This window comes from Embleya sp. NPDC050493, assembly GCF_044458105.1.
Lineage (GTDB): Bacteria > Actinomycetota > Actinomycetes > Streptomycetales > Streptomycetaceae > Embleya.
In genome coordinates this window covers 1-53,044 of record NZ_JBITHP010000048.1, presented here as the reverse complement: position 1 = coordinate 53,044, position 53,044 = coordinate 1, and the positions used below count along the sequence as shown (strand labels likewise).

Below are 53,044 nucleotides of genomic sequence, written 5' to 3'. Positions count from 1 at the left end.
GCGCGTGGCCCCCCGGGGGGCGGGGCCCCGGTGCCCCGGCCGGGGCCCCCGGGGGCCGGGGGGGGCGCGCAACCGGGCCCGGGGGCCCCCCCCCCCGGGGGGGGGGGGGGCCCCCCGCGGGCCCCCCCCCCTTCCGGTTTTCCACCGGGGCGCTACGGACCTACTTGCCCGAGGCCGCGGCCTTGAGCTTCGAGCCCGCCGAAACCTTGACGCCGAAGCCGGCCGGGATGTCGATCGGGTCACCGGTCTGCGGGTTCCGCGCGGTGCGGGCGGCACGGTGGGTGCGCTCGAAGGTGAGGAAGCCCGGGATCGAGACCTTCTCGTCACCCTTGGCGACGATCTCGCCGACGACGTCGGCGAGCGCGCTCAGTACGGCATCCGCGTCCTTGCGGGTCACGTCGGCGCGCTCCGCGAGGGCGGCCACCAGCTCACTGCGGTTCATGTGTCACTCCCGTGTCTTGCTGACCTCCGCCGACGACCACGAACGTGGTCGCAAACGTGGTTCAGTCCAACTCGCTGTTCTTGCCCCGGGGACGAATCCTGCACTCATCCATGCCCGGAAGCTAATCAAGGACACGCGAAATCACTGGGAAAGCCCCGTGATTTCGCGGTTCCGGCAGATTACGGGGCCGTTCGGGGGCCCCTGCAACCGGGATCCGTACGGACAGTACGACGATCATCCCGCAGGGTTCTGACGCTCCGCCAACACCGCGTCCCGCACCGCCGCGGCCACCACGGCGGACACCTCCGGGTGGAAAACACTCGGAATGATGTAATTCGGGTTCACTTCGTCGTCGGAGACCACCGACGCCAGTGCCCGCGCGGCGGCGAGCAGCATGTCGTTGGTGATGTGCCTGCTCTGCGCGTCCACCAGGCCTCGGAAGACACCGGGGAAGACGAGCACGTTGTTGATCTGGTTCGGGAAGTCGCTGCGGCCGGTGGCGACCACCGCGGCGTGCTCCAGGGCCGCCGCCGGGTCCACCTCGGGATCCGGGTTGGCCAGCGCGAACACGATCGAGTCCGGGGCCATCGCGGCGATGTCGGAGCCGGCGAGTACGTTCGGCGCCGACACGCCGATGAACACGTCCGCACCGACCACGGCCTCCTTGAGGGTGCCGGTGAGGGCCTGCTCGTTGGTGTGCTCGGCGACCCACCGCAGGTCCTCGCCGAGGTCCGTACGGCCCGTGTGCACCACGCCGTGCACGTCCGCGACCACCACGTGGCCCGCGCCCGCGGACAGGAGCAGTTTGAGGATCGCCGTGCCCGCCGCACCCGCGCCGGACATGACAATGCGCACATCCTCGATCTTCTTGCCGACCACCCGCAGCGCGTTGGTGAGCGCCGCCAGCACCACGATCGCGGTGCCGTGCTGGTCGTCGTGGAAGACCGGGATGTCCAACGTCTCGCGCAGCCGGCGCTCGATCTCGAAGCAGCGCGGCGCGGAGATGTCCTCCAGATTGATCCCGGCGAAGCCCGGCGCCATCACCTGCACGGCCCGGACGATCTCGTCCGGGTCCTGGGTGTCCAGGCAGATCGGCCAGGCGTCGATCCCGGCGAACCGCTTGAACAGGGCCGCCTTGCCCTCCATCACCGGCAGCGCGGCCTTGGGGCCGATGTTGCCCAGGCCCAGCACCGCGGAGCCGTCGGTGACCACCGCGACGGTGTTGCGCTTGATGGTCAGCCGGCGCGCGTCGTCCGGGTTCTCCGCGATGGCCAGACACACCCGCGCCACGCCCGGGGTGTAGATCATCGAGAGGTCGTCACGATTGCGGATCGGATGCTTGGACTGCATCTCGATCTTGCCGCCGAGGTGCATCAGGAAGGTCCGGTCCGAGACCTTGCCGAGGGTGACCCCCTCGATCTCCCGGATCGCCGCGACGAGCCGGTCGGCGTGGTCGGTCGAGGTCGCGGCGATCGTGACGTCGATCCGCAGGCGCTCGTGGCCGGACGCCGTGACGTCGAGCGCGGTGATCGACCCCCCGGCGGATTCGACCGTGTTGGTGAGTCGACTGACCGACGGGCCCCCTGCGGGGACCTCCAGTCGAGCCGTGATCGAGTACGAGGCGCTGGGCGCTGCGGGCATGAACTCTTTCTCCTCCGATCGCTGCGACGCCCGTTTCCCACGGCGTCGCATCGCCCTCGATGGTCTCACTTCGTGGACACGGCCGGTTCCGGGGGCCGCGGCGCGGCCCGCCTTACCCGTCGAAAGCGGCCTCGCAAACTGTGATCCTCGTCCTTCGCCGATCATTCCGGCGCCGGCGAGTGGTCGGTTACGCTGTTCAACGACACCGGCTCGATCCAAGCCCCCGGGCCCAACCATTAGTCCCTACGAGGGACCACTTGCCGAGAGGCGAGCATTGGCGGGTCGGTGTCCTCGACATCACGAACCGGCGTCCCCCAGGGGCCGCCGGTTCGTCGTTTTCCGGGCACCGGTCGCACCCGTGCCGCCGCCCGAACGGGCACGCGAGAAGGCCCGGTGTGCGAGCACACCGGGCCTTCTCGTCAACAGGGGTGGAGGTGGCGGGAATTGAACCCGCGTCCTACGGTGCGGAACCAGAGCTTCTCCGAGCGCAGTCCACAACGATTTTCTCGGCCCCGGTGTTCACGTGGACAAGACACCGACGGGCCCAGTTACTGTTTTTTGTCCCGCACGACCCCGTAACCGGGTCTTGCGGTGGAGTCCCCTAGATTATGCCAGGGTCCGGGGCGGGGACGCACCCGGTCTGACACCTTCGGATACTCGCTTAGGCAGCGAGGGCGAAGGAATCGCGCTTGGTATCGGCGATTATTTGTTTGCGACAGGTGGTTAACGAGATCATTGTCGCTTCCTCGGCTCGCTTCCTCTGCTTCGACAGCCGCAGTCGAAACCGATCACCCCCTATTGAATTTTCAAGCAACCACCGAGGCTCCGAGGAACCCGGGTGTCCTGCTCGACGGCCCGACCCGCCACACTTGCTCGGCCCGAACCAGGCACATCGTACGGTCCAACGTCGGACCGGTCCACTTCATTCCCGATGGGTCACCACCGATTCCCGGTGGGTCACTGCCGGCGGCCGCGCACGTACTTCGACATCACGCGGTCCGTCTCGCGCTTGTCCTGCTGTTCGCGCAGGGTCTGTCGTTTGTCGTAGTTCTTCTTGCCCTTGGCCAGCGCCAGTTCGAGTTTGGCCCGACCGTCCTTGAAGTACAGGCTGAGCGGCACCAGGGTGTGACCCGTTTCCTGGGTCGCCTGGACCAGCTTGTCGATCTCGTGCCGGTGCAGCAGCAGCTTGCGCTTGCGCCGCGCCGCGTGATTCGTCCACGTGCCCTGCGAGTACTCCGAGATGTGCACGTTGTGCAGCCACACCTCGCCGCCGTCGATGCTCGCGTAGCCGTCCACCAGGGACGCCTTGCCGGCCCGCAACGACTTGACCTCGGTGCCGGTCAGGACGAGGCCGACTTCGAGAGTGTCCTCGATGAGGTAGTCGTGCCGCGCCTTCTTGTTCTGCGCGATGAGCTTGCGCCCGGTCTCTTTCGCCATGATCCCTGCATTCTCGCGCATGGCCGCAAGCTCATTACCCGTCCGGGTGGGTGGTCTTTCCGCCCCGGTTCCGTCCGCGCCGCCGTCCCGGTCTCACGAGCGCCGGCTTCCCGGTCTCACAAAAACAGCGCCGGATCGACGAAGTCGCCGTCCACGAGCACCTCGAAATGCAGATGTGCGCCGGTGGACCAGCCGGTGTTGCCCGACCGGCCGACCTGCTCGCCGCGGGAGAGCCGCTGTCCCTCGCGCACGGTGATCCGGGACAGGTGGTTGTAGGTCGTGGTCAGCGCGACCCCGCCGACGCGCCCGTGCGAGAGCACCACGCGGTAGCCGTACGCCGCGTTGTAGCCGGTCTGCACGACCGTGCCCGCGCGGGCGGCGCCCACCGAGGTGCCCTCGGGGACCGCGAAGTCGGTGCCGGTGTGCAGCTTCGTGTACTCCAGGACCGGGTGGTAGCGCATCCCGTAGCCCGAGCTGACCGGCCCGCGCACCGGGTACGACAGCGCGCCGCCCTGCTTCGAGGACGCCGCCGGGCGGCCGGCCGCCCGGGCCGGCGCATTGCGCCGGTTCACCAGCTCGGTCAGCCGCTTCTGCTCGATCCGGGTCGCCTCGTAGCGCTGCTGGTCGGCCGCCTTCTCCTCACGCGCCGTCGCCAGCGCGGCCTCGCGCTGCGCCGCCAGCGCGGTCACCTTCGCCGCCGCGTCGGCCGCGGTCTTCTCCAGCGCGACCAGCTCGGCCAGATGCCGCCCGGCCTCCGCGTGCCGGACCCTGGCCTCCTCGCGGCGCCGCTCCAGCTCGGCCCGCCGCACGTCGATCGCGTCGCGGGTGCGCTCCAGCCGGGCGATCGTCTCGTGGTCGGCCTGGAGCATCTGCCGGTAGCCCTGGAGGCTGCTCAGCAGCTCGGCAGGGGTCTGCGCGCGCAGGATCATCGACAACTGGGCCATCCCGCCGTTGCGGTACGCCCGACCCACCAGCCGAGTGACGTCGTCGCGCACCGCCTGGGTCGACGCGGCCACGTCGTGCAGCTCGGCCTCCGCGGTGCGCACCGCGGCCTCGGCCAGGTCCACGCCGTGCCCGAGCTCGGCGGTCCGGGCCTGTGCCTGGGCCACCTGCACGCGCGCCGCGTCCAGGGCGGCCTGCGCGCCCGGCTGGGCCGCCACGGCCTCGGCGTACGCGGTCTCCGCGCGGGCGAGTCGGGCCAGGGACGCGTCCAGATCCGCCCGCATGTCCTTGGCCGCGACGTCGGCGCGCTGCTTGCGGGCGGGCGCGTCGCCGTCGGCGTGCGCGGGCACGAAGCCCACCGCGGCGGCCGTGATCACCACGAGCGCCGACAATCCGAGTCGCCTGGTCCGAATTCTGCGCATGATCACAAGAAACGCGTAATCGGCGCGAATTGCCACGACCCACACCGGTATGGAAGTAATACGAACCCATCCGGCCGCATACAAACGTTCGAAGGCCCTGTCCGTCGCACGGAACAGGGCCTTCGAGGCGGATCCGGGCCGGATCCCGGGGTCAGACCTTGAGGTACTTGAGCAGCGTGAAGAACGACGCGACCGCGGACATCAGCACGCCGAAGACGACCAGGAGCGGCAGGGTCGCCAGAACCGGACCCCACCCGATCAACTCGAAGGCGTTGAACTGCTGGCCGAGGCCCTTCTTGACGCCGAAGAAGAACCCGGTGCTCAACAGACCGGAGGCCAGCGCACCGCCCAGCAGCCCGGCGATGGCGGATTCCATGATGAACGGCAATTGGATGTAGAGATTCGACGCGCCGACGAGCCGCATGATGCCGGTTTCCCGCCTACGGCTGAACGCGGACACCCGGGCCGTGTTGACGATCAGCAAAATCGCCACCAGGAGCATGAAGCCCATCACGCCGATGGCCGCCCACTGCGCGTTGTTCAGCAGCTTGAAGAACGGCTCCAGGATCTTGCGCTGGTCCTGTACCGACTGCACACCCGGTCTGCCCGCGAACGCGCTCGCCACCACCGTGTACTTGGTCGGGTCCTTGAGCTTGACCCGGAAGGACTCCGGCAGCTGGTCGGCGGTCACGCTGCCGGAGAGCGGGGATTCCTTGTTCTGTTCCTTGAAGTGCTGGAAGGCTTCCTGCTTGGTCTCGTAGTAGGTCTTCTCCACGAGCGGCATCCGGCTGAGCTCGGCCTTGATCGCCTCGCGCTGCTCGTTGGACACCTCGCCGCCCGCACATCCGGCGTCCTTGTCGCTCTTGCCGCACAGGAAGATCGAGACCTCGACCCGGTCGTACCAGAAGTCCTTCATTTCGTTCACCTGAACGCGCAGCAGCAGACCCGCTCCGGCCAGCGTGAGGGACAGCGCGACACTGACGATCACCGCGATCGTCATGGTCAGGTTCCGGCGGAGACCGACTCCGATCTCCGAGAGGACGAACTGGGCGCGCATGATGTCCTAGTCGCTAGGGGCGCGGCCGGACTGCCGCGCCGTGGTGGTCCGGTGGATCAGTGCTGGTAGCCGTACACGCCGCGAGACTGGTCGCGGACCAGCCGGCCCTGCTCCAGCTCGATGACGCGCTTGCGCATCTGGTCCACGATCGCCTGGTCGTGCGTGGCCATCAGAATCGTGGTGCCCGTCCGGTTGATCCGGTCGAGCAGCTTCATGATGCCGACGCTGTTCTGCGGGTCGAGGTTGCCGGTGGGCTCGTCGGCGATGAGGATCATCGGCCGGTTCACGAAGGCACGGGCGATCGCCACGCGCTGCTGTTCACCACCGGACAGCTCGCCGGGCATGCGGTCTTCCTTGCCGCCCAGCCCCACCAGGTCCAGAACCTCCGGTACCACCTTGCGGATCGTGCCTCGGGGCTTGCCGATCACCTCGAGGGCGAACGCGACGTTCTGGTAGACCGTCTTGTTGGGGAGCAGTCGGAAGTCCTGGAAGACGGTGCCCACCTGGCGGCGCAGAGCCGGCACCTTCCAGTTGGACAACCGGCCGAGGTCCTTGCCGGCCACGAAGATGTTGCCTAGCGACGGTCGCTCCTCTTTGAGGACGAGCCGCAGGAAGGTGGACTTACCCGAGCCCGAGGACCCGACGAGGAAGACGAACTCACCCTTCTCCACTTCGAGGGAGACGTCGTGCAACGCGGGGCGCGGCTGCTTCGGGTAGGTCTTGCTGACGTTGTCGAATCGGATCACGGTTGCATCACGGTGCGCCAGTGTAGGGGGCAGGGCATACGGCTGGGGGCACAGAGGTGGCCAAGGGACCACACTGCCCGGAGCCGGGCGCCCAGGCTCGAACAGAGTGGTCGTCGGGCATGGCCATGCCGTGAGTGTAAGCGGCACAGTGGAAGGCGACGGGAACTTCCCACCGCGTCGTGAGCGTTATGCGTATCGATGCGTGATAGCGGAGCAATCGAGGCGGAGGAGTCGAGATGACCTTGGACCGCCTGGTGTGCGCGAACTGCGCCGGCCTGGTCGCGGAGGGTCGCTGCCCGACGTGCCGGGCCAGCCGCGAACGGCTCCAGCGCTCCGGTGGACTCAACCCCGCGATGCTCGCGGCGATCGCACTGCTGGTCCTGGTATGTGCGCTGCTGTTGGCCCGCGTGGGCGGCTGAGCCTGCCGCGGCCGAGCCGCCGGGCCTGATCGGGCACGGCGCGGGTCGATCGACCCGCACGCAGCCCCCTGTGAACGACACGAAGTGCCGTAGACGACACGAAGGCCCTGGGTGCCCCCAGGGCCTTCGCGCTGTACAGCGGCGCTCCGCAGCTTCCGGAACCCGGATCAGGCCTTGTCGGCAGCTGTCCGACACGGACCGACCCGAGCGGGCGCCCCGTTCTCGATGCCGGGCCAAGGCCCGGCCTCGTACCGCGGTGCCGCCCACCGTCCGTGGTCCCGAGCCGACCGTTACACAGACGCACTCGCGATGACGCGGTGCGCCCGGCTCGGAACGGCGGGACGGCGGATTCAGTGCCCCGGAACCGCCGCGCCGGGGCACAAGTCTTCGACTCAGGCCGCGGAGGCCTGCTGACGGCGCTTGAGCCGCGCCGGCAGGACGGTGAAGGTGAAGCCACCGGCCGCCATCGCGGCACCGCCGACGATCAGGAACGCCATGTTGGCGCCGGAACCGGTCGAGGCCAGTTCCTTGTTGGCGGGCTGCTGCGCCGCCGGAGCGGTGTCGCCGCCACCGAAGTCGCGCACGGGGGCGTTCTGCTGGTCGCCGTTGCCGCTGGTGGTGCGGGTGTTCCCGTCGCCGCCGCAGTTCAGGTCGAGCCCGCCCGAGGCGTGCGTGGCGTCACACGTGTTGCCACCGCCGGTGCTGCCGTTCGAGCTGCCGTTCGAGCTGCCGTTGGAGCTGCCGTTCGAGCCGCCCTTCGAGGTGTTCCCCGAACCGTTCGAGGAGCCCTTGGTGCTGCCCGAGGACGTGCCCGTGGAGGTACCCGTCGAGGTGCCCGCGGACGTGCCCGAGGAGGTACCGGTCGAGGTGCCGGTCGACGTACCCGCCGAGGTTCCGGTGGAGGTGCCCGTCGACGTACCCGTCGAGGTGCCCTGCGACGTACCCGCGGAGGTGCCCGTCGACGTACCCGTGGAGGTGCCCGTCGAGGTCCCGGTCGAGGTGCCCGTGGACGTACCGGTGGACGTTCCGGTGGAGGTGCCCGCCGAGGTGCCCGTGGACGTCCCCGTCGAGGTTCCGGTGGAGGTGCCCGTGGACGTACCGGTCGAGGTACCGGTGGACGTCCCCGCCGAGGTTCCGGTGGAGGTGCCCGTCGACGTACCCGTGGAGGTGCCCGTCGAGGTCCCGGTCGAGGTGCCCGTCGACGTACCCGTCGAGGTACCGGTGGACGTCCCCGCCGAGGTTCCGGTGGAGGTGCCCGTCGACGTACCGGTGGAGGTGCCCGTCGACGTACCCGTCGAGGTGCCCTCGGACGTCCCCGGCGGGCACGTGTGCGTCTGCTCGCACCCGTCGTCCGGACCGCCGTCCGTCGCGCTCGCGACGCCCGCGACCGCGAAGGACGCGCCCGCCGCGAACAGCGCGGCGGCGGCTATCCGAGCCGTCCGGACGCGCATTTTGGTTGTCATCAATTAACCCCCAGTTGGATGAGATCCCCGTGTCCGCGCCGGCGCGGGTGGGGTCCCAAACGCCGTTGGGCATCACCCCGGCGCGCGTCCGTGCCATCTGTCGATGCGCCTCGGACTCCGATCGGATGCGTCGCGGTAATGCCGCCGTTCAGACTGGTAACCGGGCGGATGCCGCGTCAAGGGCATTCGGAGAGGGTTGCGGGGGTAATTCCGATTCGCCGAGAAAATCGGCACGAAAGCGCAACGCGACATACCACGAGGGCCTCCGCGAATACGCGGAGGCCCTCGTGGGTCACGAATCGGGTTATTACGCCCCGTCATTGCCGCGCGGGCGCCGCCCGCCGATGCGCTACGCGGCGGCGGTCTGCTGCTGCTTGCGCCAGCGGATACCGGCCTCGATGAAACCGTCGATTTCGCCGTCGAGCACCGACTGCGGGTTGCCCACCTCGAATTCGGTGCGCAGGTCCTTGACCATCTGGTACGGGTGCAGGACGTACGAACGCATCTGGTTGCCCCAGGACGAGCCCTCGCCCTTGAGCGCGTTCATCCGGGCCTGCTCCTCCTGGCGCTGCCGCTCCAGCAGCTTGGCGGACAGGACCGCCATCGCGGACGCGCGGTTCTGGATCTGCGAGCGCTCGTTCTGGCAGGAGACCACGATGCCGGTCGGGATGTGCGTGATGCGCACCGCCGAGTCGGTGGTGTTGACGCCCTGGCCGCCGGGACCGGACGAACGGTAGACGTCCACCCGCAGCTCGGACTCGTCGATGTCGACGCGGTCGCTCTGCTCCACCACCGGCAACACCTCGACGCCCGCGAACGAGGTCTGCCGACGGCCCTGGTTGTCGAACGGCGAGATCCGCACCAGGCGGTGCGTGCCCTGCTCGACGGACAGGGTGCCGTACGCGTACGGCACCTTGACCGCGAAGGTGGCCGACTTGATGCCGGCCTCCTCGGCGTAGGACGTGTCGTAGACCTCGGTCGGGTAGCCGTGCCGCTCGGCCCAGCGGGTGTACATCCGCAGGAGCATCTCGGCGAAGTCGGCGGCGTCCACGCCACCGGCCTCGGAGCGGATGGTCACCAGCGCCTCGCGCGAGTCGTACTCGCCGGAGAGCAGCGTGCGCACCTCGAGTTCGCCGACCGCCTTGTGTACCGAGGTGAGTTCGTTCTCGGCCTCGGTGCGGGTGTCCGCGTCGTCCTCGGCCTCGGCCAGCTCGAACAGCACGTTGATGTCGTCGAGGCGCCGGCGCAGCTCTTCGACCCGGCGCAGCTCGCCCTGGAGGAACGAGAGACGGCTCGTCACCTTCTGGGCGGCTTCCGGGTCGTCCCACAGGTCCGGCGCAGCCGCCTTTTCGTTGAGCGCGGCCACATCGGCCCGCATCTTGTCGAGGTCGAGGACGGCCTCGATCGACGTCATGGTCGACTCGACGGACTTGAGCTCTTCGGAAGGATCAACGGCAGCCACGCGACCATCCTAAGTGGACGGCGGGCCGGACTCGGACTCAGCCCGCGTCGGGACTCGACGATGCGGCCTGGAGCCGACCGTTGTCGGCCCGGATGTACACGTCCACCCGATCGGGTCCCGCGGCCACCGCGGCGGGGGCGTCGGCGGTGGCGGTGTTCGGGTCGACCGGCCGCCAGCCGCCGTCGCCGGGCACCGCGCCGAGCAGTCGGCCGTTGCCGTCGCGGGCCAGCACGACCAGGCCCCGGCCCGGGCTGTAGGCGGCGGCCGGGCGCGCGGAGGCGGCCAGGCCGACCCGCTCGGGCTCGCGCCAACCGCCGTCGACGAAGGGGATGTGCAGCACCGCGTGGTCGCCGGCGCGCACCACGAACGCGTCCAGCATGCCGGGGGCGCCGGCGGTGAGCGCGGGCGCGGCCTCGATCCGGCCGGCGCTGGGCACGGTGGTGAAGCCGCTCCAGCCGGCCCCGGTGAGCGATCCGGCGGCCAGGCCGTCGGTGCCGGTGCGGGCGACGATGTCGATGCGATCGCCGGTGGCGACCGCGGCGGGCGCGCCGCCGAGCTTGGTCTTGGCGTCCGTCCTGGTCCATTCGCCGAATCGGCCGTCGGCCAGCGTCGTGCGGTAGAGCAGCTTGTCGGTCGACCCGACCGCGAACACGTCCACCCGGCCGGGCGCGGCACTGACCACGGCGGGATCGTCGGTGGTGCGGAACGCGGGCAGTCGGCGCCACTCGCCCCAGCGGGGCCCGTCGCTGCCGAGGTACCACAGGGCGCCCTCGCCGTCGCGTTGCACGACGTAGCTGTGCTCGGCGTCGGCACGGGTCACCGCCGGGCCGCCCTGGAGCAGCACCGGCGCGGCGGGCAGCGGCGCGAACGCGGCCCACGTGTAGCCGCCCGTCGCGTGCCCCGTGCCCGGCCCCGCGGAGCCGGCGGGCGCGGGCGGGATCGGCCGCGGGGCTCCGGAGGTCTGTCCGGCGGGTCGGGTCGGGGTGCCCTCGTCCCGGGTGAACCAGACCGCGCCCGCACCGACCGCCGCGATGGCGAGCACACCGCAGATCACCGGGATCAGCCGCCGGCGCGCACCGCCCTGGCGTCGGGCCGGTTTACTGCGCCGGTGCGACTGCACCGGCGCAGCTCCGTCGAACACCGGACGGGTCAGGTTGGTGTGCGTGTCCCGGCTGCCGTCGGCCGCCTCCGAGGTGCCCGAGACCAGGGGGACCACGCCGGCCGGCCGTGGCACGGGGGTGTCCTGGCGGCCGACGTTCCCGTTGGGGTCGGGCACGTCGAACGCGGGCAGGCCGATCAGCGCGGGCAGTGCGGAGCGCAGCCGTTCGCCGAACTCGCGGGCGGTCAGCCGGGCCGCGGGTGCCTTGGACAGGCAGGACGCGAGCACGGCGGCGAGCGGGTCGGGCAGCCCGGGAATGCCCGGCACCGGTTCGGTCACGTGCCGGCGCAGCACCGCGCCGGGGTGTCCGCCGCCGAACGGGGTCCATCCGGTGAGCAGTTCGTACAGCACGGTGGCCAGCGCGTACACGTCCACGGCGGCGGTCGGCTGCAGGCCCTCGATGATCTCGGGGGCCAGGTAGTCGGGCGTGCCGATGATCCGGGTGGCCCGGGTCCGGCGCGGCGCGTCGACCAGACGGGCGATGCCGAAGTCGGTGAGTCGGGCCCGGGAGACCCCGCCCGAGTTGTCGATCAGGATGTTCTCGGGTTTGACGTCGCGGTGGATCACGCCCTCGGCGTGCGCGGCGGACAGGCCGTCCGCGACGTCGGCCACGATCGCGGCGGCCAGCCGGGGCGTGAGCACGCGTTCGCGCTCCAGCCGCGCGCGCAGATCGGGACCGATCACCAGGTCCATCACCAGCGCGAGGTCGGTGCCGTCGACGACCAGGTCGTGCACGCCCACGATGTTGGGGTGGTCCAGGCTGGTCAGCGCGGTGCGCTCCTGGACGAAGCGGGCGACCAACACCTGGTCGGACGCCAGGTCTTCGCGCAGCAGCTTGATCGCGACGGGTCCCTCGGGGCCCTCGCCCTGCCAGACGGTCCCGCTGGCGCCGCGCCCGAGCACCTTCAGGGCGACGTATCGGCTACCGATCTTGCGTGCCAAAGCAGCTCCGTGGACCCAGCGAGCGTGGTGCTCACAGCGGACTTCCCCGACCGCACCCTACGCGGCCGGCTCCCGGAAACGGGGACCGTCGGGTAGGACGGCGTGTACGAGGTCGTCCTCGACACGGGCGATGGGGGATGACTATGCGTCAATTCTTCTTGTCGCCGCCGCTGTCGCCGCCGGTGACGAAGTCCTTGACGGTGTCGTACCAGCCTCGAACGGTATCGAACCCGTCGATAGCGGAGTTCACCCAGTCGCGCAGCGGGCTGAACCAGTAGACGGCGAACAGGATCGCGGCCATGATCACCAGCCGCAGCAGGCAGCCGATGGTGCAGCCCACGCCGGGGATGCTGGTGAGCCGGAAGCCGCGCCGCCGGCGTGGCTCGCGTTCGCGGGGCTCGCGCTCCCTGGGTTCGCGCGGTTCGCGGACGACGCGTTCGCGGCGCTGCGGCTCGCGCTCGGGTGCCTCCTCGCGGCGGTAGCGCGGTGGCGGTGGCGGAGGAGGTCCGGGGTCGGCGGGCGGCGGTGTGCCGGCCGGCCGGGCATGCTGCTGCACCGGCTCGGCGTAGGCCGGCTGCGGCGGGTAGTGCTGCGGCGGTTGCGGGTAGCCCGGCGGCTGGGTGCTCATCACCCGGGTCGCATTGGGTGGGCTCGGCGACACCGGCGGCGGTGTGGTCGGCGGTGTCGGATACCCGACCTGCGTCTGCGGAAGGGCGCGGGTGGGGTCGGCGGCGGCCTGCGCGCCGAACGCGCTCGCGGCCAGCACCTGCGCGAGCGAACCGTCGTCGGGCCGGGCGCCGGCGACGATGTCGGCGGCCAGCCGCAGTGCCCGGCCCAGGCCGGCCGCGTCCGGGCGGCTCTCGGGCCGCTTGGCCAGGCAGCGCTCGGTGATCAGCCAGTAGGCGTCGGGCATGCCGGCCGGGCGGGTGGGCACCTCGGTCAGGTGGTGGTGCAGCAGCGCGATCGGGTTGGTGTCCCGGAACGGCGGGTGCCCGGCCACCAGTTCGTAGAGCACCACGCCCGCGGCGTAGACGTCCACGGCCGGGGTCAGCGGGCGGCCCTCGGCGGTCTCGGGCGCCACGTAGCTGGGTGTGCCGACGAGTTCGTGGGTGCGGGTGAGCGCGGGCGAGTCGGCCAGGCGGGCGATGCCGAAGTCGGTCAGCATCGGGTAGAGCGAGTCGCCGTTGCGGGCGAGCATGATGTTGGCGGGCTTCAGATCCCGGTGGATCACCCCGTCCGCGTGCGTCACGCTGAGCGCGTCGCAGATCTGAGCCATCGTCAAGGCGGCCGGGGCCGGCGGCAGCGGGCCGTTCTCGCGGAGGTAGGTGCGCAGGTCGGGCCCGTCGATCAGGTCCATCACCAGGGCGAGCGTCTCGCCCTCGACGACCAGGTCGCGCACGTGCACGAGGTTGGGGTGGCGCAGATTCAGCAGCAGCGAGCGTTCGCGCAGGAAGCGCGTGACCACGTCCGGGTCGGTGCTCAACTCCTCGCGCAACACCTTGACCGCGACGATCTCGCCGGAATCGCGCACGCTCGCGCGCCAGACGGTGCCACTGGCTCCGCGCCCCAGGGTTTCCTGAAGCAGATATTTGCTGCCGACCGGCCGGTCCACGACGCTCCCCACTGTCCTGTCCGCCACCTGGGCGGTGGTGCCGGGTTGCCTTCCACCCTAGGTGCTACACGGCCGAGGACGCATCGACCCCAGGTACGGTTCGGGTCCTGCCCTCCGATGTTGTCGGACCGATACTCGGCGATACGGGCGGCCGGGCCTGTCCGGGGTGTGCGCATCACGTTCGGGCGATTCGCCGGCGACTCGGTCGCTTACGGTCGAAATTCGGACAAGATCCGTCGTCTGTCCGGCCGTAGGCGACATGACGGTCGCGGGTGCGAGGATGCCTCTTGTTTTCTGCTCGGAGGAGGGAGGCGCGCATGCAGATCCGGCTCACCGTGCACGGCCCGCAGCGGACCGGACCGGGCGCCGACGTGCTCGTCACCGCGCCGTCCGGGACGACGTTCGCGGGAATCGCGGGCGCGCTGCGGACCGCCTCCGGGACCGACGGCCAACGCTTTTGGGTGGGCGACATCCGGCTGCGCGACGACACCCCCGTGGGTCGGCCGCCGCTGGTGGACGGCGCGCTGATCACCGTCGACGCGCTCGGCTCGCCCTCCCCCTCGGCCGGCTCCGCACAGTTGCGCGTGGTCGGCGGCCCGGACGCGGGCGGCGTGCACCTGCTGCACCAGGGCGGGGTACGGATCGGCCGCGCGCCCGAGGCCGAGGTGCGCCTGGGCGACCCCGACCTGTCCCGGCTGCACGCCGAATTGTGGATAGAGCCCGGCCGGATCCGGATCGCCGACCTCGGCTCGACCAACGGCACCACCGTCGACGGGATGCCGATCGGCCGCGAACCGGTCGACCTGCCGCCGGGCTCGCTGCTGCGGGTCGGCGAATCCACCCTGCAGACCTTCCTGCCCCTGCCGTACGGCTCCCCCGAGGATTCCTCCGGCGCCTGCGCCCGGGCCGACGGCACCGGGCACATCGAGGTGCGCCGCACCGCCCGCGCCCAACTGCCGGTGCCCGCCCGGGCCCGCTTCGAACTGCCCGAGGAGAGCGCGGGCCGGCGCCGCCCGTTCGCGCTGCGCCGCCGGGCCGCCGGGACCGAGCGCGAGACGATCGAGGCGGCGGCCCGCTCGGCGCTGCTGGACGAGGTCCGCTGGCGCCGCGACCAGTCGCCCGACCCGGCGACGCTGTTGCTGGACGCGCTGTCCACCGGCGAGCCGGGTCCGGCGGGTCGGTTGTGGGAACGTGGGGCCGGCCACCCGGAGGCGCTCGGCGTGCGCCTGGGGGTGGGCGACCTGCCCTCGCGGGTGACCCTGGTGGAGCCCTCGACCGTCGCGGGCACCGACGGCGAGGAGCGCAGGCTGACCGCGTTCTCCGTCCCGGTCACCGTCTCGCTCAAGGACACCGTGCTCGGCCTGGCCGGACACCGGCCCCGACTGCTGGGCCTGGCCCGCTCGGTGGTGGCCCAGATCGCCGGACTGCACGGACCGCAGGACGTGGAGCTGGTGGTGCTGTGCGCGGACCCCGGCACCGCCGCCGACTGGTCCTGGGCCCGCTGGCTGCCGCATCTGCGGCCGGGCGAGGGCCAGGACTGCCGACTCCTGGTCGGCCTGGGACCGGATCAGGTGCAGGCGCGCGCGGGCGAGTTGCTCGATCGCATCGACACCGCCGAGCGGGTCCCGGTCCGGCGCACGGTGGTGGTCCTGGACGGCGCGGGCCGGCTGGCCGCCCGCCCGGAGATCGTCCGACTCCTGGTCGAGGGGCCGGCGGCCGGCGTACACGCGCTGTGTCTGGACGAGCGGGCCGAGGAGTTGCCCGTGCAGTGCTCGGCGGTCGCGCACGTCACCGGCGAGGTGGGCACCCGGATCGATGTGATCGGGCCGGGCACCCGACGGGTGGAGGACGTGGTCGCGGACGCGGTGTCGTCCGCGTGGGCGGACCGCTTCGCCCGTGCCCTGGCACCGTTGCGCGAGGCCACCCGCCGGGTCACCTCGCCGCTGCCGGAGTCGGTCCGGCTGCTCGACCTGCTCAACCTGGACCTGCTCACCCCCGCCAAGCTGCTCGCCGGCTGGCGCGAGGCGGGCCGCTCGCCGCGCGCGGTGCTCGGCTCGGACGCCCGCGGCGCGGTCACCGTGGACCTGTCCACCGAGGGGCCGCACGTGGTGATCGGCGGGGCCGCGGGCTCCGGCCGCTCCGAGTTGCTGGCGTCCGTGTTGTGCTCGCTCGCGGTGGCCAATCGGCCGGACGAACTCGCCATCGCGCTGGTCCGGGGGCCCCAGGGGCTCTCCGAACTGCCCCACGTGGTGGGCTATCTCGCCGACGCGGAGATCCCGGCCACCGGCGATGCGATCGCGGCCGTGCGGGACGAACTGGACCGCCGCGAGGGACTGCTGCGGGGCGCCTCGTTCGAGACGTACCGACCGGGCCCGGGTCGGCCGCTGCCCCGGCTCGTGGTGGCGGTGGACGACATAGACCTGCTGGCCGAGGCGTACCCCGGCTTCGTCAAGGGCCTCGCCGACGTGGCCCATCGCGGCGGCGCGCACGGCGTGCACCTGCTGGTGACCACCGGCCGGCCGGCCCGGACGCCGGAGATCGAGGCCGCCGCGGGCGCCGAACTGCGGATCGCCCTGCGGGTGGACGACCCGCAGGCCTCGCGGGTGCTGATCGACGTCGAGGACGCGGCGGGTGTGGACGAGGACTATCCCGGCCGCGGCTTCGTGCGCGGGCGGGACGGCGCCGTCGTCCCGTTCCAGGGCGGACGGGTGACCGGCCGGATGCCGCGCACGGCCACCCTGCGCCCCACCGTGGTGCGCCAGGAGTGGCAGGAGATGGGCAACCGCCTGGCCCGCCGCCCCACGCCCGTGGGCGGCGGCAAGGGCCCCACCGACCTGGCTCTGCTCACCGGCGCGGTCCGCCGGGCGGCCGAACAACTCGGCACCCCGCTCCAGGCCCCGCTGTGGCCCGCTGCCCCGCTGGAACACCTGGCCCGCAAGGCCCGATGAACCCACCCACCCCGAAGCCGCCGGGGACCCCACTCGGACCGCCGGCCGCCATCAGGCGCGCCGCCGAGGAATCCGCAGCCCGGTACACCCGGGGCGACGGGTGGGCGGGCGGGCGAATCCCTCCCGACGCAACCGACTACACAGGCAACCCCGGCGCCGGAAACCCACCCAGGAACTCCCGCACTTCGGACCGCACCGCGGCGATCTCGTCCTCCGACCCCACCGCCGCCCTCGTCACGATCCGATCCATCCATCGCGCGATCAACGGCATGTGCTCCTCGGAGAGCCCTCGCGACGTGAGCGCGGGCGTCCCGATCCGAATCCCGGAGGGGTCGAACGGCGAGCGGGTGTCGAACGGCACCGTGTTGTAGTTCACCACGATCCCCGCCCGATCCAGCGCCTTCGCCGCGACCTTCCCGGCCACCCCTCGCCGGGTCAGATCCACCAGCAGCAGATGGTTGTCCGTCCCGCCCGACACCAACTCGAAGCCGCGCGCCGCGAGTTCTTCGCCCAACCGCTTCGCGTTCGCGACCACCTGCCGTGCATAGGCCCGGAATTCGTCCGTACCGGCCTCGCGCAGCGCCACCGCGATGGCCGCCGTGGTGTTGTTGTGCGGCCCGCCCTGAAGGCCCGGGAAGACCGCCTTGTCGATCGCCTTGGCATGTTCGGCGCGGCACATCAGCATCGCCCCGCGCGGCCCCCGCAGCGTCTTGTGCGTAGTCGTGGAGACCACGTCCACGTGCTCGACCGGCGAGGGGTGCACCCCACCCACGATCAGCCCGGCGATGTGCGCCACATCCGCGACCAGGATCGCGTCCACCTCGCGGGCGATCGCCGCGAACCCGGCGAAGTCCACCGTGCGCGGCACCGCCGTACCGCCGCAGAAGATGATCCGCGGCCGCTCGCGCAGCGCGAGATCGCGCACCTCGTCCAGATCGGTGCGCCCGGTGTCGGCACGCACGCCATAGCGAACCCCGCGGAACCAGGTCCCGGTCGCGGACACGCCCCACCCGTGGGTGAGGTGGCCGCCCATCGGCAGCGCCATGCCCAGCACCGTGTCGCCGGGCCGGGCGAAGGCGAGGTAGACCGCGAGATTGGCCGGCGAGCCCGAATACGGCTGCACGTTGGCGTGATCCACGCCGAACAACGCCTGCGCCCGTTCGCGGGCGATGATCTCGATCGGGTCGATGTTCTGCTGGCCCTCGTAGTACCGACGGCCCGGATAGCCCTCGGAGTACTTGTTGGTGAGCACCGTCCCGGTCGCCGCCAATACCGCGGCGGAGACGTAGTTCTCGCTCGGGATCAGCCGCAGCGTGTCCTGCTGGAGTCGTTCCTCGGCGTGCACCAGCGAGGCGATCTCCGGGTCGGTGCGCCCCAGTTCGTGGTGGCGGTCGGTCATGTGCCCGTGTATGTCCATGAGTTCTCCGGCTCGGTTCACAGGGAATGTGATCCGGGTGCCCAGGCGGACGACACCTCGTCGGTGGAACCGCCGCTTCCTCGTGGTCGATCCCACGCTTACGCCAGTCGCGGCCCGCTCAGCATACGGAGCGCGACCGGCACCCGCCGGCTCATCACGCAGTGATGATCAAAAGTCACGAATAGAGCTCGTTGCACGGGGCAAGGCTTGTGGCGAGCGCCACACCAGGCGTACCACAGGACATCACAAGGCGGCATCTGTCCATCCTCGGGGGATTTCGTGGCGGAAGTGGTTCTGGATGGAGTCGGAAAGCTGTATACGGACGGCACTCGAGCGGTCACCTCGCTCGATCTGGCCGTCGAGGATGGTGAGTTCCTGGTTCTGGTAGGCCCGTCGGGATGCGGCAAGACCACCGCGTTACGGATGGTCGCCGGCCTGGAGGAGATCAGCGAGGGCACGATCAGCATCGGCGACCGGGTCGTCAATCGCATTCCCTCGCGCGATCGGGACGTGGCGATGGTGTTCCAGAGCTACGCGCTGTATCCGCATCTGAATGTGCGGGACAACATCGGATTCGGGCTTCGATTGCGGAAGTTGCCCAAGAACGAGATTCGCGAACGGGTCGACAGGGCGGCCCGGACCCTGGGCCTGGAGGAGCACCTCGGCCGAAAACCGCGGCAACTCTCCGGCGGCCAGCGCCAACGGGTGGCGATGGGCCGGGCGATCGTGCGTGAGCCGCAGGCGTTCCTGATGGACGAACCGCTGTCCAATCTCGACGCGAAGCTACGCGTGCAGATGCGCGCCCAGATCGCCCGACTGACCCGCGAACTCGGGGTCACCACGCTGTATGTGACGCACGATCAGACCGAGGCGATGACCCTCGGCGATCGGGTCGCGGTGATGAAGAAGGGGGTCCTTCAACAGGTCGCCCCGCCGCAGGAGTTGTACGACCACCCGGTCAATCTGTTCGTGGCCGGTTTCATCGGCTCGCCTGCGATGAACCTGATGACCGGCACCCTGAAGCGCGACGACGCGGGCGGCACCACGGTGCACATCGGCAGCCAACGGTTGACCGTGCACCCCGACGTGCTCGCCGCGCGCCCGGCACTGGCCGGCTACCACGCCCGCCCGCTGATCGTCGGCATCCGCCCGGAGGACCTGTACGACACCGCCCTGGAGGGCGCCGAGCCCGCCGAGGGCACGGTCCTGCGCGCCGAGGCCGACCTGGTCGAGGCGATGGGCTCGGAGGTGCTCGTACACGTGCGCGTGGACGCGCCCCCGGCGGTCACCGAGGACGTCCAGGAACTGGCGCGCGACGTGGGCGCGGAGGACACGGTGCCGGACGCCGACGCGGCGCATTCCGCGCTCGTGGCCCGCTTCGGGCCGCGTACCCGGGCCCGCGAGGGCAGCGACGTGGTGATGCGGGTGGCAACCGACCGGCTGCACTTCTTCGACCCGGAGACGGGTCTGTCCATAACGGAGGATGCGTGAAGCGGTTCGTGGGCGCCTTGGCGGTCGCCTCGATGCTCGCCATGGGTCTCGCGGCCTGTAGCGACGACGGTGACGACAAGGGCAAGAAGAACGACCCGACGCCCGGCGGGAGCGGCGCGCCGGCCGTGCCCCGGCTCGACGGCACCACGGTGAGCGTCGCCGCGGTGTGGACCGGCGACGAGCAGGCGGCGTTCAAGAAGGTGCTCGCCGATTTCGAGAAGCGCACCGGGGCCAAGACCGAGTTCATTCCCACCGGCGACAGCGCCTCCACGTTCCTGGGCCAGCGGGTCGAGGGCAACGCGGCGCCGGACGTCGCCTTCCTGGCCCAGCCGGGCGTACTCCAGCAGTTCGCCCAGAAGGGCTGGATCAAGCCACTCGCGGCCGACGTGCAGCAGGCCGTGCAGGCCAACTTCTCGTCCCAGTGGCAAAAGCTCGGCTCGTACCAGGACAAGCTCTACGGCGTCTACTACAAGGGCGCCAACAAGTCGCTGGTCTGGTACAACACCAAGGTCTACGAGAACGCGGGCGCGACCGAGGCCAAGAGCTGGGACGACCTGCTCAAGAACGCGGGCCTGATCTCCGACTCGGGCACCGCGCCGTTCGCCATCGGCGGCGCCGACGGGTGGGTGCTCACCGACTGGTTCGAGAACATCTACCTCAGCCAGGCCGGCCCGGAGAAGTACGACCAGTTGGCCAAGCACCAGATCCCGTGGACCGATCCCTCGGTCAAGACCGCCCTGGAGACCCTGGCCCAGGTCTTCGGCAAGAGCGACTGGTTCCCCGGCGGCAGCGGCGGCGTGCTCCAGACCGAGTTCCCCGCGTCCGTACCGCAGGTGTTCGGCGACCCGCCGAAGGCCGGGATGATCGCGGGCGGCGACTTCATCGGCACCAACATCCTCAAGGACACCAAGGCCAAGATCGGCACCGAGGCGAAGTTCTTCGGGTTCCCCGCGGTCGGCACCGGCAAGGCGCCGGTGGTCACCGGCGGCGACGTGGCCGTGGCGATGAAGGACTCCCCCGGCGCCCAGGCGCTGCTGAAGTACCTGGCCTCGCCGGAGGCGGCCAAGGTGTGGGCGGAGCAGGGTGGTTATCTCTCGCCGAACAAGAACCTGGGCTTGGCGTCCTATCGCGACAGCGCCACGCGCAAGATCGCCGAGAACCTGATCACCGCGGGCGACGACTTCCGCTTCGACCTCTCCGACCAGGCACCCGCCGCCTTCGGCGGCACCAAGGGCGAGGGCGAGTGGCGCGATCTCCAGGACTTCCTGCGCAACCCCTCGGACGTGGCCGGGGCGCAGAGCAAGCTCGAAGCGGACGCCGCCAAGGCATACGCGGGCGGGTGATCCGCTGCCATGAGTGACAAGGCACCCGTACCGGTCGCGGTGCCCGAGAAGACGAAGCCGATGCCCGCGCGCGAGTCGCGCGGGCTCGGTTCGGGCGCCCTGTTGGGCTGGCTGTTCCTGCTGCCGGCCATCGTCATGCTCGCCGTCCTGGTCGCCTATCCGATCGTGTGGTCGCTGCTGCGCAGCCTGTTCGGCGCGGACGGCTGGTCGGACTTCGTGGGGATCGACAACTACAAGGAACTGTTCACCGACGACGACACCTTCACCGCACTCAAGAACAACCTGATCTGGGTCCTGGTGGTGCCGGCCGCGGTCACCTCGCTCGGTCTGATCTTCGCGGTGCTGACCGAGCGGGTCAGGTTCGCCACGGCGTTCAAACTGATCGTCTTCATGCCGATGGCCGTGTCCATGTTGGCCGCGGGCATCACCTTCCGGCTCGTCTACGACCGCGAGCCCGACCAGGGCGTGGCCAACGCGGTGGTCACGAGCGTGCACGACATCTTCAGCGAGGGCGCGCCGTATCCGGGGGCCCGTCCGCGCAACGACACCGTGCTCACGCCGCAGGCAGGCGGCTTCGTCACCAGGGCCGGCACCGAGCCCGGCGGCACGGCGCTGCTGCCGCTGGTCTCGCTGCCCCCGGAGAAGATTCCCGGCGACGCGCGGGAAGCCAAGCCCGGCGTGCCGCCCGCCGGCGGACTCGGCGGCGTGGTGTGGGTCGACTTCACCAAGGGCAACGCGGGCAAGCCCGGCGTGGTCGATCCCGGCGAGAAGGGGCTGCCCGGGGTCAAGGTCGAGGCGGTCCGCGGCGGGAAGACCGTCGCGAGCGCGACCACCGGCAAGGACGGCTCGTTCACGATGCCCGCCTCCGCCGCCCGCGGGGGGCCGGTGCAGATGCGGCTGACCGAGGCCAACTTCGCCAAGTCCTTCGGCGGCTACGACTGGCTCGGGCCGAACCTGATCACCGCCGCGATCATCGGCGCCTACATCTGGATGTGGGCGGGCTTCGCGATGGTGCTGATCGCGGCGGGCCTGGCCGCGATCCCGCGGGACGCGCTGGAGGCCGCGCGGGTGGACGGTGCGACCGAGTGGCAGGTCTTCCGCCGGGTCACCATCCCGCTGCTGGCCCCGGTGCTGGTGGTGGTGATGGTCACCCTGGTGATCAACGTGCTCAAGATCTTCGACCTGGTGTTCATCATATCGCTGGGCTCGTCGCAGAAGGAGGCCAACGTCCTGGCCCTGCAGATGTACATCGCCTCCTTCGGCGGCGGCAACAACCAGGGGCTGGGCAGTGCCATCGGCATCCTGCTCTTCCTGCTGGTGCTGCCGGCGATGTTGTTCAACATCCGCCGCTTCCGAAGGGAGAACCGGTGAGCGCGTCCGCAGCCCCCGACCTGACGAAGCCCGGACAACCGCCGGCGGGCCGGGAGGGAGGCATCAAGCGCGGTCTCGCCTCGCGGATCGTGGGCCACACCGGCGGCGGCCTGGCGGCGATCGCGCTCGTGCTGATCGCGCTGTTCTGGCTGATGCCCACGTTCGGCCTGCTGGTCTCCTCGCTGCGCGACCCGCAGGAGATGAGCAAGTCCGGCTGGTGGAAGGTGCTGGGCAAGCCGAGCGACCTAACCTTCTCGAACTACGACAAACTGCTCGACAACAAGGACATGACCCGGGCGTTCTTCAACACGATCTGGATCACCGTGCCCAGCACACTGTTGGTGATCCTGATCGGCTCGCTCGCGGCCTATGCCTTCGCGTGGCTGGAATTCCCCGGTCGGGACTGGCTGTTCCTGATCGTGGTCGGCCTGCTGGTGGTGCCGGTACAGGTCGCGCTGATCCCGATCTCGAAGCTGTACGGCAACACCGGCCTGTTCGGCACCATCCTGGGCGTGGTGTTGTTCCACGTCGCCTTCGGCCTACCGTTCGCGGTGTTCCTGTTGCGCAACTACTTCGCAGGCATCCCCCGCGACCTGCTGGAGGCCGCCCGGATGGACGGCGGCACCGACCTGACCATCTTCTTCCGGGTCATCCTGCCGCTGGGTCTGCCGGCGATCGCGTCGCTGGGCATCTTCCAGTTCCTGTGGGTGTGGAACGACATGCTGATCGCGTTGATCTACGCGGACACCGAATCGGCGCCGCTGACCGTCGCGTTGCAGTCCCAATCCCGGGCGTTCGGCGCCAACATCGACGTGCTGGCGCCCGGCGCCTTCCTGTCGCTGATCGTCCCGGTGATCGTCTTCTTCAGCTTCCAGCGCTACTTCGTCCAGGGAGTGATGGCGGGCGCCGTGAAGTAGTCGAGCCGATCGAGCACACGATCGACGCCGAAGTGGCGTCGTGGGCAACGGCCGCGTGGCCGTCCGGCAACATCCGGACGACGCCCCGCGGCCTTTGTGTTTCGTGCCGCGTTTCGTACCGCGTTTCGTACCGCCATCGTTACGGATCCGACTTCGGGAACGGGATTCCGTGTGACATCGTCCGAAGGCGTAGGGTGCTCCCCGCCGCTTCGGAACCGGCTCGGGGGTGTACCGAACGGGGGGCAAACGTCATTTCGGGGGAACAATGAGGGGAAATCGTCGAATCGGTTTTCTGCGAACCCTGCTGATCGCACTGGTCGTCGAAACGGTGCTGATGAGCGCGACCGCGATCACGCTCGCGATCATGTCGTTCGCGGTTCGCGACGACCGCAAGAGCCTGGAAGGGCTCGGCGATCTGCTGCTGATCGCATCGGTGTTGTGCGCGGGCATCGCGGTGGTCTGCGGCATGGGCGTCGCCGGTGTGCGCGACGCGATGCGGCGCGGCACCGGGGCACTGGCGCGCGCGGCCGCGGTGGGCCTGATCCACGTGTTCGTCGCGCTGGTGGCGGCACTGATGGCCTGCCCGACCTGGTCGATCCTGGTGGCCGGTCTGCCGGCGCTGATCTACCTGCCGTGCTGGTGGGCCGTGCGCGAACGCAGCCACCACGAACTGCTGATGCTCGAACCGTAGTCGTCGCCGTACAGGCCGCCGGCCCGGAACCCACTCGGGTTCCGGGCCGGCGGCACGTGTGCCGTGCCCGACAACGTCGCCGGGCACGACACGGTACGGCGATCAGCTCTTGCTGCCGGTCCGCAGCAGCGTACGGATGGTCCGCATCGCGACCGAGAGCGTCGCGAGGTCGTAGTTCTCCGCCTCCTGCAACTCGTCCAGCGTGGACCGCGCCCGGGTGAGCACCGGCGCGTTCTTGTGCTCCCACGCCTTGAACCGCAGCTCGGGGGTGTCCTCCGGCTCGCCGGAGCCGAGCACCTCGGCGGTGAGCCCGGCCTGCGCGGCGTACAGATCCTCCCGCAGCGAGGCCCGGGCCATCGACTTCCACCGGTCGCTGCGCGGCAGTTCGATGATCCGGTCGAGCAGGTGCGCGATCGGCAGCCGGTCGGCGATGTCGAAGTACACCTGCGCGACGTCGAGCACCGCACGCTCGGTCTCGCCCGCCACCTCGACGATGTCCAGTGCCGCATAGGCCGAGGACATCCCGGCCACCGCGGTGGCCAGTTCGGTCGGCACGCCGGCCTCGGTGAACTGCTCGTACAGCCCGTCCATCCAGGCCAGGTCCGAACCGCGGAGCAGCTTGGGCAGGCGTGCGATCACCTCGGCCACACCGTCGCGGAAGAACTCCACCTGCGCGGCGATGTCGATCTCGCGCCGGCTGCCCAGGAACCAGCGGGTGGCTCGCTCGATCAGCCGCCGGCTGTGCAACCGCAACGTGGTCTGCGTCTCGGCCGGGACCTGGTTGTCCAGCGCCGCGATCGCGCCCATGATCCGGTCGATGCCGAAGATCTCCCGCGCGGTGATGTGCGCCCGCGCGACCTCCTCCGCCGACGCTCCGGTCTCCTCGCGCATGCGGAACATGAACGAGAGGCCGGCCAGGTTGACCACATCGTTCACCACCACGGTGGTGATGATGTCCCGGCGCAGCGGGTGCCGGTCCATCTGCTCGACGAACCTCGCCCGCAGCGCGCTGGGGAAGTACCGGTACAACTCCCGGGCCAGGAACGGGTCGTCCGGCAGGTCCGAGGCGACCAGGTCCTGCGCCATCACGATCTTGGTGTACGCCAGCAGCACGGCCAGCTCGGGCTGGGTCAGCGCCTGCCCGTTCTGCTGCCGCTCGCGCAGTTGCCGATCGGTCGGCAGGAACTCGATCTCCCGGTTGAGGTGTCCGTCCCGCACCAGCCGGCGCATGTACCGCATGTGCACGTGCAGCAGGCTGCCGGCCTGGGAGACCGCGTTGGCCAGCGCGCAGTTCTGGCCGTAGTTGGCGGCCAGCACCAGGTGCCCGACCTCGTCCGTCATGGCGGCGAGCAGCTCGTTGCGCTGCTTGAGCGTCATGTCGCCGGCGGCGGTGACCTGGTTGAGCAGGATCTTGATGTTCACCTCGTGGTCCGAGGTGTCCACGCCCGCCGAGTTGTCGATCGCGTCGGTGTTGATGCGCCCGCCCGCGAGCGCGAACTCGACCCGGCCCAGCTGGGTGCAGCCCAGGTTGCCGCCCTCGCCGACGACCTTGACCCGCAGGTCGGCGCCGTTGACCCGGATCGCGTCGTTGGCCTTGTCGCCGACGTCGGCGTGCGATTCGCCGCTCGACTTGATGTAGGTGCCGATCCCGCCGTTCCAGAACAGGTCCGCGGGGCTCTGCAGGATCGCCTTCATCAGCTCGGCCGGAGTGAGCCGGATCAGCCCGTCCGGCAGTCCCAGCGCCTGGCGCACCTGGGCGTTGATCGGCACCGACTTGGCGGTGCGCGGGTACACGCCGCCGCCCGCCGAGATCAGCTCCTTGTCGTAGTCCGCCCAGGAGCTGCGCGGCAGGTCGAACAACCGGCGCCGCTCGGCGAAGGAGGTCGCCGCGTCCGGGTTCGGGTCCAGGAAGATGTGCCGGTGGTCGAAGGCGGCGAGCAGCCGGATGTGCTCGGACAGCAGCATGCCGTTGCCGAACACGTCACCGGACATGTCCCCGATGCCGACCACGGTGAAGTCCTCGGTCTGGGTGTCGTGACCCAGTTCGCGGAAGTGCCGCTTGACCGACTCCCACGCACCGCGTGCGGTGATGCCCATGCCCTTGTGGTCGTAGCCCGCCGAGCCGCCGGAGGCGAACGCGTCGCCGAGCCAGAAGCCGTACGCCTGCGCCACCTCGTTGGCGATGTCGGAGAACGTCGCGGTGCCCTTGTCCGCGGCCACCACCAGGTAGGTGTCGTCCGCGTCGTGGCGCACCACGTCCGCCGGCGGCACGACCGCGCCGTCGACGAGGTTGTCGGTGATGTCGAGCAGCGCGCCGATGAAGGTGCGGTAACAGGCGATGCCCTCGGCCAGCCAGGCCTCGCGGTCCGTGGGGTCGGGCAGCTGCTTGCAGAAGAAGCCGCCCTTGGCCCCGACCGGCACGATCACGGTGTTCTTCACCATCTGTGCCTTGACCAGGCCCAGGATCTCGGTGCGGAAGTCCTCGCGCCGGTCCGACCAGCGCAGCCCGCCGCGCGCGACCGCGCCGAAGCGCAGGTGCACGCCCTCGACCCGGGGCGAGTAGACGAAGATCTCGAACCTGGGCCGCGGCGCGGGCAGGTCGGGGATCTCCTGCGGGTCGAACTTGAGCGAGAGGTAGTCGTGCGCCTCGCCGTCCTCGCGGTGCTGGAAGAAGTTGGTCCGCAGGGTCGCCTTGACCATCGCCAGGAACGAGCGCAGGATGCGGTCCTCGTCCAGGCTGGCCACCTGGTCGAGCGCGCCCTCGATGGCCTCGACGATGCCGTCCACCAGCTCGGTGCCGGCCTGCTGGTGGCCCGGCGAGAAGCGGGCCTCGAACAGGTTCACCAGCAGCCGTGTGGTGTGCGGGTTGGAGACCAGGACGCCCTCGATGTACTCCTGCCCGAAGGTGGTCCCGGCCTGCCGCTGGTACTTGGCGTACGCGCGCAGCACCATCGCCTGGCGCCAGGTCAGCCCGGCCCGGAAGACCAGTGCGTTGAACCCGTCGTTCTCCGCGCGCCCGGTCCAGGTCGCCGAGAACGCGTCCTGGAACAGCTCCTTGACGTCCTCGGGCTGCCCGTACATCGCCGACGCGTCGTAGCGCAGGCCGAAGTCGTACACCCACGCCACGGTCCCGTCGGCGCGGCGCAGCTCGTAGGGCCGCTCGTCGACGACCTCCAGGCCCATGCGCTGCAGGATCGGCAACACCTCGGAGAGCGACACGTGCCCACCGGAGCGGTAGATCTTGAACCGCCGCTCGCCCGGCAGTGCTCCTATCGGCTCGTACAGGTGCAGCTTGAAGTCCGCCTCGGGGGTCAGTTCCTCGATCCGCTTGAGGTCGGCCACCGCGGTCCGGGGCGGGAAGTCGGACTTGTAGCCCTCGCTGAACGCGTGTGCGTAGCGGCGGGACAGTTCGGCCGCGCTCTCCTCGCCGCATTCGGCGACGAGGGCCTCGCCGAAGTCGTCGATCCACGAGCGGGTGGCCTCGGACAGCAGTCGTTCGATGTAGTCCACGTCCGGGTCGCCGAGTTCGGCGCCGGTGGGCACGCGCACGGTGAAGTGCAGGCGCGCGAGCACGGACTCGGTGTTGCGCGCGGTGTAGTCGACCACCGAACCGGCCAGCTCGGCGAGCAGGATGTCCTGCATCTTGAGCCGGACCTCGGTGGTGTACCGGTCGCGCGGCAGGTAGACCAGGGCCGAGTAGAACCGGCCGTACTCGTCCTTGCGCAGGAACAGCCGCAACCGGCGGCGCTCCTGGAGGTAGAGCACGCTGATCACGATGTCGTGCAGCTCGTCCACGGCGATCTGGAACAGGTCGTCGCGCGGGTAGGTCTCCAGGATCTGCAGCAGGTCCCGGCCGTCGTGGCTGACCGGGGGGAAGCCGGCCTTGTCCAGCACCGCGTGCACCTTGCGGCGCACCACCGGGATGCGCTGGACGCTGTCGGTGTACGCGGCGGAGCTGAACAGCCCCAGGAAACGACGCTCGCCGATCACGTTGCCGGCCGCGTCGAACTTCTTCACGCCGATGTAGTCGAGGTAGGCCGAGCGGTGCACGGTCGCCCGCGAGTTGGCCTTGGTCAGGATCAGCAGCTGTTTTTCCCGGGCCTTCGCGCGCGCCCGGGTGGAGAGCCGGCTGAAGGACGCGGACAGGTCCTGGTCGGCGCGCAGGATACCGAGACCGGTACCGGGCACCGCCCGCAGCACGTCCTCGTCGTCCTCGCACACCAGGTCGTACTCGCGGTACCCGAGGAAGGTGAAGTGGTCCTCGGAGAGCCAGCGCAGCAGCTCCCACGCCTCGCCGATCTCCTCCTCCGGCAGCGTCGCGGGCGGGTCGTTGGCGAGCTCGTCGGCCAACCGCAGCGAGGTGTCGCGCATCTTGGCCCAGTCCTCGACCACCTCGCGCACGTCGCTGATGATGCGCTGCAGACCCAGCTCGACCGAGCGCAGGTCCTCGCGGTCGCTCTCCCGGTCGATTTCGATGTGCATCCAGGACTCGAGGACCGCGTCCTCGGGCACACCGTGCGCGTCCGTGGTGTCCACGATCTCCAGCAGCTCGCCGGCGATCGTGCGCCGCACGATGAGCTGCGGATGGATCACCACGTGGATGCTGCGTTCCTGGCGGGAGAGTTCGTTGGTGACCGAGTCCACCAGGAAGGGCATGTCGTCGGTGACCACCTCGACCACGGTGTGCCCCGAGGCCCAGCCGTTCTCCTCCACCGTGGGCGTGTACGCCCGGACCCGCGCGGTGCCCTGGGGGCGCTCCGCCGCGAGTCGACAGTGCGAGATCGCCGCCCCGTACACGTCGACCGGATCGCGATCGATCAGGTCGTCGGGTGCGGTGTGCCGGTAGTAGCGGGACAGGAGGACATCGAGGTCCACCCGGTTCGGGCCCTCGGGCCCGCCGCCTCCGTGCTGTGACGATGCCGCTCGTGCCGCTTCCGCCGCTCGGGCGAGAAGCTCCGCCTTCGCCTCGTCCAGCTTGCTCTGCATGATGCTGCCGCTCCTGTCGCGCGCCGTTGCGTGACCATTGCCGTCCCCGGGCGTGCCCGGCTGTGTACTGCCGGTACCCGCTTTGTCGCGAGTACCTGTTTCAGGCGACGTCGTCCGACCCGCGGTGGTTCCGGGACTCCGTCGTCCCGGCCCGAGGTCGCGCCGGCGTCGCCGCATCGTCAGGCTACTCGCGTGCCCCCCGACCGCCGAGAGGGGACCTTGGATCAGGCTGTAAGCAATTTCCGGGTCGCTCCCGACACCTCGTACCCATTGCCCCCGAGGCGGCGCCCGGGGCACCGTGGAGGCGGGGCCCCGGCCCTGGCGCGGGACGCGAGGCACGGCGGGACGAACTCGGTGGGGAGACGATCGTCATGGCCAAGAAGGTGCTGCTGATCACCGGCGACGCGGCGGAGTCGCTGGAGGTGCTCTATCCGTACCAGCGCCTGCGCGAGGAGGGGTACGAGGTGCACGTGGCCGGACCCTCGCGCAAGAAGCTCGGCTTCGTCGTGCACGACTTCGTCGAGGGCTTCGACACCTTCACCGAGCGGCCCGGCTACACCTGGCCGGCCGACTTCGCGTTCGTGGAGGTGCGGCCGGAGAACTACGTCGCCCTGGTGCTGCCGGGTGGTCGGGCTCCGGAATACCTGCGCAACAACCCGGTCGTACAGCGCCTGGTGCGGCATTTCTTCGAGGCGGACAAGCCGATCGCGCAGATCTGTCACGGCCCGCTGATCGCCGCCGCCGCAGGCATGTTGGCCGGGCGCCGGACCGCCGCCTACCCGGCGATCGCACCGGACGTCAGGGCCGCGGGCGGCACCTGGGTGGACGGCGAGGCGGTCGTCGACGGCACCCTGGTCTCCGCCCGCGGCTGGGTCGACCACCCGGCCTGGATGCGCGAGTTCGTCCAGGTTCTGCGGGCCAAGGCGCCGGCCTGAGGTCGGCCCGGGCGCGGAGCGCTCAGCCCATGTGCGGGTAGCGGTAGTCGGTCGGCGGGTCGAAGGTCTCCTTGATCGTGCGGGTGCTGGTCCACCGCATCAGGTTCTGCATCGCGCCCGCCTTGTCGTTGGTCCCGGACGCCCGGGCACCGCCGAACGGCTGTTGACCCACCACCGCGCCGGTGGGCTTGTCGTTGAGGTAGAAGTTGCCGGCCGCGAACCGCAGGAGGCCCGAGGCCTCGGCCAACGCGCGCCGATCGCGGGCGATCACCGAACCGGTGAGCGCGTACGGGGCGGCCGACTCCATCTGCCGCAACATCGCGTCCCAGTCGCGATCCTCGTACACGTGCACGCCCAGGAGCGGCCCGAAGTACTCGGTGGTGAACACCTCGTCCCACGGGTCCTCGGCAAGCACCACGGTGGGCCGGACGAACCAGCCGACCGAGTCGTCGTAGGTCCCGCCCGCCAGGACCAGCAGGCCGTCGTCGGCGTGTGCCCGGTCGATGGCCGTCTTGAGCCTGGCGAACGCGCGCTCGTCGATCACCGCACCCATGAAGTGCCGCAGATCGGTCACGTCGCCCATCGACAGGCCGTCCACCTCGGCCAGGAACGCGTCCCGGAAGCCGCTCTCCCAGATCGAGCGCGGGATGTAGGCGCGCGAGGCGGCCGAGCACTTCTGCCCCTGGTACTCGAACGCGCCGCGCACCAGCGCCGTCCGCAGCACGTCGTGGTCGGCGCTGGGGTGCGCGACCACGAAGTCCTTGCCGCCGGTCTCGCCGACGATCCGCGGATAGCCGCGGTAGGTGTCCAGGTTCGTGCCCACGGTGCGCCACAGGTGCTTGAACGTCGCGGCCGACCCGGTGAAGTGCAGCCCGGCGAAGTCCGGGTCGGCCAGCGCGACGTCGGAGACCGCGATGCCGTCGCCGTGCAGCAGGTTGATCACTCCCGGCGGCAGCCCGGCGGCCTCCAGGAGCCGCATCAGGTGATGCGCGGCCAAGGCCTGGGTGGGCGAGGGCTTCCACAACACCACGTTGCCCATCAACGCGGGCGCGGTGGGCAGGTTGCCCGCGATGGCGGTGAAGTTGAACGGCGTGACCGCGTACACGAAGCCTTCCAGCGGCCGGTGATCCAGCCGATTCCACACCCCGGGCGAGTTGATCGGCTGCTCGGCCATGATCCGCCGGGCGAAGTGCACGTTGAACCGCCAGAAGTCGATCAGTTCGCACGGCGCGTCGATCTCCGCCTGCTGCACCGTCTTGCCCTGACCCAGCATGGTCGCGGCGGCGATCGTCTCGCGCCACGGCCCGGCCAGCAGGTCGGCGGCCTTGAGCAGGATCGCCGCGCGGTCGTCGAAGTCCAGCGCACGCCAACCGGGCGCGGCCTCCCGCGCCGCGACCAGCGCCGCCCGCGCGTCGTCGTGGGTCGCGTTGGCCAGCGTGCCGAGTTCGCCCGCCCGCCGATGCGGCTGCACGATCTGCACGCGCTTGCCCGCACCCATACGATGCTCGCCGCCGATCGTGTGCGGCAGGTCCACCGGCTCGGCGGACATCTCGGCCAGCGCCGCGGTCAGGCGCTCCCGTTCGGGAGAGCCCGGCGCGTAGCCGTGGACGGGTTCGTTGCTCGGCCGGGGCACGCGGGTCACAGCATCCATGGATGCGCAGTGCCCACGAACCGGACAATCGATGCGCCCCACCCCGCCCGCGCGAGTCAGGCGCGCCGGCTCCACCCCGCCCGCGCGAGTCAACCCGAGTACGTGCGCGCCAGCTCCACCGCGTCCGCGAGCGAGTCCACCACCGGCACGCCGACCTGCTCCAAGCTGGCCCGCGCGTGCGAACCGCCCGCGTACAGCACCGCCCGCGCGCCCACGTGCAGCGCGGCCGCCGCATCGTCCGCGGCGTCGCCGATCAGCACCACCTCGGCCGGATCCCGGCGCAGTGCGTCCAGGTGCCGCACCAGGTGCTCGGCCTTGCCCCCGCCGGGCGGACCCACCCGCCCGTCGACCCGGACGAAGCGTTCCTCGATCCCGAACCGGCGCACGAACGGCATCAGCGCCTCGTGCGCGGTCAACGACAACAACGACTGCGTACCGCCCTCGCGCTGCCAGGTGTGCAGCAGCTCGTCCGCACCGCGGGCGAGCTCGCACAGCGCGCTGTGCGCGGCGTAGACCTCCTGGAAGGCGTCGTCGAGCAGGACCCACTCGGCCGGATCGGGGACCCGGCCGGTGACCTTCTCGTAGAACTTCGGTACGGGCACGCAATAGAGCTCGCGATAGCGCTCCAGCGTCATCGGCGGCAGCCCGAGCAGTGCGAACGAGGCGTTGGTGGCCGCGATGATCGCATCCATGTCGTGGAACAGCGTGCTGTTCCAGTCCCAGACCAGGTGCGGAGGTCGACTCTTCATGGACCTTCATTGTGCCGTGGGTGCGCTCACAGCAGATCGGCAAGCTCCTGTGTCGCGAACCACAACAGCTCGTGCTCCTCGGTCGCCTCGATCAACTCGTCGGTGAGCCCGCCGGCCAGCGCCGCGGCGATCGCGCCCTCGGCGTCGGCGGTGTCCATGTGCACCGCCGCGATCCGCTTGCGCGGCACCGTCGCGTCCACCAGGACGGCGCCCGGCCCGTCCTGCTCCCGCACGCTCACCAGCGCGTCCGGAACATCCGCCGCCAGCACGACCCGACGCGACGCCCCCGGCTCGGCCGCGAGCAGCCGCAACGAGGCCTCGGCGGCCCGGGTCAGCGCGCCGTACTCCAGCTCCTCCTCGTCCCCGCTGCCGTACCAGGCGCGAAACGCGTCGGTGACCGCGTACGCGGCCGACGGCGCCGAGACGATCCCGCCGTCGGCGTGCACCGAGGCCAGACCCGCGGGGGTGGTGGGGATGAACACACGCATCGGACGACTCCAATCGAGTGAAATCCCGACATCCCTTCGTGTTCGTCGGGAGCCGGGGCGACGGTCGACCTACCGCCACATTGCGTGAGTCGACGCGTCAGGGTAATCCCCGGGCGGGCCGAACGAATGGTTGACCGTGCGTCGCGGGCCGGCTAGGAAGTGCCTGCACACGTCCCGGTCGGGGGAACGAGCGGAACGAGTGCGGCACACCCATACCCGGCACGTCGGCGTCGGGTACCTCATGTTCGGCACTTCTCGGGGAGGACCCATGGTCCACACGAACACCGCCCGCACCACTTCGCCACCGCACCTGTACGTGGTGCGCGCGCCCGCCGGCGAGAGCCCCTTCGACCCGGCGCCGGCCGGCCGGCCCGGGCGCGACCCGTTCCCGCCGGCCGCGCCCGCGCACCGGTCCGCACGGGTGTACGGCTCCCTCGCGCTCGCGCCCGACCCCGGCTTCGTCGCCCGACCGGTGTCGCGGCCCGCGCTGCGGCTGATCCACACGCCGGCCGAGCCGGACCCGACCGAGGCCCGCCTGCGCGCCCGGCGGCTGGCCCACGCGCTGGCCGAGATCGGCTCCGGCCTGCGCGCGGTGGGCCAGCTGCGCCCGTACGCCTCCACCGCCGTCTATGCCACCACGCAACACCTGGTCCGCCGACTCGCCGCCCGCCGGGTCGGCCGGCTGAGCGTGGAATCGTGCGGTGGTCGCACCCCGGCCGACGGCGTCGCCGAGGGCTACGCCCGCCTGCGGGCCGCCTCCTGGGTCCTCACCCTGGCCTTCCGCCTCGAACGCGACGCGCCGACCCGTCACCCCACCGACACCTGGCTGTGCACGGCCCTGGAACACGACAACCTGACCTGACCCCGAACGCCCGAGGGTCCGGACCGCAACCGCGATCCGGACCCTCGGGTCGGCCATCCCATCGGGCAAACCGCCGACCACCGGCCTGCGGCTCACCCACCGGCCGGTCCGGCGTTCGACGACAGGCGGGCCGCAGGCCTGCCGGTCGTCGACCCACCTCGCCGGTCGAACCGGGAGTGCCTACTTCTTCTTGCGCTTTGCGCGCTGCGCGCGCCTGCGCTCCGCGCGGGTCGCACCCTCGTCGACCTCGACGTCGTCCTCGTCGAAGTTCTCCTCGGAGGTGATCACACCGCCCTCGCCGTCGATCGTCGGCGCGCTGTACTGCAGGTGCGCCGGCCGCTGCGGGGCGTCCAGGCCCTTCGCGTGGATCTCCGGCAGCGGCGCGGCCTTGTCGATCGAGATGCTCGGCGCCTCGGGCACCTGCTCGATCTCGACCTCGACGTTGAAGAGGTAGCCGACCGACTCCTCCTTGATGCCCTCCATCATGGCGTTGAACATGTCGAAGCCCTCGCGCTGGTACTCCACCAGCGGGTCGCGCTGCGCCATCGCCCGCAGGCCGATGCCCTCCTGGAGGTAGTCCATCTCGTAGAGGTGCTCACGCCAGCGGCGGTCGAGCACCGAGAGGATGACCCGGCGCTCCAGCTCGCGCATGACCTCCTCGCCGAGCTTCTCCTCACGCAGCGCGTAGGCGGCCTGGGCGTCCGCCCGAAGCAGTTCGACGAGCTGCTCGGTGTCCAGGTCGGAGCGGTCGCCGAACTCCTCCTCGACCTCCTCGATCGTGATGCTGACCGGGTAGAGGCGCTTGAGGTTGGCCCACAACTTCTCCAGGTCCCACTCCTCGGCGAAACCCTCGGTCGCGCCGTGCACGTACGCCTCGACGGTGTCGTCGATGAAGTGGCCGATCTGCTCCTGCAGGTTCTCGCCCGCGAGCACGCGGCGGCGCTCGCCGTAGATCACCTCGCGCTGGCGGTTCAGCACCTCGTCGTACTTGAGCACGTTCTTGCGGATCTCGAAGTTCTGCTGCTCGACCTGGGTCTGCGCGGACTTGATCGCGTTGGAGACCATCTTCGATTCGATCGGCTGGTCCTCCGGCACGTTGGCCAGGGTCAGCACGCGCTCGACGATGTTGGCCTTGAACAGGCGCATCAGGTCGTCGCCGAGGGAGAGGTAGAAGCGCGACTCGCCGGGGTCGCCCTGACGGCCGGAACGACCGCGCAGCTGGTTGTCGATCCGGCGGGACTCGTGCCGCTCGGTGCCCAGCACGTACAGGCCACCGAGGTCGGAGACCTCCTCGTGCTCGGCCTTGACCGCCTTCTTGGCCTTCTCCAGCGCGTCCGGCCAGGCGGCCTCGTACTCCTCCGGCGTCTCGGTCGGGGTGAGCCCGCGCTGGGCGAGCTCGGCCGCGGCGAGGTGGTCGGGGTTGCCGCCGAGCATGATGTCGGTGCCTCGGCCGGCCATGTTGGTGGCCACCGTGACCGCGCCCTTGCGGCCCGCCTGCGCGACGATCTGCGCCTCGCGCTCGTGGTGCTTGGCGTTGAGCACCTCGTGCGGCACGCCGCGCTTGCGCAACTGGGCGGAGAGGTATTCGGACTTCTCCACGCTGGTGGTGCCGACCAGGACCGGCTGGCCCTTCTCGTGCTTTTGCGTGATGTCGTCCACGACCGCGTTGAACTTGGCCTCCTCGGTCTTGTACACGAGGTCGGACTGGTCCACACGCTGCACCGAGCGGTGGGTGGGGATGGGCACCACGCCGAGCTTGTAGATCTGGTGGAACTCGGCGGCCTCGGTCATCGCCGTACCGGTCATGCCACCGAGCTTCTTGTACAGGCGGAAGAAGTTCTGGAGGGTGACGGTGGCCAGGGTCTGGTTCTCGTCCTTGATGTCCACCCCCTCCTTGGCCTCGATCGCCTGGTGCATGCCCTCGTTGTAGCGGCGACCGGCGAGGATGCGGCCGGTGTGCTCGTCGACGATGAGCACCTCGCCGTCCACGACCACGTATTCCTTGTCCCGCTTGTACAGCTCCTTCGCCTTGATGGCGTTGTTCAGGTAGCCGACCAGCGGAGTGTTGACCGCCTCGTAGAGGTTGTCGATGCCCAGGTAGTCCTCGACCCGACTGACGCCGGACTCGTGGATCGCGACGGTGCGCTTCTTCTCGTCGACGTCGTAGTCGCCGGTCTCCTCGATGCCCTTGAGCGGGTTGGCCGCCTCGCCGCGCTTGAGCCGCTTGACCATCTTGGCGAAGTCGGCGTACCACTTCGTGGCCTGGTCGGCCGGGCCGGAGATGATCAGCGGCGTGCGGGCCTCGTCGACCAGGATCGAGTCGACCTCGTCGACCACGGCGAAGAAGTGGCCGCGCTGCACCAGCTCTTCGGACGACCACGCCATGTTGTCGCGCAGGTAGTCGAAGCCGAACTCGTTGTTGGTGCCGTAGGTGATGTCGTAGCCGTACGCCTTGCGGCGCTCGTGCGGCGGCATGTTGGCCAGGATGCAGCCGACGGTCAGGCCCAGGAAGCGGTGGACGCGTCCCATCCACTCCGAGTCGCGCTCGGCGAGGTAGTCGTTGACCGTGACCACGTGCACGCCCTCGCCGGCGATCGCGTTCAGGTAGGCGGGCAGCGTGGAGACGAGGGTCTTGCCCTCGCCGGTGCGCATCTCGGCGATGTTGCCCAGGTGCAGTGCGGCACCACCCATCAGCTGCACCTTGTAGTGCCGCTGGCCCAGGGTGCGGCGGGCGGCCTCGCGAACGGTGGCGAAGGCTTCCGGAAGCAGGTCGTCGAGGGTCTCCCCGTCGGCGTAGCGCTGCTTGTACTCGTCCGTCAGTGCCCGAAGCTCGGCATCGGAGAGGTCCTTGAAGTCATCTTCGATCGACTCGATCTGATCTGCGATGCGGTTGAGCTTGCGCAGGATTTTGCCCTCGCCGGCGCGCAGGACCTTGTCGAAGATAGACACGCTGGATGAGCTCCTTGCCCGACGGCGCCCGCCCGCCTTTCGGACGTGACGGCACGGCGGGGCCCGTCCCGCCGATACGGCCATCGTATGCGAGGAGGCAAGCCGGGATCGAGCCTCGCGGGCCGGCACAGTGACCGGCATGGAACCTGTGGAGATCGCGGCGGGGCGCTTTCAGCTCCGGCCCTGGAACGAACACGACGTCGAGGTGGTCGGCAAGGCTCTCGCCGATCCCGGGATCACCCGCTGGATGGCGACGCCGACGGACGGTGATCCACACGCGTGGCTGGCCGCCCGCACGGAGCGGTGGGCGACCGGGGAGAGCGCCTCGTTCGCGGTGATGGACGCCGTGACGGGCGAGGTCCACGGCCATGTGGCACTCAAGAACATCGTCCCGAGGTGGCGCACCGGCGAGATCGGCTACTGGACGCTCGAGAGCGCGCGCGGTCGTGGCGTGGCCCGGCACGGGGTGGGCGCGGTGACCCGGTGGGCGTTCGGCGCGCTGGACCTGCACCGGGTGGAACTGCGGCACGCGGTGGGCAACGCCGCCTCGTGCGCGGTCGCGAACGCGGCCGGATATGCACTCGAAGGAGTACTCCGGGACTGCGTCATCGGCGCCGCCGAGCCCTTCACCGACGTGCACCTGCACGCCCGGCTCGCCACGGACACCTGATGCGAACACACGTTCTAAGGTGGCGGGCATGACCTCTTCGCCGACCATCGCACCGAGCATCGAGTTGACCGCCGACGAGGCCCGCCGGATCGTGCTGGCCGCCCAGGGTCTCCTGGGCGCGCCCGACCGCCGCGCGGGCGTACTCGGCGTGCTGCACTCGCTCGGCGCGGTGCAGCTGGACACCATCTCGACCCTGGCCCGCTCGCACGAACTGGTGCCGTACGCCCGCCTGGGCCCGGTCGGCCGACCGGCCGTCGAGAGCGCCTATTGGAACGGCACGACGGCGTTCGAGTACTGGTCGCACGCGGCCTGTGTGCTGCCGATGTCCACCTGGCCGGACTTCGCCTTCCGCCGTCGGCACTACCGCGGGCGCGGTGGGCTGTGGGGCCATCAGGTCACCGAGGACGCCTACAAGAGCATCCTGGAACGGCTGCGCGCCGAGGGTCCGCTGACCGCCACCGGCCTGGGCGGCGCCAAGAACAAGGGCGAGTGGTGGGACTGGAGCGAGACCAAGATCGCGGCCGAGCGCGCGCTCGCCTTCGGTGACGTGGTCTGCGTGCGCCGGGAGAGCTGGAAGCGGGTGTACGACCTGCCGGAGCGGGTGATCCCGCCGGCCCTGCTCGCCGAGGAGCCCGACGACGCCGAGTGTGTGCGCCGCCTGGTCGCCCTGGCCGGCCGGCAACTGGGCGTGGCCACCCGGGCCGACCTGATGGACCAGTACCGACTGACCCGGGCCCAGGTCGACACCGCGCTCCCGGACAGCGGCCTGATCCCGGTCACCGTCGCGGGCTGGGGCGAGCGGGCCGCGCGCGAGGGCGCCTGGGCCGATCCCGACGCGCTGGCCGCTCCCGTACGCGGTCGCCACCGCACCACGCTGCTGTCGCCGTTCGACGCGCTGGTGTGGGATCGGCCGCGCACGGCAAGGGTGTTCGGCGGCTTCGAGCACCGCCTGGAGGCGTACGTGCCGGCCGCCAAGCGGGTGCACGGCTACTTCGTGATGCCGCTGCTCACGGGCGGGCGCCTGGTCGGCCGGGTGGACCCGGCGCGCGAGGGACGCACGCTGGTGGCCCGGCGGTTGTCCTTCGAGGCCGGCGCCGGGGTCGGCGAGCGCACGCTGGCGGCCGCGGCCGACGCGCTGCGCGAGGCCGCGCGCTGGGTGGGCTGCGAGGACGTCCGGATCGAGCACCTCGACCACGAAACCACCCGCGCACCCCTGAACGCCCTGCTCGCCGGCTGACTCGACACCGCACCGATTCCCTGCGCCGCCCCGATCCCACCCGCCGGCCGAGCCGTCCGACGGCCCGGCCGGCGCCCGAGGCCGACCGGGTGGCCCGGGCGCGGGATCAGTCGCCGATCTCCAGGATCTTCTCCCGCATCGCGTAGACCACGGCCTCCATGCGCGAGTGCAGCTGGAGCTTCTCCAGGATGTTGCGCACGTGGTTCTTGACCGTGTTCTCGCTGATGAACAACTGCTTGGCGATGTCGCGGTTGTTGCGCCCGGTGGCCACCAGACGCAGCACCTCGATCTCGCGATCGGTCAGCCGGGGCGCCGGCACCAGGCGCCGTTCGTCGTCGCGCCGGCTCATCGACTTGAACTCGGTCAGCAGCTTGACCGCCATCGACGGGCTGATCTGCGACTGTCCGTCGGCCACCGCGCGAATCGCCGAGGCCACTTCGCCGTGCGAGATCTCCTTGAGCAGGTAGCCGGTCGCGCCGGCCTTGATCGCGTCGTAGAGGTCGGCCTCTTCCTCACTCATCGTCAGCATGATGATCTGCGTGCTGGGCGCGACTTCCTTGATCGCCGTACACGCCTCGATGCCGCCGCGTCTGGGCATCCGGACGTCCATCAGGATGATGTCGGGCAGCAGATCCTGCGCGGCTTCCAGCGCCTCGGCGCCGTCCCCCGCCTCGCCCACCACCGTGATGTCCGGTTCGGGCGCGAGCACGATGTCCAGACCCCGGCGAAACAGATCGTGGTCGTCGACCACCAGCACGCGAATCGGTTCGCCCGCTGAGCCGTGGTCCACGCGGGTCGGAACAGACTGTTCACCCACCGTGTTTCCCCCCTGGGTCGGCACGATCCGTGTCCAGGACATGATCCCACGTGATCGCCACGACGCCAGGCCCTGATGGGTGTTATGTGCGGAACGTACTTGCGAAGCGGAACTTTCGCCAGGGAACGCCAGGGTCGGGGACGCAACCGACGCCGAAACCCCGAAGGGTTTCGGCGTCGGATGACCGCCAAAGGGCGCGACGGGACGGCCCGACCGCTGCTACTGCGGTCCGCCGTCCTCGCGGTCCTCGGGCTTGAGGTGGATCACACCGTAGTCGTAGCCGTGCCGGCGGTACACCACGCTCGGCCACTTGGTGCTCGAATCGATGAACAGATAGAAGTCGTGGCCTACCAACTCCATCTCGTACAGCGCCTGGTCGAGCGCCATCGGACGCCCGGCGTGTACCTTCTCGCGAACCACGAGGGGGCCTTCGCCGTCTACCTCGATCGGGCCCGCCATGTGCGGCTGGGGCCTCAATTCGCCGTTCTTCACAGCCTCGATGTCTTCCGCGGACGCCACCACGGCCCCATTGAGCCGATCGGCGTGATTGATCTCCGCAGTGGCCGCGCCCACCGATACGGGGGAGCGGTGACCATGGTGCACGCGCCGCCGGTCGGCGGCCTTGCGCAACTGCGCTTCGAGTCTCGCGCACGCCATGTCGAGTGCGGCGTATGGGTCGGACGCGGCGGCTTCACCCCGGATGACGGGACCACGTGTGTTCAACGTGATCTCCACCCGGTCCGAACGCTCCGCCAGCCGCGGGTTCCGCTCCTTGGAGACCTCCACGTCAACGCTGATCACCTTGTCGTCGAGCTTGCGGATCTTCTCCAGCTTCTCGACACAGTGCCTGCGAAAACGCTCGGGTACCTCGGTCTTGCGGCCCTTGACGACAATGTCCACGCAGAACTCCATCCATTGCGCCATGCCGGAGGGGTGGGCACCCATCCGGCCGACCAAGCCGTCGATGGTCCTGCTCCGTCGTGCGCCGCCGGGCGGTCGCGGCCACCACAGCCGCCGCCTCGACTCGCCCTCCCGCGGCTCGGACCGCACGGGTCGCCTCCGCGAGAGTTGCGCCGGTGGTGCAAACATCATCGACGACGATCACCACACTAATGCCCGTAAACAAGGGCGCCAACCTGTCCGAAACGATCATTGCTCGGCGGACGTTCATCCGTCGTTCATGCGCGGAAAGGCCGGATTGGTCCCGTACACGACGGGTATGTCGCAGCGCCGGCAGCACCCGCGTGGGCACCCCGGCGGCCCGCAGTCGACCGGCCGCCCGCAGGGCCAGTTCGCGGGTGGCGTCCCGCCCCCGGCGGCGTACCGCGGCCCGGGTCGAGGGCACCGGGACCAGCAGGGTGGACCCGGCCGGTTCGGGCAGCCCGGCCGCCGCGGCCCGCGCGAGCGCGTCGCCGAGGGGGTGCGCCAACCGGCGTGCGCCGTGCTCCTTGTACGCGACCAGCACCGAGCGCACCGGTCCCGCGTACGCGGTGATCGCGTGCACCGGCGGCAGGCCCTCCGGCGCGGACGTCGGTCGCACGGGCACGGCCTCCGGAGCGAACACCGCGCGGCATCGCCCGCACAGCAGCGCACCGGCCTCGGCGCAGCCCGTGCAGGACACGGGCAGCACCAGGTCGGCCCATGCCGCGAGCACCCGACGCCGTTCCATGTCCCCAAGCTCGCACGCCCGGCCCGAAAACGGATCCGCGGCACCCGGAACCACCCGATCCGGTCATGGCGCGCCGTGGCGGACGATCGAACCGGTTCCCACCCGACCCGATCCGACCGGAACGGATCGGCCGCGGCACCCGCGGCCGGGCCGCCCGCGGCGGACCCGGGCCGCCGGTCCGAGTCGGCCCGCCGGACCTCGCAGAGGCCGCCGGGAGCCCTCGGACTCCGGCGGCCACGGCCTAGCCGGGATAGACCGGGTACATGCCGCTGTGCACCTTGGTCCAGTTGTTGCCCTGGGACAACTGGTAGATGTTGTCCTCGCCGGAGTCCGCCAGCAGGGGCTGGTCCGAGCCGTCCGGTGCCGCGATGTGCAGCATGCCGTTGACCGAGGCCACCGACACCGACAGGCCGCCGTCGATGTCGACGATCTGCGGCGCCAGCGCGCCCTGGCCCTCCTTGCCCAGCACCACGAGCCGGTCCGGGCCGTTCCAGGAGATCGCCTTGACCTCGACCAGCGAGGGAATCACCGAGCGCGGTGCGGCGATGGTCATGGCCACCGTGCCGTTGCTCACCCGCCGCTCCACCCGGCCGATCAGCACCTTGCCGTTGTCCACGATCAGCGCGGCCCGGGTGCCGTCCGGGGACAGGCGCAGGCCGGTGATCCGCGCGGCGGTGATGCCCTGCACGTCGACCGAGACCCGGGTGATCTGCTTGCGCTCGTCCTCGTACAGCGCGAGCACCCGTTCGGCGTCCTTGCTGCGATCCAGCACCCACAGCACGCCGCGACCGTCCCAGGTCGGGCTGAACAGCGACGCCGGGCCGGTGGTCAGCCACTCCTGGACCTCGCCGTGGCCGTCCACGTCGCCGACCATCAGTCGGCGACCGTTGGTGTCGATGCCCGCGATCCGCCGGCGGAACGGGTCCCGCGAGACGGCGATCTGGTCGACCTTGTAGGTGCCGTCGCCGAACGGCCCGGGCAACACCGGCGGATTGCCGTTGGGGCCGGGCACCACGTTGACCACGTTGCCCTTGGCGATGAAGTAGCCGGTGGGCGCGGACGTCCTGGCGGCCCGCCCGGGGTCGTACTGGGCGGCGTCGTCGTCGGAGAGCGAGCACATCGGCTCGCCGCCACCGGTGATCGAGACGGAGTCCACGCCGGAGACCTGGCGCAGCGTATAGAGCAGCTGGGCGGCCATCCGCTCGCAGCCCTTGCTCTGGGCGAGCCTGGCCTGCCGGTTCAGTTGCACCCGGGCGGTCCGGTTGTCCTCGATCGAGACGACCCGGTCGGCGGGTTCGGTGCCTGCCGGGAACGCGCTCTCCACCACGGGCCGCAGCCAGTCGGTCGGGCCCCCCACCAGTTGGCGCACCAGTGCCGAGGTCAGCCCGACGCGGCTGCGCAGGTAGACCGGGTCGGGCACGAGGATTTCCTTGCCCACCGGCATCGCGGTGGCGAACCAGTAGGTGTTCACCGACCGGTAGATCCGGTGGAACTCGGCCCGGGACAGGATCAGCCCGTCCGGCAGGTTGGCGATCCGCCACTGGTTGTCGGTGCCCAGGCGCAATTCCAGGGTCGCCCGGTACTGCGCGTTCGGCTGCTGCTCGGGCTGGTAGGCGTGGCGGTTGTCGACCGTGCCCACCCGGGTGCCGGACACCTCCGCCTGGTAGGTCCGCTCGTCGGCGCCGGGGACCAGTTCGATCCGGGCGATCCTCTCGAGCACCACGATCTCCCGGTCGGGCGCCCACGTGGACCCGGCCTCCGGGGTCAGGTAGGCGCGTGCCGTCACGTAGTCCGGCTCGTCGCTGGTGACCGCCTCCAGGAAGCCGGCGACCATCCCGTGCGGCTGCTCGCCGGGCTTGGGCGGCACGGCGAAGACCCGCACCTGCTGCTCGGGCCCCTGGTCCTTGTTGCCGCCCTTGGCGGCCTCGCGCACGCTCCCGCTGTGCGGCATGGACGCGCACGCGCCGAGCGTGCACAACACGCACACCAGGGCCAGGAACGAGCCGATCCGCCTCATCGATTGCCTCCCGCGGGGCCGGCCGCGCGCACGGTGCGCCGATACGGCGAGCCCGCCGGGCCCAGGCCCCGATTGGCCCGCGAGTCCTCGGGTTCCAACGGCAGCGGCGAGCGCACCAGCTCCCCGCCCGCGGTCTTGGGCAGGCTGAGCCGGAACTGCGAGCCGCCGCCCGGCTCGCCCCACGCCTGGAGCCAGCCGCCGTGCAGGTGCGCGTCCTCCAACGCGATCGACAGGCCCAGCCCGGTGCCGCCGGTGGTCCGGGCCCGGGCCGGGTCGGCCCGCCAGAAGCGGGCGAACACCAACGAGGACTCGCCGGGCTTGAGGCCCACGCCGTAGTCCCGCACGGCCACCGCGACCGAGTCCTCGCCGCCCGCCACGGTGACCACCACGTCGTGGCCCTCACCGTGCTCGACCGCGTTGACCACCAGGTTGCGCAGCACCCGGTCGATCCGGCGCGGGTCCACCTCGGCCACGCACGGCTTGTCCGGCGCGCGCACCACCAGCCGGCTGCCGCGCCGCTCGGCCAGCGGCTCCGCGCCCTCGACCACCCGGCGCACCAGGTCGCGCAGGTCCACCGGCTCGGCGTCCAGCACGGCCGCGCCCGCGTCGAAGCGGCTGATCTCCAACAGGTCCGACAACAACGCCTCGAACCGGTCCAGCTGGTTCTGCAACAGCTCGGCCGAGCGCCGGGTGGCCGGGTCGAAGTCCTCGCGGGCCTCGTGCAGCACGTCGGCGGCCATCCGCACGGTGGTCAGCGGGGTGCGCAGCTCGTGCGAGACGTCCGAGACGAACCGGCGCTGCACCCGCGAGAGCTCCTCCAGTTGCCGGATCTGGTTCTGCAGGTTGGAGGCCATCTTGTTGAACGAGGAGCCCAATCGGGCCAGGTCGTCCGCGCCGACCACGCGCATGCGCTCCTCCAGGCGACCGGCGGCCAGCCGCTCGGCGATCCGCGCCGCCATCCGGACCGGGGTGACCACCCACCGGGTCACCAGCGCCGCGATCGCCACCAGGAGCAGCACCAGGAAGACGCCGGCGGTGGCCAGGGTGCTGCGCACCAGGCCCAGGGTCTTCTCCTCCGGGGCGAAGGAGAAGAAGTAGTAGAGCTGGTAGGACCCGCCGTCCGGGTCCTCCAGCTGCGCGCCGACCACCAGGCCCGCCTCGCGGGTGGTCTCGGCCGAGCCGTCGCCGTGCTGGCCCTCGCGCACGATCTGGGTGTACTGGAGCAGTGCCACGCCGCGCTTGAGCCCGACCTCGCGGCGCAGTTCGGCGGGCACGCTGGAATCGGGGACCACGTCGCCGGAGGCCCGGGGGCTGCGGCCGGACCCGGGCGGGTTGTCCGCCGTGTCCTGACTGGTCGCGGCCACGTCGTACACCCCCTGGCCGCCGCTGGAGAGCTGTTTGACCAGCGCGTTGAGCCAGTCGCCGGTGTTCACCCGGTTGCCGGACCCCGGCGTGGCGGCCGGCACGCCGGTGGGCACCTGGACGTGCCGGCTCGGGTTGGTGGCGATCTCGTCGGCCTGCGCGCGGGCGTCCGCGAACCCGCCCTGGGCCTGGGACCGGGCGGAGGCCACCTTCGCGTCCAGCAGACCGTTGCGGACCTGGCCGACCACCACCACCCCGAGCAGCACCATCACCGCGACGGACAACACCAACGTGGTGGCCACGACGCGAAACTGGATCGACCTGTTCCACAGCGCCATGACCCGGCCCACGCCGCCGCGCACGCGACGCAGGGCGAGGGACCAGGCCGATGGGGACGGCGACCGCTGTGCGGTGCTCACCGAAACGAACTCAAGGTCAGGCCGGTCCCGCCTTGTAGCCGACCCCGCGCACGGTGACCACGGTCTCCGGACGCTCGGGGTCGCGCTCGATCTTCGAGCGCAGCCGCTGCACGTGCACGTTCACCAAGCGGGTGTCGGCCGCGTGTCGATATCCCCATACCTGTTCGAGAAGCACCTCGCGGGTGAACACCTGCCAGGGCTTGCGGGCGAGTGCGACAAGGAGGTCGAACTCCAGCGGGGTCAGTGCGATGTTCTGCCCGTCCCGCTTCACGGCGTGGCCGGCCACGTCGATCACCAGATCGCCGATCACCAACTGCTCCGGGGTGGGTTCTTCGGCTCTGCGCAGGCGGGCCCGCACACGAGCGACAAGCTCCTTGGGCTTGAACGGTTTGATCACATAGTCGTCGGCTCCGGATTCCAGCCCGACCACGACGTCGACCGTGTCGCTCTTGGCGGTGAGCATCACGATCGGCACGCCGGACTCGGCACGGATCTGGCGGCAGACGTCGATGCCGTCACGGCCGGGCAGCATCAGGTCCAGCAGCACCAGGTCCGGTTTTACATCCCGGAAAGCCTGGAGTGCCTTGTCGCCGTCCGCCACGAACGACGGCTCGAACCCTTCGCCACGCAGCACGATGCCGAGCATCTCGGACAGTGCGGTGTCGTCGTCAACGATGAGGACGCGTCCCTTCATGTGCATCATCGTCGCATTACCGGATTGTGACCTGCACTCATCCGACCGATTCCGGCCGCGTCCATCAGTGACAAAACCGCCCAAATACTGAAAATTACGGCCGGAGAGAGTACGGAGTCACGTCGATTTTCGGGCCGTACGCCGACCCGCCGCCCGGCGCAACGGACGTTTCGGCCACGGATCCGACCGCTACCGCCCCCGCCGACGACCCGGGCAGGGCGGCGCCGGAACGTGTGGCGCGTGCTCGACGTTGTCCCCGCGGTCGACGTGCCCGTGCGGGCGGACCGGATCCGATGGCCGCCCGTTCATCCGAGCCCCACACAGGCATGCCACGATGAGTCACCACCCGATCAGGACGAGGAGCGCAATCGCATGACGGACTCGCCCGGCTCGGCCGGCCCGGACGCCCCGGGGCCGGACGGAGAGCGCCCGGCGGACGACGCCACGTCACCCGACCGGTCCGCACCCGCGCCCGCCTCGCCGTCGCCGGCCACGCCCCCGTCCCCATCCTCGCCGTCGTCCTCGGACAAGCCGCCGTCCCCGGACAGGCCGTCCCTGGACAAGGCGCCCGCTCCGGACGAGCCCACGGCCCCGGACCAGCCGACCCCCAAGGCCCCGGCCCCCGGCTGGGCCCCGGTCCAGCCGCCCGCCGCCGGCTGGGGACCCCCGCAACAGGGCCCCGCCACCGGCTGGGGAGCCCCACAGCAGCCTCCGGGCGCCGACCCGCGCTGGGGCACCGCCGGGCAGCAGCCGCCGCTGTGGGGAGCGCCTCCCGGCTGGAACGGCCCCTACGTGCAGGCCGCCAAGCCCGGCGTGATCCCGCTGCGCCCGCTGAGCGTCGGCGAGATCCTGGACGGCGCCTTCGCCGCCATGCGCGCGCACTGGAAGGTCATGATCGGCATCGCCGTCGTGGTCGCCCTGCTCACCCAGTGCCTCGAGGTACCGGTCACCTGGCTGCTGAACCGCGAGTTCTCGCCCAGCGACCTCGGCGACGACCCCACCGGTGAGGAGGCGTGGCGCTACCTGCGCGACACCGCCGCACTGGTGATCGTGCCGATCGTGGTGGCCACCCTGGGCCAGATCGCCGCCACCGCGATGCTCACCGTCGTGGTCAGCCGCGCCGTGATCGCCAAGACCATGTCCGCCGCCCAGGCCTGGACGGCGGTCCGCCCGCTGCTCCCGCGCCTGCTCGGCGTCACCTTCGCCACCTGGCTGATCCCGGTCGGCACACTCCTGGTGGCGATGTTGCCGGGCCTGCTCCTGCTGGCCGTCGGCGCCGACGGCCTCGGCGCCCTGCTGCTGCTCCCGGGCATGATCGGCGGCATCGTCGCGGCGATCTACCTCTACGTCTGCCTCTCCCTCGCCGGCCCCACGCTGATGCTGGAGAAGCAGTCGGTGCGCAAGTCGCTGGAGCGCTCGCGCAAGCTGGTCACCGGCTCGTGGTGGCGCGTCTGCGGGATCCTGCTGCTGATCGCGCTGATCATGACGATCGTCGGCGGCATCATCCAAACGCCGTTCCTGCTGGCCACGGACGGCATCTCCGCGATCACCGCGTCCGAGGCCTCCGACATCCCGGACCCCTCCTTCGTCGACCTGCTGATCACCGGCGTCGGCGCGGTGATCGCCGCCGCGCTGCTCTACCCCTTCGCCGCCGGCGCCACCGCACTGCTCTACATCGACCAGCGCATCCGCCGCGAGGCACTCGACCTCGACCTCGCCCGCGCGGCCGGCGTCCTGGACGACGAGCCCGGCGGCGACGCGACCTCGGGACCCGCGCCGGCGTGACCCGCCACGCGCTCGCGACCCTGGCCCGGGACTGGGAACCGGTGGACATCCCGCGCGACGACGCGCGGGATGCCGCCCGCGACGAGCTCTCACGCCCCGAATACCACCGCGACGACGCCGGCCCGGTCCGCCGGGCCCTGGACTGGTTCCTCGACCGCCTGGGCGACCTGATCTCCCGGGCCGGCGACCACAGCCCCGGCGGCGGCCTCGGCCTCGTGGTGATCGTGCTCCTGGTGATCGCCGCGCTCGTGGTCCTGCGGCTGCGGCTGGGTCCGCTGCGCGCCGCCCGCCGTCGCGCCGAGCTCCCGCTGTACGGCGACCGGGGCCCGCTGTCGGCCGCCGAGCACCGCGCGGCCGCCGACGCGCATGCCGCCGGGGGCCGATGGGACGATGCCGTCCGGGAACGCTTCCGCGCGATCGTGCGAGCCCTGGAGGAACGCGCGGTGCTCGACGTACGCCCCGGCCGCACCGCCGACGAGGCCGCCGCCGAGGCCGGCCGCGCGCTGCCCGAGGAGGCGGCGGACCTGCGTGCCGCCGCCGCGACGTTCGACGACGTGCACTATGGCGGGCGTACCGCCGACCGGGACCTGGACCGGGACCTGCGCGACCTCGACGCCCGCTGCGCCGCCGCCCGCCCACGCGTCGAGGAGCGGATGCCCCGATGAGCGACACCGCGCTCGGCCCCACCACCGAGCAGCTGTGGCGCCGGGTGCGCATGCCCCTGGCCCTGTTCGCCCTGGTCCTGATCGTGGTCTCCGCACTCGTGCTGATCCGCGGCGACCGCCACGAGGGCCGACTCGACCCGCGCTCCACCCACCCCCAGGGCAGCAAGGCCCTGGCCCAACTGCTGCGGGCACGCGGCGTGGAGGTGCACCGGGTCCGCTCCGCCGAGGAGGCGGCCCAAACGATCCGCCCGGACAGCACCCTCGTGGTGCCCTTCCCGAACCTGCTCGCCGACGCGCAACTGCGCACCCTCGCCGCCGCCGGCCCGGCCCGCACCGTCCTGGTCCGCCCCGACGAGGCCGCGCTCGCGATCCTGGCCCCCGGCGTACACACCGCTCCCGACACGCACCGCCGCACCCTGCGACCGCGCTGCCCGCTGCCCGCCGCGACCCGGGCCGGCAACGCGGACACCGGCGGCATGCGGTTCGACACCGACCTGCTCCCCGACGCCACCGGCTGCTACCCCGACGCGGGCCGCCCCACCCTCGTGCTCACCCCGCCCCGCGCCGGCCACGACACCGTCGTACTCGGCTCCGGCAGCCCGCTGGTCAACGACCGCCTCGACGACAACGGCAACGCCGCCCTCGCCCTGAACCTGCTCGGCGCCCACCCGCACCTGGTCTGGTACCTGCCCGGCGCCGACGAACTCCCGCCCGCCGACGACTCGCTGTGGGACCTGCTGCCCGCCGGCTGGCGCTGGGGCGCCGCACAACTGGCCGTCGCCGCCGTCCTGCTCGCCCTGTGGCGGGCCCGCCGACTGGGTCCGGTGGTGGCCGAACCGCTCCCGGTCGTGGTCCGCGCCGCCGAGACCGTCGAGGGCCGCGCCCGGCTCTACCGGCGCGGCCGCGCCCGCGACACCGCCGCCGAACTGCTGCGCGCCGCCACCCGCGAACAACTCGCCCGCATCCTGGGCGCCGAGCCCACCGAGGCCGCCCTGATCGCCTCGATCACCACCCGCACCGACCACACGAGCGCGCACGTGCACGCCCTGTTGTACGGTGCGAGCCCGGAGAGCGACGAGGCCCTCGTCACCCTGTCCGACGAACTCGACGCGCTGATAAGGCAGGTACGCACGACGTGAGCGCACCCGAGCAGACCCGCGAGGCGCGCGACGCGCTCGAAGCCCTGCGCGGCGAGATCGGCAAGGCCGTGGTCGGCCAGGACGCCGCCGTCACCGGACTGGTGATCGCCCTCCTGTGCCGGGGCCACGTGCTCCTGGAAGGTGTGCCCGGCGTCGCCAAGACGCTGATGGTCCGCGCCCTCGCCCGCAGCCTGGACCTGACCACCACCCGCGTGCAGTTCACCCCGGACCTGATGCCCGGCGACGTCACCGGCTCGATGGTCTACGACGCGCGCACGGCCGCGTTCTCCTTCCGCGAGGGCCCGGTGTTCACCAACCTGCTCCTCGCCGACGAGATCAACCGCACGCCGCCCAAGACCCAGGCCGCCCTGCTCGAAGCCATGGAGGAACGCCAGGTCTCGGTCGACGGCACCACCCGCCCGCTGCCCGACCCGTTCATGGTCGCGGCGACGCAGAACCCGATCGAGTACGAGGGCACCTACCCGCTGCCCGAGGCCCAGTTGGACCGCTTCCTGCTCAAACTCACCCTGCCGCTGCCCGAACGCGCCGACGAGATCGTGGTGCTGCGCCGGCATGCCGAGGGCTTCGACCCGCGCGACCTCGAAGCCGCCGGCGTCCGCCCGGTCGCGGGCGCCGCGGACCTGGCGGCCGGCCGCCGAGCCGTGGCCGACCTGCGCATCGAACCGGACATCCTGGCCTACGTCGTGGACGTCTGCCGAGCCACCCGGACCTCCCCGTCGCTGGCCATGGGCGTCTCCCCGCGCGGCGCCACCGCCCTGCTCGCCGCCGCCCGCGCGTGGGCCTGGCTGGCCGGCCGCGACTACGTCACCCCCGACGACGTCAAGGCACTGGCCCGACCGGCACTGCGACACCGCGTACGACTGCGCCCGGAGGCCGAGATGGAGGGTGTGACCCCCGACGTGGTGATCGACGCCGTCCTGGCGCACACCCCGGTCCCGCGTTAACCGCCGATGGCCCTGACCGGTCGCGCCGTCCTGGCCGCAGCACTGGGCGTCCTGGTGGTCGGCCTGCTGCTGCCCTCGCTGATCGGCCTGGCCGTGGTCGAGGGCGCACTGCTGCTCGGCATCCTCGCCGACCTGCTGCTCGCCGCCGGCGTCCGCGACCTGACCTTCGAGCGGGGCGGCGACACCGCGGTCCGCCTCGGCGAACCCGCCGAGGTCACGCTGACCGTCGGCAACCCCGGCACCCGCCCCCTGCGCGGCCGACTGCGCGACGCCTGGCCACCCAGCACCGGCACCACCACCCAGCGGCACGACCTGAGCCTCCCCGCCGGCGAACGCCGCCGCCTCACCACCACGATGACCCCCACCCGCCGCGGCGACCGCAACGCCCACCGGGTCACCGTCCGTTCCGTCGGCCCGCTCGGCCTGGCCGCCCGCCAGGGCTCGCACCACGTGCCGTGGCGACTGCGCGTGCTGCCCGGCTTCCCCAGCCGCCGACTGCTCCCCTCCAAGCTGGAACGCCTGCGCGAACTCGACGGCCGCTCGGCCCTGCTCACCCGAGGCGCCGGCACCGAGTTCGACACGCTGCGCGAGTACGTCCCCGGCGACGACGCCAAATCGATCGACTGGCGCGCCTCCGCCCGCAACCAGGGCGTCGTGGTACGCACGTGGCGCCCCGAACGCGACCGGCACATCCTGGTCGTGCTGGACACCGGCCGCACCTCGGCCGGCCGCATCGGCGACATCCCCCGCCTGGACGCCGCGATGGACGCGACCCTGCTGCTGACCGCGGTCGCCAACCACGCCGGCGACCGGGTCGACCTGCTCGCCTACGACCGCCGGGTACGCGCCGAGGTCCGCCGCGCGCCCCGGAACGGCACACTCCCGGCCTTCGTCCAGGCGATGGCCACGCTGGAACCGGAGTTGGTCGAACCCGACGCCCGGACCCTGATCGCCGAGATCCTCCGCCGCACCCCGCGCCGCTCGTTGATCGTGCTGATCACCGGCCTGGAACGGGAGGCGGTCCAGGAGGGCATCCTCCCGGTGCTGCCGCAACTGGCCGCACGCCACGAGGTGATCGTCACGGCCGTCGCCGACCCGGCGATCACCGCGATGGCCACCCACCGCGGCGACGCCACGGCGGTCTACGAAGCCGCCGCCGCCGAACGCGAACTCGCCGAACGCCGCTCCACCGCCGCCGAATTGCGCCGAAAGAACATCACCGTCGTGGACGCGCCCCCGAGCGAACTGGCCTCGACACTCACCGACACGTACCTGGCTTTGAAACTGGCGGGGCGGCTTTAGGGCTGGGATGGGCGCGGGGGTGGACGCGGGGGCGGACGCGGGGGTGCTGGGATGGGCGGGGGTGCTCGGATGGGCGCTGGGATGCTCCCTGGGGCTTCTCTTGGGTCGTTCCCTGGGACTGCCCCTGGGGCTGGTCTTCCCTTAGTGGCTTTTGCGGGTGGGTGATGTGCCGACTGCGCGCGGTGCTTCTCGAGTCGGGCTGCGTTTCGGGGTGCGTTCGCGTTTCGGCGGAGGTCGGTGCGTTTCCGGCGGCGGTTGCGTCTTGGCCGGGTAGGGCGCGGGTGGCTTTGTGCTAACCGGTCGACGTGGCCTGGCGGAGATCAGCCCGGTCCCGGGGTCACCGGCGGTCAGGAGCCCTGGGTCCCCCGGCGAGACGGGGGCGTCGCCTGCGGAAAAGGCGCTGGCAACGGCGGAGCGGGAGGGCGGCCCGGTGAGGTTCGCCGGGGGACCTTCCAGGGTGGGTCGGGCGTTCTCGGCCGGCGGTCGCGCCTGGGTGGGCAGCGGGTGGCCTTGTGCTAACCAGTCGGCGTGGTCCGGCGGAGATCGGCCCGGTCCCAGGGTCACCGGCGGTCAGGAGCCCTGGGCTCCCCGGCGAGACGCGGGTGTTGCCTGCGGAGAAAAGCGCTGGCAACGGCGCGGAGGGGTGGGCGGCCCGGTCAGGTCCGCCGGGGAGCCTTCCAGGGTGGGTCGGGCGTTCTCGGCGTGCGGCCGCGTCTTGGTCGGGTCGGGCGCGGATGGCTTTGTGCTCACCGGTCGACGTGGACCGGCGGAGATCAGCCCGGTGCCAGGGTCACCGGCGGTCAGGAGCCTTGGGTTTCCCGGCGAGACGCGGGTGTTGCCTGCGGAGAAAGGCGCTGGCAACGGCGCGGAGGGGTGGGCGGTCCGGCAAGGTTCGCCGGGGGACCTCCCCGAGTGGGCCGGGCGTTCTCGGTGTGCGGTGGGTGTTCGGTGGCGAGAGCCCGTGGAGAGTGGGGCGGGGAGTGGGCGGTTTCGGTCGCCGGAGTGCGAAACCCGGCCCTCGGCAGGTGCTTTCGCCTGTCGTTCCCGCAAAACCGCAGGTCAGTGGGCGGGCACGGGCTCGTATGCGTCTCGGGATCCGGATCGAGACCCGCGAAGCCTCCGGGGGAATTCCTGCCGGCAGACCCGACCCGCTGGGGGAGGTCTCCCGGCGGGCCTTTCGGAAGATCCGCCGGACAGAGGGGTCGGCGTGGGTCCCGATCCGGATCGCGGAACGGCTTCCGGCGCATCGGATTTCCGCTGACCTGGGGTTGTACGGAACCGGGCCGCGTGAGCGCCTGTCGAGGGCCGGGTTGTGCACTTCGGCAACCGAAACCGCCCACTCACGGCCCCAATCGACCCCCGGCCGGCCACCGAACACCCACCGCATGCCGCAAAACGCCCGACCCACTCGGGAAGGTCCCCCGGCGGACCTGACGGCAGTGCCCTCCTGCTCCGCCGTTGCCAGCGCTTTTCCCGCAGGCAACACCCGTGTCTCGCCGGGGGACCCAGGGCTCCTGACCGCCGGTGACATTGGGACCGGGCTGATCTCCACCAGGCCACGCCGACCGGTGAGCACGAGGCCACCCGCTGCCCACCAAGACCGGACCGCCGGCCGAGAACGCCCGGCCCACTCGGGGAGGTTCCTCGGCGAACCTTGCCGGGCCGCCCACCCCTCCGCGCCGTTGCCAGCGCTTTTCTCCGCAGGCAACACCGGTGTCTCGCCGGGGAGCCCAGGGCTCCTGACCGCCGGTGACATTGGGA

39 protein-coding genes, 1 other RNA gene and 1 riboswitch are annotated in these 53,044 nt (G+C 71.1%); of the genes, 17 read left to right on the top strand and 23 right to left on the bottom strand.

Annotated elements, in window-relative coordinates; genetic code table 11:
* Nucleotides 1-160: 160 nt before the first annotated feature.
* The 7 genes from ACIBM5_RS45145 to ftsE all read right to left on the bottom strand — a co-directional run bounded on the left by ACIBM5_RS45145 (nucleotide 161) and on the right by ftsE (nucleotide 6,687).
* A complete protein-coding gene (locus ACIBM5_RS45145; protein WP_355539945.1) occupies nucleotides 161-442 on the bottom strand; it encodes an HU family DNA-binding protein in 282 nt (93 codons plus the stop codon).
* 234 nt (nucleotides 443-676) lie between these two features.
* Nucleotides 677-2,083 carry an NAD-dependent malic enzyme gene (locus ACIBM5_RS45140; protein WP_396012519.1) on the bottom strand — a complete coding sequence of 469 codons (1,407 nt, stop codon included), beginning with the start codon at nucleotides 2,081-2,083 and terminating at the stop codon, nucleotides 677-679.
* A 426-nt stretch (nucleotides 2,084-2,509) separates the two neighbouring features.
* Nucleotides 2,510-2,879, bottom strand: a transfer-messenger RNA (tmRNA) gene (gene ssrA, locus ACIBM5_RS45135).
* A gap of 161 nt (nucleotides 2,880-3,040) precedes the next feature.
* A complete protein-coding gene (gene smpB / locus ACIBM5_RS45130) occupies nucleotides 3,041-3,520 on the bottom strand; it encodes an SsrA-binding protein SmpB (protein WP_026218821.1) in 480 nt (159 codons plus the stop codon).
* 116 nt (nucleotides 3,521-3,636) lie between these two features.
* Nucleotides 3,637-4,884, bottom strand: a complete 1,248-nt coding sequence (locus ACIBM5_RS45125) for a peptidoglycan DD-metalloendopeptidase family protein (protein WP_396012517.1) — start codon at nucleotides 4,882-4,884, stop codon at nucleotides 3,637-3,639.
* 151 nt (nucleotides 4,885-5,035) lie between these two features.
* The gene (ftsX, locus tag ACIBM5_RS45120; RefSeq protein ID WP_396012516.1) at nucleotides 5,036-5,941 is read right to left on the bottom strand and encodes a permease-like cell division protein FtsX; all 906 of its coding nucleotides are present in this window, start codon (nucleotides 5,939-5,941) and stop codon (nucleotides 5,036-5,038) included.
* A 56-nt stretch (nucleotides 5,942-5,997) separates the two neighbouring features.
* The gene (ftsE, locus tag ACIBM5_RS45115; RefSeq protein ID WP_020553326.1) at nucleotides 5,998-6,687 is read right to left on the bottom strand and encodes a cell division ATP-binding protein FtsE; all 690 of its coding nucleotides are present in this window, start codon (nucleotides 6,685-6,687) and stop codon (nucleotides 5,998-6,000) included.
* 236 nt (nucleotides 6,688-6,923) lie between these two features.
* Here ftsE and ACIBM5_RS45110 point away from each other — a divergent pair, with 236 nt between their 5' ends.
* Entirely contained in the window at nucleotides 6,924-7,106 is a 183-nt protein-coding gene (locus tag ACIBM5_RS45110) for a hypothetical protein (protein WP_020553325.1), read from the top strand.
* Nucleotides 7,107-7,498: 392 nt separating this feature from the next.
* Here the strand turns inward: ACIBM5_RS45110 and ACIBM5_RS45105 are convergent, their stop codons facing one another.
* On the bottom strand, nucleotides 7,499-7,690 hold the full coding sequence (locus tag ACIBM5_RS45105; protein WP_360307270.1) for an LPXTG cell wall anchor domain-containing protein: 192 nt from the start codon (nucleotides 7,688-7,690) through the stop codon (nucleotides 7,499-7,501).
* Nucleotides 7,691-7,790: 100 nt separating this feature from the next.
* Between ACIBM5_RS45105 and ACIBM5_RS45100 the strand changes: the two genes are divergently transcribed.
* Nucleotides 7,791-8,576 carry a hypothetical protein gene (locus tag ACIBM5_RS45100; protein ID WP_396012515.1) on the top strand — a complete coding sequence of 262 codons (786 nt, stop codon included), beginning with the start codon at nucleotides 7,791-7,793 and terminating at the stop codon, nucleotides 8,574-8,576.
* 342 nt (nucleotides 8,577-8,918) lie between these two features.
* On the opposite strand, the gene prfB is transcribed toward ACIBM5_RS45100, so the two are convergent.
* From prfB to ACIBM5_RS45085, 3 genes are all read right to left on the bottom strand, one after another.
* Nucleotides 8,919-10,031 (bottom strand): peptide chain release factor 2, encoded by a 1,113-nt coding sequence (prfB, locus tag ACIBM5_RS45095; protein WP_391589011.1) that lies wholly within the window; start codon nucleotides 10,029-10,031, stop codon nucleotides 8,919-8,921.
* A gap of 37 nt (nucleotides 10,032-10,068) precedes the next feature.
* Nucleotides 10,069-12,132 (bottom strand): protein kinase, encoded by a 2,064-nt coding sequence (locus ACIBM5_RS45090; protein ID WP_396012514.1) that lies wholly within the window; start codon nucleotides 12,130-12,132, stop codon nucleotides 10,069-10,071.
* Between the two features lie 148 nt (nucleotides 12,133-12,280).
* Nucleotides 12,281-13,771, bottom strand: a complete 1,491-nt coding sequence (locus ACIBM5_RS45085) for a serine/threonine-protein kinase (RefSeq protein WP_396012513.1) — start codon at nucleotides 13,769-13,771, stop codon at nucleotides 12,281-12,283.
* A 290-nt stretch (nucleotides 13,772-14,061) separates the two neighbouring features.
* Between ACIBM5_RS45085 and ACIBM5_RS45080 the strand changes: the two genes are divergently transcribed.
* Nucleotides 14,062-16,692 (top strand): FHA domain-containing protein, encoded by a 2,631-nt coding sequence (locus tag ACIBM5_RS45080; protein ID WP_396012512.1) that lies wholly within the window; start codon nucleotides 14,062-14,064, stop codon nucleotides 16,690-16,692.
* A 136-nt stretch (nucleotides 16,693-16,828) separates the two neighbouring features.
* Here the strand turns inward: ACIBM5_RS45080 and glyA are convergent, their stop codons facing one another.
* Nucleotides 16,829-18,109, bottom strand: a complete 1,281-nt coding sequence (glyA, locus tag ACIBM5_RS45075) for a serine hydroxymethyltransferase (protein WP_396012511.1) — start codon at nucleotides 18,107-18,109, stop codon at nucleotides 16,829-16,831.
* 32 nt (nucleotides 18,110-18,141) lie between these two features.
* Nucleotides 18,142-18,230: riboswitch (ZMP/ZTP riboswitch) on the bottom strand.
* A 158-nt stretch (nucleotides 18,231-18,388) separates the two neighbouring features.
* Here glyA and ACIBM5_RS45070 point away from each other — a divergent pair.
* The 5 genes from ACIBM5_RS45070 (at nucleotide 18,389) to ACIBM5_RS45050 (ending at nucleotide 23,922) form a co-directional block, all read left to right on the top strand.
* The gene (locus ACIBM5_RS45070) at nucleotides 18,389-19,600 is read left to right on the top strand and encodes an ABC transporter ATP-binding protein (RefSeq protein WP_396012510.1); all 1,212 of its coding nucleotides are present in this window, start codon (nucleotides 18,389-18,391) and stop codon (nucleotides 19,598-19,600) included.
* Nucleotides 19,597-20,943, top strand: a complete 1,347-nt coding sequence (locus tag ACIBM5_RS45065) for an ABC transporter substrate-binding protein (protein WP_396012509.1) — start codon at nucleotides 19,597-19,599, stop codon at nucleotides 20,941-20,943. Before ACIBM5_RS45070 ends, ACIBM5_RS45065 begins: the two co-directional genes overlap by 4 nt.
* Before the next feature lie 9 nt (nucleotides 20,944-20,952).
* Nucleotides 20,953-22,314: an ABC transporter permease subunit gene (locus tag ACIBM5_RS45060; protein ID WP_396012508.1), complete on the top strand. Its 1,362-nt coding sequence runs from the start codon at nucleotides 20,953-20,955 to the stop codon at nucleotides 22,312-22,314.
* Between the two features lie 20 nt (nucleotides 22,315-22,334).
* On the top strand, nucleotides 22,335-23,231 hold the full coding sequence (locus tag ACIBM5_RS45055; protein ID WP_396012522.1) for a carbohydrate ABC transporter permease: 897 nt from the start codon (nucleotides 22,335-22,337) through the stop codon (nucleotides 23,229-23,231).
* A 265-nt stretch (nucleotides 23,232-23,496) separates the two neighbouring features.
* Nucleotides 23,497-23,922, top strand: coding sequence for a hypothetical protein (locus ACIBM5_RS45050; protein WP_396012505.1), 426 nt, complete (start codon nucleotides 23,497-23,499; stop codon nucleotides 23,920-23,922).
* Nucleotides 23,923-24,024: 102 nt separating this feature from the next.
* Here ACIBM5_RS45050 and ACIBM5_RS45045 read toward each other — a convergent pair whose 3' ends face one another.
* Nucleotides 24,025-28,908: an NAD-glutamate dehydrogenase gene (locus tag ACIBM5_RS45045; RefSeq protein WP_396012503.1), complete on the bottom strand. Its 4,884-nt coding sequence runs from the start codon at nucleotides 28,906-28,908 to the stop codon at nucleotides 24,025-24,027.
* 371 nt (nucleotides 28,909-29,279) lie between these two features.
* On the opposite strand from ACIBM5_RS45045, the gene ACIBM5_RS45040 reads away from it, so the two are divergent.
* Nucleotides 29,280-29,843 (top strand): DJ-1/PfpI family protein, encoded by a 564-nt coding sequence (locus ACIBM5_RS45040; protein ID WP_396012501.1) that lies wholly within the window; start codon nucleotides 29,280-29,282, stop codon nucleotides 29,841-29,843.
* A gap of 22 nt (nucleotides 29,844-29,865) precedes the next feature.
* On the opposite strand, the gene pruA is transcribed toward ACIBM5_RS45040, so the two are convergent.
* The 3 genes from pruA to ACIBM5_RS45025 form a co-directional block, all read right to left on the bottom strand.
* Entirely contained in the window at nucleotides 29,866-31,494 is a 1,629-nt protein-coding gene (gene pruA, locus ACIBM5_RS45035) for an L-glutamate gamma-semialdehyde dehydrogenase (RefSeq protein ID WP_396012500.1), read from the bottom strand.
* An 89-nt stretch (nucleotides 31,495-31,583) separates the two neighbouring features.
* Nucleotides 31,584-32,243, bottom strand: coding sequence for an HAD family hydrolase (locus ACIBM5_RS45030; RefSeq protein ID WP_396012498.1), 660 nt, complete (start codon nucleotides 32,241-32,243; stop codon nucleotides 31,584-31,586).
* A 26-nt stretch (nucleotides 32,244-32,269) separates the two neighbouring features.
* Complete coding sequence (locus ACIBM5_RS45025) at nucleotides 32,270-32,731, bottom strand: DUF6912 family protein (protein WP_396012497.1); 462 nt, start codon at nucleotides 32,729-32,731, stop codon at nucleotides 32,270-32,272.
* A gap of 268 nt (nucleotides 32,732-32,999) precedes the next feature.
* Here ACIBM5_RS45025 and ACIBM5_RS45020 point away from each other — a divergent pair, with 268 nt between their 5' ends.
* Complete coding sequence (locus ACIBM5_RS45020) at nucleotides 33,000-33,593, top strand: Rv3235 family protein (RefSeq protein ID WP_396012496.1); 594 nt, start codon at nucleotides 33,000-33,002, stop codon at nucleotides 33,591-33,593.
* A gap of 180 nt (nucleotides 33,594-33,773) precedes the next feature.
* On the opposite strand, the gene secA is transcribed toward ACIBM5_RS45020, so the two are convergent.
* Entirely contained in the window at nucleotides 33,774-36,542 is a 2,769-nt protein-coding gene (gene secA, locus ACIBM5_RS45015) for a preprotein translocase subunit SecA (RefSeq protein ID WP_391589026.1), read from the bottom strand.
* Nucleotides 36,543-36,681: 139 nt separating this feature from the next.
* Here secA and ACIBM5_RS45010 point away from each other — a divergent pair, with 139 nt between their 5' ends.
* Nucleotides 36,682-37,212 carry a GNAT family N-acetyltransferase gene (locus ACIBM5_RS45010; protein ID WP_396012495.1) on the top strand — a complete coding sequence of 177 codons (531 nt, stop codon included), beginning with the start codon at nucleotides 36,682-36,684 and terminating at the stop codon, nucleotides 37,210-37,212.
* Nucleotides 37,213-37,240: 28 nt separating this feature from the next.
* The gene (locus ACIBM5_RS45005) at nucleotides 37,241-38,449 is read left to right on the top strand and encodes a winged helix-turn-helix domain-containing protein (RefSeq protein ID WP_396012494.1); all 1,209 of its coding nucleotides are present in this window, start codon (nucleotides 37,241-37,243) and stop codon (nucleotides 38,447-38,449) included.
* A 106-nt stretch (nucleotides 38,450-38,555) separates the two neighbouring features.
* Here the strand turns inward: ACIBM5_RS45005 and ACIBM5_RS45000 are convergent, their stop codons facing one another.
* The 6 genes from ACIBM5_RS45000 to mtrA form a co-directional block, all read right to left on the bottom strand.
* The gene (locus ACIBM5_RS45000) at nucleotides 38,556-39,266 is read right to left on the bottom strand and encodes a response regulator transcription factor (protein WP_052174179.1); all 711 of its coding nucleotides are present in this window, start codon (nucleotides 39,264-39,266) and stop codon (nucleotides 38,556-38,558) included.
* A 219-nt stretch (nucleotides 39,267-39,485) separates the two neighbouring features.
* Entirely contained in the window at nucleotides 39,486-40,166 is a 681-nt protein-coding gene (hpf, locus tag ACIBM5_RS44995; protein ID WP_355539874.1) for a ribosome hibernation-promoting factor, HPF/YfiA family, read from the bottom strand.
* Entirely contained in the window at nucleotides 40,054-40,419 is a 366-nt protein-coding gene (locus tag ACIBM5_RS44990) for a phosphoribosyltransferase family protein (RefSeq protein WP_396012520.1), read from the bottom strand. The genes hpf and ACIBM5_RS44990 overlap by 113 nt, the downstream gene beginning before the upstream one ends.
* 757 nt (nucleotides 40,420-41,176) lie before the next feature.
* Complete coding sequence (locus tag ACIBM5_RS44985) at nucleotides 41,177-42,952, bottom strand: LpqB family beta-propeller domain-containing protein (RefSeq protein WP_396012493.1); 1,776 nt, start codon at nucleotides 42,950-42,952, stop codon at nucleotides 41,177-41,179.
* Nucleotides 42,949-44,733: an MtrAB system histidine kinase MtrB gene (mtrB, locus tag ACIBM5_RS44980; protein WP_396012491.1), complete on the bottom strand. Its 1,785-nt coding sequence runs from the start codon at nucleotides 44,731-44,733 to the stop codon at nucleotides 42,949-42,951. The genes ACIBM5_RS44985 and mtrB overlap by 4 nt, the downstream gene beginning before the upstream one ends.
* Before the next feature lie 16 nt (nucleotides 44,734-44,749).
* A complete protein-coding gene (gene mtrA, locus ACIBM5_RS44975) occupies nucleotides 44,750-45,427 on the bottom strand; it encodes an MtrAB system response regulator MtrA (protein ID WP_026219725.1) in 678 nt (225 codons plus the stop codon).
* A gap of 372 nt (nucleotides 45,428-45,799) precedes the next feature.
* On the opposite strand from mtrA, the gene ACIBM5_RS44970 reads away from it, so the two are divergent.
* The 5 genes from ACIBM5_RS44970 to ACIBM5_RS44950 are packed head-to-tail and all read left to right on the top strand — an operon-like array spanning nucleotide 45,800 to nucleotide 51,283.
* Entirely contained in the window at nucleotides 45,800-47,212 is a 1,413-nt protein-coding gene (locus ACIBM5_RS44970) for a hypothetical protein (protein WP_396012490.1), read from the top strand.
* A complete protein-coding gene (locus ACIBM5_RS44965) occupies nucleotides 47,209-47,877 on the top strand; it encodes a DUF4129 domain-containing protein (RefSeq protein WP_396012489.1) in 669 nt (222 codons plus the stop codon). Before ACIBM5_RS44970 ends, ACIBM5_RS44965 begins: the two co-directional genes overlap by 4 nt.
* Nucleotides 47,874-49,016 carry a DUF4350 domain-containing protein gene (locus tag ACIBM5_RS44960; protein WP_396012488.1) on the top strand — a complete coding sequence of 381 codons (1,143 nt, stop codon included), beginning with the start codon at nucleotides 47,874-47,876 and terminating at the stop codon, nucleotides 49,014-49,016. Before ACIBM5_RS44965 ends, ACIBM5_RS44960 begins: the two co-directional genes overlap by 4 nt.
* Nucleotides 49,013-49,981: an AAA family ATPase gene (locus tag ACIBM5_RS44955; RefSeq protein WP_391589034.1), complete on the top strand. Its 969-nt coding sequence runs from the start codon at nucleotides 49,013-49,015 to the stop codon at nucleotides 49,979-49,981. Before ACIBM5_RS44960 ends, ACIBM5_RS44955 begins: the two co-directional genes overlap by 4 nt.
* Nucleotides 49,982-49,987: 6 nt before the next feature.
* On the top strand, nucleotides 49,988-51,283 hold the full coding sequence (locus ACIBM5_RS44950) for a DUF58 domain-containing protein (RefSeq protein WP_396012486.1): 1,296 nt from the start codon (nucleotides 49,988-49,990) through the stop codon (nucleotides 51,281-51,283).
* The last annotated feature ends 1,761 nt before the right edge of the window (nucleotides 51,284-53,044 follow it).

Bases quoted from the DNA above. Each gene is read 5' to 3' on its own strand.
- smpB (WP_026218821.1), bottom strand. From the start codon at position 3,520: ATGGCGAAAGAGACCGGGCGCAAGCTCATCGCGCAGAACAAGAAGGCG.
- glyA (WP_396012511.1), bottom strand. From the start codon at position 18,109: ATGGACATACACGGGCACATGACCGACCGCCACCACGAACTGGGGCGC.
- ACIBM5_RS45005 (WP_396012494.1), top strand. From the start codon at position 37,241: ATGACCTCTTCGCCGACCATCGCACCGAGCATCGAGTTGACCGCCGAC.
- ACIBM5_RS45140 (WP_396012519.1), bottom strand. From the start codon at position 2,083: ATGCCCGCAGCGCCCAGCGCCTCGTACTCGATCACGGCTCGACTGGAG.
- ACIBM5_RS45030 (WP_396012498.1), bottom strand. From the start codon at position 32,243: ATGAAGAGTCGACCTCCGCACCTGGTCTGGGACTGGAACAGCACGCTG.
- ACIBM5_RS45010 (WP_396012495.1), top strand. From the start codon at position 36,682: ATGGAACCTGTGGAGATCGCGGCGGGGCGCTTTCAGCTCCGGCCCTGG.
- ACIBM5_RS44970 (WP_396012490.1), top strand. From the start codon at position 45,800: ATGACGGACTCGCCCGGCTCGGCCGGCCCGGACGCCCCGGGGCCGGAC.
- ACIBM5_RS45050 (WP_396012505.1), top strand. From the start codon at position 23,497: ATGAGGGGAAATCGTCGAATCGGTTTTCTGCGAACCCTGCTGATCGCA.
- ACIBM5_RS44950 (WP_396012486.1), top strand. From the start codon at position 49,988: ATGGCCCTGACCGGTCGCGCCGTCCTGGCCGCAGCACTGGGCGTCCTG.
- ACIBM5_RS45025 (WP_396012497.1), bottom strand. From the start codon at position 32,731: ATGCGTGTGTTCATCCCCACCACCCCCGCGGGTCTGGCCTCGGTGCAC.
- ftsX (WP_396012516.1), bottom strand. From the start codon at position 5,941: ATGCGCGCCCAGTTCGTCCTCTCGGAGATCGGAGTCGGTCTCCGCCGG.
- ACIBM5_RS45125 (WP_396012517.1), bottom strand. From the start codon at position 4,884: ATGCGCAGAATTCGGACCAGGCGACTCGGATTGTCGGCGCTCGTGGTG.
- pruA (WP_396012500.1), bottom strand. From the start codon at position 31,494: ATGGATGCTGTGACCCGCGTGCCCCGGCCGAGCAACGAACCCGTCCAC.
- ACIBM5_RS44985 (WP_396012493.1), bottom strand. From the start codon at position 42,952: ATGAGGCGGATCGGCTCGTTCCTGGCCCTGGTGTGCGTGTTGTGCACG.
- ACIBM5_RS45080 (WP_396012512.1), top strand. From the start codon at position 14,062: ATGCAGATCCGGCTCACCGTGCACGGCCCGCAGCGGACCGGACCGGGC.
- ACIBM5_RS44960 (WP_396012488.1), top strand. From the start codon at position 47,874: ATGAGCGACACCGCGCTCGGCCCCACCACCGAGCAGCTGTGGCGCCGG.
- ACIBM5_RS45145 (WP_355539945.1), bottom strand. From the start codon at position 442: ATGAACCGCAGTGAGCTGGTGGCCGCCCTCGCGGAGCGCGCCGACGTG.
- ACIBM5_RS44990 (WP_396012520.1), bottom strand. From the start codon at position 40,419: ATGATCGTTTCGGACAGGTTGGCGCCCTTGTTTACGGGCATTAGTGTG.
- ACIBM5_RS45060 (WP_396012508.1), top strand. From the start codon at position 20,953: ATGAGTGACAAGGCACCCGTACCGGTCGCGGTGCCCGAGAAGACGAAG.
- ACIBM5_RS45045 (WP_396012503.1), bottom strand. From the start codon at position 28,908: ATGCAGAGCAAGCTGGACGAGGCGAAGGCGGAGCTTCTCGCCCGAGCG.
- ACIBM5_RS45110 (WP_020553325.1), top strand. From the start codon at position 6,924: ATGACCTTGGACCGCCTGGTGTGCGCGAACTGCGCCGGCCTGGTCGCG.
- ACIBM5_RS45020 (WP_396012496.1), top strand. From the start codon at position 33,000: ATGGTCCACACGAACACCGCCCGCACCACTTCGCCACCGCACCTGTAC.
- mtrA (WP_026219725.1), bottom strand. From the start codon at position 45,427: ATGAAGGGACGCGTCCTCATCGTTGACGACGACACCGCACTGTCCGAG.
- ACIBM5_RS45040 (WP_396012501.1), top strand. From the start codon at position 29,280: ATGGCCAAGAAGGTGCTGCTGATCACCGGCGACGCGGCGGAGTCGCTG.